Raw genomic sequence first — 57,671 nt, forward strand, 5'->3', positions numbered from 1 at the left:
CCCACAGGAAAACCGGCAAGCCCAAAGCGATACAAAAATATTAATGACACGTTATTTTGTGTTTGATAAATATTTCTGTATCACTTATAAAGTTCTCCATGCCTTTAAACAGATTCACGGCGGGAGACTCACCATGTACGCACAGCTTGTAGAAACCGGAGTGAAGCGCATCAAGGACCTGTCGGAGATGTCCGAGCAGGAGCGCCACTTCCAGGAAAAGATCGATGCCGAAATCAAGATCGAAGCCAAGAACTGGATGCCCGACGCCTACCGTCAGACCCTGATCCGGCAGATTTCCCAGCACGCCCACTCCGAGATCGTCGGCATGCTGCCCGAGGGCAACTGGGTGACCCGCGCACCGACCCTCAAGCGCAAGCTGCAACTGATGGCCAAGATCCAGGACGAAGCCGGCCACGGCCTGTACCTGTACAGCGCAATGGAAACCCTGGGCGCCGACCGCGATGAAGAAATCGCCAAGCTGCACAGCGGCAAGGCCAAGTATTCGAGCATCTTCAATTACCCGACCCTGAACTGGGCCGACATGGGCGCCGTGGGCTGGCTGGTGGATGGTGCTGCGATCGTCAATCAGGTGGTGCTGCAACGCACCTCCTACGGCCCCTACTCCCGGGCCATGGTGCGTATCTGCAAGGAAGAGAGCTTTCACCAGCGCCAGGGCTACGAGATTTTGCTGACCATGATGCGTCACGGCACCCAGGCGCAAAAAGACATGGTGCAGGACGCGATCAACCGCCTGTGGTGGCCGTCGCTGATGATGTTCGGCCCCAGCGACGAACACTCGCCCAACAGCGCGCAGTCCATGGCCTGGAAGATCAAGCGCCAGAGCAATGACGAGCTGCGCCAGCGCTTTATCGACCAAACCATCCCGCAACTGGAACTGCTGGGCTGCACCTGCCCCGACCCGGACTTGAAGTGGAACGCCGAACGCGGCCACTACGACTTCGGCGAGATCCAATGGAACGAGTTCTACGAAGTGCTCAAGGGTAACGGCCCGTGCAACCAGGAACGCGTGGCCACCCGCCGTAAAGCCATTGAAGACGGGGCCTGGGTGCGCGAAGCCGCCGTGGCCCACGCCCGTAAAAAACACAATAAGAACGCTGCCTGATCCGGAGTTGCCGCTATGTCTGAATGGACCCTTTTTGAAGTCTTCGTGCGCAGCAAGCACGGCCTGAACCACAAACACGTGGGCAGCGTGCATGCCGCCGACACCACCATGGCCATCGAGAACGCCCGCGAGCTGTACACCCGTCGCAGCGAAGGGGTAAGCCTGTGGGTAGTGCCCTCGGCCTTGATCACCGCCTCGTCGCCGGATGAAAAAGACCCGCTGTTCGACCCTTCCGACGACAAGGTCTACCGCCACGCCAGCTTCTACGAGTTGCCGGCCGAAGTCGGGCACATGTGAGGTCGACCATGAACACTAAAACCGATCTGATCGAATACCTGCTGCGCCTGGGCGACAGCGCCCTGATCCAGGGCCAGCGCCTGTGCCAGTGGTGCGGCCACGCGCCGGCGCTGGAAGAAGAACTGGCGCTGATGAACGTCGGCCTTGACCTGGTGGGCCAGGCCCGCAACTGGCTGGACTACGCCGCCGAACTGCTGGACGACGGCCGCGACGCCGACGACCTGGCCTTCCGCCGCGATGAGCGCGCCTACCGCAACCTGCTGCTGGTGGAACAACCCAACGGCGACTATGCGGTGACCCTCCTCAAGCAGTTCCTGTACGACGCCTGGCACTTGCCGGTGTTGACAGGCCTGAGCCAGTCCAGCGACGAACGCATCGCCGGGATCGCCGCCAAGGCCGTCAAGGAAGTCACCTATCACCTGCGCCGCTCCGGCGAATGGGTGGAACGTTTAGGCGACGGCACCGAGCAAAGCCATGCACGCATGCTCGCTGCAATCCCCGAGGTGTGGCGCTTCACCGTCGAACTCACCAGCGCCGACGACAGCGAACAGCGCCTGTGCTCCGCCGGCATCACCCCGGACACCGCGCAAGTCGCCGCCGCCTGGCAGAACAGCGTGGGCGCTATTTTCGCCAGCGCCACCCTGCCCGTGCCGCCCGCGCCGAGCTACTTCTACCTGAATGCCCGGCGCGGCCTGCACACCGAGCACCTGGGCATTCTGTTGGCCGAGATGCAGTTTTTGCCCCGAGCGTACCCCGATGCGACCTGGTGAGCTGATCGCCAGCGACCGCCCGGCGCAGCCCACCGAGCTGGCCGCCGCCTGGGCCACCCTGGCCCAGGTGATGGACCCGGAAGTGCCGGTGGTCAGCGTGGTCGACCTGGGCATCGTGCGCGACCTCGACTGGCAGGCGGGCCACCTGCATGTGGTGGTCACCCCCACCTACTCCGGTTGCCCGGCCACCGAAGTGATCGAGAGCGATATCCGCGATGCGCTGGAGCAGGCCGGTTTTCGCGCACCGCACCTGGAGCGCAAATTGACCCCGGCCTGGTCCACCGACTGGATCACCGAAGGTGGCCGCGAACGCCTGCGCGCCTACGGCATCGCACCGCCCCAAGGCAGCGCTAGCAAACGCAGCCTGCTGGGCGAAAGCCCGGTGGTGGTATGCCCGCAGTGTGCAAGCACGCACACCGACGTGCTCAGCGAGTTCGGCTCCACCGCCTGCAAGGCGCTGTACCGCTGCCGTGAGTGCCTGGAACCGTTCGACTATTTCAAGTGCATCTGAGGGGCCCCGGGCCGACTCGGAGGGAGAATAACAATGAGCAAATTTCATAGCCTGGTGATCAAGGACGTACGCAGCGAAACCCGTGACGCGGTGTCCATCGCCTTCGAGATCCCCCAGCACCTGCAAGACAGCTTCCACTTCACCCAGGGCCAGCACCTGGTGATGCGCACCCAGTTGGATGGCGAAGAAGTGCGCCGCTCCTATTCGATCTGCACCGGCGTGAATGACGGCGAACTGCGCATCGCCATCAAGCGTGTGGCCGGTGGGCGTTTTTCCGCGTTTGCCAATGAACAGCTCAAGGCCGGGCACAGCCTGGAGGTGATGCCGCCCGCCGGGCATTTCCATGTGGACCTGGACCCTGCGCGCCACGGCAACTACCTGGCCGTGGCGGCTGGCAGCGGCATCACGCCGATCCTGTCGATCATCAAGACCACCCTGCAAACCGAGCCCCACAGCCGCGTGACGCTGCTGTACGGCAACCGCTCCAGCTCCGGCGCACTGTTTCGCGAGCAGCTTGAAGACCTGAAAAACCGCTATTTGCAGCGCCTGAACCTGATCTTTCTGTTCAGCCGCGAACAGCAGGACGTGGACCTCTACAACGGCCGCATCAACGCCGACAAATGCGAGCAACTGTTCTCCCGCTGGCTGGACGTCAAAACCCTCGACGCCGCGTTTATCTGCGGCCCTCAGGAAATGACCGAAACCGTGCGCGACAGCCTCAAGGCCCGCGGCATGCAGGCTGAACGCATCCACTTCGAACTGTTCGCCGCCGCCGGTAGCCAGCAAAAACGTGAAGCCCGCGAAGCCGCCCGCGAGTTGGACGCCGCCGTCAGCCAGATCACTGTGATCAGCGACGGCCGAGCCCTGGCCTTCGACTTGCCGCGCAACAGCCAGAGCATCCTCGATGCGGGCAACGCCCAGGGCGCCGAGCTGCCGTATTCGTGCAAGGCCGGCGTGTGCTCGACCTGCAAGTGCAAGGTCATCGAAGGCGAAGTGGAAATGGACAGCAACCACGCCCTGGAAGACTACGAAGTGGCCGCCGGCTACGTGCTGTCGTGCCAGGCCTTCCCCATCAGCGACACGGTGGTACTGGACTTCGACCAACTCTGACGCGTACCGCCACACCCCAACACAACAATAAAAAGGACCACCGCCATGACCCCCGACGCTATCGAACGTATCCACCGGCATCCCGACTTTATCCAGTTGGTACGGCGCAAACAGCGCCTGTACTGGTCGCTGTCGCTGATCATGTTGGTGGTGTATTTCGGCTTTGTGCTGTTGGTGGCGTTCGCCCCCGCCACCCTCGGGAAGTCCCTGAGCGGCGGCGTGACCACCGTGGGCATGCTGGTGGGTGTGGTGATTGTGTTGCTGGCGTTCGCATTGACCGGTTTTTACGTGCACCGCGCCAACCATGTGATCGACCCACTCAACGACAAGCTCAAGCAGGAGTGCGCCGCATGAGCCGGTTGATTGCGTGGTGCCTGCTGCCCCTGGCGTTGGCCACCGACCTGGCCGTTGCGGCCGAAGGCGTGGCGCGGCCACTGAACTGGAACGCCATCGGCATGTTCCTGGTGTTTGTGCTGTTCACCTTTGGCGTGACGCGCTGGGCGGCGCTGCGCACCCGTTCGGCGAGTGACTTCTACACCGCTGGCGGTGGTATGACGGGCTTTCAGAACGGCCTGGCGATTGCCGGCGACATGATCTCGGCGGCGTCCTTCCTGGGCATCTCGGCGATGATGTTCCTCAATGGTTATGACGGCTTGCTGTATGCCTTGGGCGTATTGGCAGGCTGGCCGATCATTTTGTTCCTGATCGCCGAGCGCCTGCGCAACCTGGGCAAGTACACCTTTGCCGACGTGGTGTCGTACCGCCTGGAGCAAACCCCGGTGCGCCTCACCTCGGCCTTCGGCACCCTGACCGTGGCATTGATGTACCTGGTGGCGCAGATGGTCGGCGCGGGCAAGTTGATCGAGCTGCTGTTTGGCATCGACTACCTGTACGCGGTGATGCTGGTGGGCGTGCTGATGGTGTTCTACGTGACCTTTGGCGGCATGCTCGCGACCACCTGGGTGCAGATTATCAAGGCGGTGATGCTGCTGTTCGGTACCACCTTCATGGCCTTTATGGTGCTCAAGCATTTCGGTTTCAGCACCGAGGCGATGTTTGCCGGGGCCACTGCCGTGCATGCCAAGGGCAGCGCGATCATGGCGCCGGGTGGCTTGCTGTCCAACCCTATCGACGCGATTTCCCTGGGGGTGGGCATGATGTTCGGCACGGCCGGGCTGCCGCATATCCTGATGCGTTTCTTTACCGTCAGCGACGCCAAGGAAGCGCGCAAGAGCGTGTTCTACGCCACCGGTTTTATCGGCTACTTCTACCTGCTGCTGATCGTGGTCGGCTTTGGCGCCATTGTCATGGTGGGCACCGACCCGACCTTCCGCGACGCCAACGGCGCGATTATCGGCGGCGGCAACATGATCGCCGTGCACCTGGCGCAAGCGGTGGGCGGCAACCTGTTCCTCGGCTTTATTTCGGCAGTGGCGTTTGCCACGATCCTGGCGGTGGTGGCCGGGCTGGCGCTGTCTGGCGCGTCGGCGGTGTCCCACGACCTGTATGCCTGCGTGATGCGCAAAGGCCAGGCCACTGAACAGCAGGAGATCCGCGTATCGCGCATCGCCACGCTGTGCATCGGCGTGCTGGCGATCATCCTTGGCTTGTTGTTTGAGTCGCAGAACATTGCGTTCCTGTCCGGCCTGGTGCTGGCAATTGCCGCGTCGGTGAATTTCCCGGTGCTGTTCCTTTCGATGTACTGGAAGGGCCTGACCACCCGTGGCGCCGTGGCCGGCAGCCTGGCCGGGCTGGTCTCGGCGATTGTGCTGCTGGTGCTGAGCCCGGCGGTGTGGGTCAACGTGCTGCATCACGACAAGGCGTTGTTCCCGTATTCCAACCCGGCGTTGTTTTCCATGAGCCTGGCGTTTTTCAGCGCCTGGGTGTTTTCCGTCACCGACACCTCACCCCGTGCAGCGCTTGAACGTGGCCGCTACCTGGCGCAGTTCATCCGCTCCATGACCGGCATCGGCGCGGCGGGCGCCAGCAAACACTAATCCCTTTTTTTCTACCCTGGAGGAACCGTGATGTCTCACGCCCCTACCCTGCAAAGTTTTATCGCCGGTCGCTGGATCGGCCAACACGGTGCCCAAGTGCTGCGCAGCGCCATCGACGGCCACGAGCTGGCCCGTACTCATGAGGAGCGCCCGGACTTCGCCGAAGCCGTCGCCCATGGCCGCAGCCTGGGCGTCAGCGGCTTGATGGCGCTGGACTTCCAGCAACGGGCGCAACGCCTTAAGGCCTTGGCGCTGTACCTGAGCGAGCGCAAGGAGCAGCTCTACGCCCTCTCCCACCACAGCGGCGCCACCCGTGCCGACAGCTGGATCGATATCGAAGGCGGCAACAGCACCCTGTTCACCTACGCCAGCCTGGGCTCGCGGGAGTTGCCCTCGGGCAATATCGTCCATGAAGGCCCGGCGCTGCCATTGGGTAAAAAGGGCACCTTTGCCGGCACCCATATCCTGGTGCCACGGGGCGGCCTGGCGGTGCACATCAACGCGTTCAACTTCCCGATCTGGGGCATGTTGGAAAAGTTCGCGCCGAGCTTTTTGGCGGGCGTGCCGTGCATTGTCAAACCCGCCAGCGCCACCAGCTACCTGACCGAAGCCGTGGTGCGCCTGATGGACGAGTCCGGCATCTTGCCAGCGGGCAGCCTGCAACTGGTGATCGGCAGCACCGGCGACCTGCTCGACCGCCTGCAAGGCCAGGACGTGGTGACCTTCACCGGCTCCGCCGATACCGCTGCCAAGCTGCGGGTGAACCCGAACCTGATCCGCAACTCGGTGCCGTTCAACGCCGAGGCCGACTCGCTGAACTGCGCAATCCTCGCCCCAGACGTCACGCCAGACGATGACGAGTTCGAGCTGTTCATCAAGGAAGTCGCCCGCGAAATGACCGTCAAGGCCGGGCAGAAATGCACCGCCATCCGCCGCGCCATTGTGCCGGCCAAACACATTGATGCCGTGGCCAGCCGCCTGCGTGAGCGCCTGGCCAAGGTGGTGGTCGGCGACCCGTCGGTGGAAGGCGTGCGCATGGGCCCATTGGCCTCCCACGATCAACAAAAGGATGTGGCTGAACGCCTGGAAGCCTTGCTGCACAGCAGCGACCTGCTGTTCGGCGCTCGCGACGGTTTTGAGCCGCGCGGTGAGAACGTCAGTCAGGGCGCATTCTTTGCCCCGACCCTGCTGCAATCCCGTGACCCACACGCCGAAGGCGGCGCCCACGATATCGAGGCGTTCGGCCCGGTCAGCACGCTGATGGCCTACCACGACCTCGACGAAGCCCTCGCCCTAGCCGCACGCGGCAAAGGCAGCCTGGTGGCGAGCCTGGTCACCAAAGACCCGCAGATCGCCGCCAAGGCCATCCCGGTAGCTGCGGCCTGGCACGGTCGCCTGCTGGTACTCGACCGCGAATCCGCCGCCGAATCCACTGGCCACGGCTCGCCCCTGCCCCAACTCAAGCACGGCGGCCCAGGCCGCGCTGGCGGCGGTGAGGAGCTGGGTGGCCTGCGCGCAGTGAAACACTACCTGCAACGCGCTGCGGTGCAAGGCTCGCCGAGCATGCTGGCAGCAGTGACCGGCGAATACGTACGCGGCGCCAAGGTGATCGAAACCGAAGTGCACCCGTTCCGCCGCTTCTTCCAGGACCTGCAGATCGGCGAATCCCTGCTGACCCACCGCCGCACCGTCACCGAGGCCGACCTGGTGAATTTCGGCTGTCTGTCGGGCGATCACTTCTACATGCACTTCGACGACATCGCGGCCAAGGAATCGCAGTTCGGCAAGCGCATCGCCCATGGCTACTTCGTACTGTCCGCTGCGGCAGGCCTGTTCGTCTCCCCGGCCCCCGGCCCGGTACTGGCCAACTATGGCCTGGACACCCTGCGTTTTATCAACCCGGTAGGCATCGGCGACACCATCCAGGCGCGCCTGACCTGCAAGCGCAAGATCGACCAGGGCAAGGCGAGCCCGCAAGGCATACCGCAAGGGGTGGTGGCGTGGGATGTGGAGGTGACTAACCAGTTGGGGGAATTGGTGGCCAGTTATGACATTTTGACGTTGGTGGTGAAGCGGGAGGAATAAAGTTGTAGTGAGCGGGCTTGCCCCCCAGCGCGGGGCAAGCCCGCTCACTACAAAGCCGTGCAGTGCAAGCATAGAAATACCCGCCTCCCCTCCCTATACTCAGCGGCTCACATCCCCTCAGAATCAACCCCCGCATGGAAGCCGTGCGGCCTGCCATCGCTCGGTGAGACGCCATGATCGCCCATACCCCCACGCTGTTTGGCTGTGTTGCCTTGGTCGCGACGATCATGGCGTTTTGTCTGATCCTGGTCGGTCAGTTCAATCAGCGTGACGGGCTGCTGACCATCGGCTTTGGCTTGCTGGCCCATGCGTTGGCTTACGTCGGCTACACCTTTTACGGGCACGCGCCGCTGTGGTTTACCTACGGTGCCGCCAACTCCCTGCTGGCCGTGGCGCTGGCGTTTTATGGCGCCAGCCTGTTTCGGATCGTGGAGTTGCCGGTGTCCTGGTGGCGGGTGTTCGCACCGGCGGCGTTGATGCTGGTGTTGATGGTGAGCCTGATCGACACCCTGGAGCCGCGTATGCTCGCCGCCTCGCTGGTGTTGATGTTGCAATGCGCCTTGATCATCTACTGGACCCTTCGCCACATTCCCCCGCAGGGCCGTGCGCGGATGCTGTTGATCATCGGCTCCAGCATCAGCCTGATCGGGCTGGGCATGCGCGTGGTGGCGATACTGGGTGGTGGCGCCGCCGAAATGCGCTACGACGTCAGCAACCTCAAGCAGACCATTTCGGTGAGCATTGGCACGTTCACCGCCATGATGATCTCCCTGGGCCTGGTGCTGTTGGCCAAAGAACGCAGCGAGTCGTTGCTCAAGCACATGGCGCTGCGGGATGTGCTGACAGGCATCCTCAACCGGCGCGCCATCCTGGAGCGATTCACCCAAGAACTGGAGCGCGCTCGTCGAGACCGTTCCAGCCTCGCGGTGGCCATGGTCGATATCGACCATTTCAAGCAAATCAACGATGTGCACGGGCACCTGGCAGGCGATGAGGTCATCCGCCATTGCGCCAACCACCTCAGCCAACGGCTTCGCTCGACTGACAGCATCGGTCGCTATGGTGGCGAGGAGTTTCTGCTGTTGCTGCCGTGCACCCATTCCGAGGCCGCCAGGACGGTGCTCGATGAACTGCGCACTTCATTGGCTCAGGCACCGGCGGTGTATGCAGAGGCAGGTATTGCACTGCGGATCAGTATCGGGGTTTGTTGCGATGTGCCTGATGACGCCGATACCAGCGCAAGTTTGCTGGCCAGGGCGGATGCGGCGCTGTATGAGGCCAAGGCATTGGGGCGTAATACCTTGCAGTTCGCTGCGGTGACAGAGCGCTAGCGATGCGCTTCAAAAGCCGATCGCCTATTCAATTGCGCAAGATCAATTTGGGCGATTATCGAACATCTCCTCCTTTTCGCCCCTTGTCTGTACGCCGTGCAAAGTTATGATGTCCATCAGCAAAACAGCCCGAACAATAACAATCTAATAGTGTATATCCGAAACTAACAGCCGCCAGTTAGTTTCTCACCGGTATAACTTTTCATACCGTCGCCTTATGCACTCAGGTGTACCGCGAGGTTGCTGTGACATTAACGTCTGAAAGAATTAACCGTTATCGGTGCGGGCCTTATTCGCCTCTTGTTTACACTTTTATTTATCCCGCCTGCTTAGTTAATTGCTCTTTACGCGCCTGATGAAGATGCCATAAGTCCGGCCTGAATACCCAATATTCCAGAACACTCCCCAGGAGGGAATTGTGCTCGATAAAACCGATAAATCTGTGACAGCTGCCGTCAGCCAGATCAAGGATGGCGCCACCATCATGATTGGCGGCTTCGGCCCCGCCGGGCAACCTGCCGAACTGATCGACGCACTGATCGAACACGGCGCGCGGGACCTGGTGCTGGTCAGCAACAACGCCGGCAATGGTGACTATGGCCTGGCGGCGCTGCTCAAGTCCGGGCAGGTGCGCAAGATTATTTGCTCGTTCCCGCGCCAGGCAGACTCCTGGGTGTTCGACGGTTTGTATCGTGCCGGCAAAATCGAGTTGGAAGTGGTGCCTCAGGGCAACCTCGCCTGTCGTATCCAAGCGGCCGGTTCCGGCCTGGGCGCGGTGTTCACACCCACCGGTTACGGCACCCTGCTCGCCGAGGGCAAAGAGACCCGCGAGATCGACGGCAAGCACTATGTGCTGGAGTTCCCGATCAAGGCCGACTTCGCCTTGATCAAGGCGCACCAGGGTGATCGCTGGGGCAACCTGGTGTATCGCAAGTCGGCGCGCAACTTCGGCCCGATCATGGCCATGGCCGCCGCGACCACCATTGCCCAAGTGAGCGAGATCGTCGAACTGGGCGCCCTCGACCCGGAGCACATCGTGACCCCAGGCATTTTCGTGCAGCACGTGGTGCGGGTCGGCACCGCCCAACCGGCCAAGGAGGTTTAACCCATGCCTTACACCAAGCTTTCCCGCGACGCCATTGCCCAACGGGTGGCCCTGGACATTCCCGAAGGCGCCTACGTCAACTTGGGCATCGGTTTGCCGACGAAAATTGCCAGCTACTTGCCGGCCGACAAGGATATCTTCCTGCATTCGGAAAACGGCCTGCTCGCGTTCGGCCCACCACCGGCCGAAGGTGAAGAAGACCCCGAGCTGATCAATGCCGGCAAAGAGTTCGTGACCATGCTCAAGGGCGGCAGTTTTTTCCACCACGGCGATTCGTTTGCGATGATGCGCGGCGGGCACCTGGATATCTGTGTGCTGGGCGCCTTCCAAGTGGCGAGCAACGGTGACCTGGCCAACTGGCACACCGGCGAACCCGATGCGATCCCGGCCGTAGGCGGTGCCATGGACCTGGCCATCGGCGCGAAGAAAGTCTTCGTCGTGACCGAGCACCTGACCCGCCAAGGCGAACCGAAAATCGTCGAGCAACTGAGCTACCCGGTCACCGGCATGGGCTGTGTCGACCGCATCTACTCGGACCTGTGTGTGATCAACGTCACCGACACCGGCCTGCAGGTGATCGAGATTGTCCCGGGCCTGAGCTTTGCCGAGCTGCAAGGCCTGACGGGCGCACGCCTGGTAGACGCGACTAAAGGATAAGCCCTGGACGGGGAATAGAGTGTTCAACCTGTGGTCTGTAAAACACCTCAGACCAGGAACTGACCATGCCTTTTCCCCGTTCGCGCCTTTTGCTGATCCTGCCCTTCTTCGCTGGTTGCCAGTATCTACCCAAGACCTACTACTTCACCGCACCGGAAAATGAGCCGAACCCGGCCTATATCCGCATCGTCGACTTCACCCAGCATGCGGATATCTTCCAGTACGAAAACGGTGTGCGTTCAGGCGGCGTAGTACGTAGCGGGCCCCTGCCCTTTATCCATACGCAAGACATCGGCATGCCCAAGGCCGGGCAGGACCTGACGTTCGACTATTACGAAACCAAGGTGCGACCGGGTATCGAGACCCACGTGGGCATGTTCTGGGAGGGGTCCAGCACGCGGTCCTGCTCCATCACGGCGGTATTCACCCCCCAGCCCGGCCGCTACTACCAGTTCGAGATGACCTCGGGTTCAAGCGGGACCTGCAAGGCGTATCCGACTCTGATCGAGCGCGACCCAAATGGCAGCGGCTGGCACCTCACACCCAACCTTGAAGTCGCCTACCCTCACGACGGCCCAAGGGCCAAGACCTACTACAAGGATGATCGCTACAAGGACCCCAATTACAAGCCGTTTACGGCTCCGGGGCAGCCGGTGTATTAGCCCGTCCGTGGGGCTTCATCCGGCCATCAGTTACAGGGCTTTCTCCCACATATTCCGTTCATACGTTGAGTATCCTGAGGCGAGAATATCAGCGGCGCCACGATCTCCTGCTGGCCGGAGCTGTCCGTCAGCGGCGCTGAGTCCGCCATCGAAATGCGTGACGCGGCCTTCATGACCCAACTGTCTACATTCCCATCGCCCGACGCGCTGACCATCGTCACCTGCGGTATGCCGCTGTCGGACTTAAAGCGATAGGACAACTTCACGCTCTTGGCCGCGCCTGTGGCATTGACTGCATCGAACACCTCTCGAACCGCCATGCGGCGGTTCTGCTCCTTCAGGAACCCCGACATCCAAAGCTGGCGATACCGCACCGCTTGCGCCTCACTCAGTGGCTGGCCCTGTTGGCGCAAACGGTTCATCGCCTCCCAGGCATCATCACGAAACCGCTCGGTCGACGCCAGATACAGCGCCAAGGCACCCGGCAGGTCTTGCGGGCCGCCTTTGCCCTCCTCCATCAAGCGCCCCAATGGCAGCGCCGCATTCTTGCCCGAGAGACGATAAAACTCCCGCGCCTTGGCGTAGTCCACCGGCTCGCCTTCACCGCGCTCAGCCATTTGTCCCAGCAAAATATTGGTGACGGGATTGAGCTGGGCAGCCTCGACAAACAACGCGCGCGCCTTGGCGAAATCCTGATCGACACCGTATCCGCCTTCCTTGTACATCTTGCCCAACGCGGTCTTGCACATGGCATTGCCGTAATCGGCAAAGCGCTCGATGTAGAGCAGGTTGTCACGCTCGAAGGGTTTTTTACCGGCGATCAGCATGCAGCGCATGCTCACGAGCGAGGAGTCGTAATCGGCGGGTCGGGTCAGGCTCTGGCAGCCGGCGATTGCAGCGCAGAGAAACAGGAGGGATAGGGGTTTGAACATCGCGTCCTTGCATCCGTTGAAGAGAAAGAACGGGATTATGCCATTGATCAGACAAAGGAGCCGTCAGGGCGTACCCCTGACGACTTCCTTTTCACAACGATACAGCTTTTAAGGCTGCTGCCTTACTGGGGGTTTGGAGGATGGATGGTTGCCACGGCCTCGGCCTGACTTCTTACCGGTTTTACTGGGCAAGTTCGGCACTGCCGGCCGAGCGGGTTGTTCAGGTTTAGGGTTGCCTGGTTGTTTCGATGGCTGGGTCATGTTTTTCACTCCTTGAATCATTGAGTTCACTTGCACGCACCTTCAACACGGCAGGCACAGGCCGTCGGGGCGTGGCATTTGTGGTCATCGCCACACCGCATGGCTTGCGCCTCGGTACCGCCGCCGGGGTAGGCACCAAAGTGCTGCTCATACAGGCTGACGGTCTGGGCGAAGGCGCTCTTGAGGTCTTGATAGTCGGCCTGCCCGTTGATGCCGAAGTAAGGGTAGTGGTCAATGAAACGCCCGAAGACCTGGGCACAGTCTTCGCGGTACGCGCGGGTGTCGAGGATATGGGCATGCCATACGGTATCCACCAGTTGGCTGGGTACCAGCACGACAGTGGGATACAGGCACTTGAGGCTCAGGAAACGACGGTATTCCAACTCGGCAGCGTCCCACTGGGCAGCGGTCATGTCAGCCTCGGAGGACTCGGTGTATTTGTGCTTCAGACGCTTGAAATCCAGGCGGCTGACGTTGCGGTCCAGTGCGTTTGCCGCCGGGCTTCCAGAAGCCATAACAAGGTGCAGGGTGCTGAACGTTGGCGGGCAGTGGGTGATGATAGATTGGTGGGTATTCATGACGGACGTCCTCTGTTGTGAGTCGTCAGTTTCAGCGTGTGGATTCCACAACCAATAGGCTCAGCGAAGAAAATCCAACAGATCGTCAAATTCTTTGACTTGGGTGTATTCACGGATGATTAGGTCGCGGTATTTAAGCAACATCGCGTTGTCGGTCACCATCACGCTGGCATGCTGATAAGCCAGTTCCAACTCGTCGTTGAGGTAATGCGCCATCATGCTGTCGGCCAAAGACAGTGCAGCCGTCTGGCTGGCCAGGGTTTTGAGCAGGTTGCCCTGGTGGGGACCAAAGCCCATTTGCGGCAGCGCGTCGGCAAAGGGGTTGGGCAGCTTTTCGGTGCGAAGGTCGGCGTGAGCCAGCCGATCCAGCAGCTGGATCATTTCCTGGCGTAACAGCCCTAGCCCGGCCACGGACTGGCGATCCAGAAACAATTGCCGCGCCCAGTCGACGTAAGCCTGGCGCTCTGAAGGATCGCGGATAAGCAGGATTGCGATCTTGGGTGCCCCGAACAGGCCCTGCAATATGATTGCGTTCCAGACCAGCACCTGATCGGCAGGGTCTATGAACCAGCGCTGGCGAGAGCCTATGGCGCCCGAGCTGATCATTTTGCGCTCCATATTTATAAGCGGCGCAGAGCCTTTTACCGTATTCCCCGCCAACGCTTCAACCAGCGTATTGAGCGCGATGCGCAACGCACCGTGGCGGGACAGCGGAGGCGACAGCGGCGGACAGAGCAGCCGCTCCAATAGCTCGAGGTGTTCGATCCTGTCAGCTTTCACAGGATTGGCGCAGCAGGCTGTCTACCGATGGCAGTTCCTCGGCGTAAGCTGAGTAACTGGCGATATGCACCGCCTGCTTGTACCAATCGCGTTGCGCGCAAAAATCCCCAGTACGCCGAAATTCGTCCAGCACGCCACGGCAGTAACCGGCTCGCAAGGCGTCAGAGGTAGACGTGGTCAGTCCAGCAAGAAACTGTTGCTTATCACGCTTTTCGTAGATCCCCTCCAGTTTCTTGCAACTGATAATCAGGTTCTTGGCAGCCTCATTGGCCAGGGCAACGGGAGGCAAAACCATCCCGGTCAGCAGGAAAACTACGGGCATTAGGGCCTTCAAGCGGTGACATCCTTTTCAACAGTGGAAGGTAAGGGGCTGGCAGGTCGGGTGGGGGCCGCCAAATACAGCGCGAAGAGCACAACGCCAAATTCGATGAGCTGCATGATGGGGTCGACGCTCGTGGGTATCCACTCGTACCGGGCTCCCGAGAACCACGCCTGCCCTAAAATCAGGCCAAGTATTCCAAGCCATAGGGCGAGTATGCGTCCCTGAAAGACCAGCAACCGGCTCAACCCCCGCCAAAATCCCCAGCCGAAGTGCCGACAGTAAACGCGATGCCGCCAAAGCAGCAAAGCGAAGACCAGCATAAAGCCCCACTCCCCCCAGGAAATGTCGGCCAGGCCTTCGCCATACTCGAAAATGTCCGAGAATTGAGCAATCAACAGCCCAATGCCCAACACCCAGATCAGGGTTTTGATTAACCCCCTGGACAACGCGCAAAGGCCCTTCGTCAGGCCGACATCGAGCTTGCCGGCCAACGAAAGTTCGGGAAACTGCATTGAGACTCCTTGTCAGTGAACAGTGCCATATAGCTTAAGGGGGCAAGGCTAACACGCATTCGCCCCATTCATACTGACCACGTCCCTCCTTGGACATGAGCATCGAGCCGCTGCTTAGAAACTGTAGCGGGCAGTCAGTTTGAAGTTACGCGGGGCGCCGTAGACGTCGTAGGGTTCATAACCTCCGTTGGCGATGTTAGGCCTGTGACGACGAGCCAGAAACGCCTTCGGTATCCAATGAAGAGCTCTTGAACGTCGTCCCTGACTAAGGCCAGGTACCTGCAGATTTTGCTTCCCCAGCCCAACCAAACCGACTCCGCCGGCGCATCAATTGGAACCGTGAGCCCCCCAGGCCCTCAAAAAGTTTCAATCCGCACTCGACTCACGTCCTTACAGGAGGCATCTGCGATGTCTGAACCACGCATACCCACCCTGGAACTCAACGATGGCATCGCCCTGCCAGCGATCGGCTTTGGCACTTACACACTCAAGGGTTCCGAAGGCGTTGACGTCATACAAAGAGCCATCAGGTCCGGCTACCACTTGATCGACAGTGCGGTGAACTATGAGAACGAAGGCGCGCTGGGTGAAGCGGTGCGGCGCAGTGAGGTTGCGCGCGAGCAACTGCGCATCACCTCCAAGCTGCCCGGCCGGCACTACGAATTTGAAGCGGCGTTGACGACGATTGAAGAGTCGCTGTATCGCAGCCAACTGGATTACTTCGACCTGTACCTGTTGCACTGGCCCAACCCGAGCAACGGTTTGTACGTGCAAGCCTGGCGTGCACTGGTGGAAGCTCGCAAGCGTGGCTGGGTGAAGAGCATTGGCGTCTGCAACTTTCTGCCGGAGCACCTGGACACGCTGATCAAAGACAGCGGCGTGACCCCGGCCGTGAACCAGATCGAACTGCACCCGTTTTTCCCGCAGCACGAGCAGTTGGCCTGGAACAAGGCCCACGGGATTGTCACGCAGTCGTGGAGCCCCTTGGGGCGAGCCAATCACCTGCTCAAGGATCCCTCGCTGCAAGGCATCGCCGAACACCTGGGCAAGAGCATCGCGCAAGTGATCCTGCGCTGGCATTACCAACTGGGCACCATTGCCTTGCCCAAGGCCAGTTCGGTGGAGCGTCAGCGCGAAAACCTGAGCCTGTTTGATTTCGCCTTGTCTGCCGATGACCTGGCCGTGATTGCTCGCCTCGCCAGCCCGACCGGGCGCATCAATGATCAGGACCCGGCGGTGTACGAGGAGTTCTAACCGCTGCGGCGGTGGCTGTCGCTTTGTCTAGCGATAGCCACGGGCCTGGACGTCGAACAGCTCGGCATAGCGTCCACCGGCCGCCATCAATTGGTGGTGGCTGCCCTCCTCCAGAATCTGCCCGCCGTCCAACACAATAATGTGGTCGGCACTGCGCACACTGGAGAATCGGTGGGAAATCAACAAGGTCATGCGGCCCTTGGCATGCTCGCGAAAGTGCTCGAACACCGCCGCCTCAGCGCCGGCATCAAGAGCCGCTGTGGGTTCATCGAGGATCAGCAGGTCGGCATCCTGGCGCATATAGGCGCGCGACAAGGCGACTTTTTGCCATTGCCCGCCGGACAATTCCTGGCCGCCGAACCAGCGCCCCAACTGCGTTGAATAGGTGTTGCTCAAACGCTCGATGAATTCGGCCGCCACGCCTTGGGTGGCCGCGCTGCGCCAGCGGGCCTGGTCGTTCATGGCGTCGACATCGCCCACGCCAAGGTTCTCGCCGACGGTCATCTGATAGCGGATGTAATCCTGGAATATCACCCCGATACGCTGGCGCAGGGTCTGTTCGTCCCAGTCCTGCAGGTCGCTGCCATCCAGCAGGATGCGGCCTTCGTCCGGGGTATACAGACGGGTCAGCAGTTTGATCAGGCTGGTCTTGCCCGAGCCGTTTTCCCCCACCAGCGCCAGGCTTTGCCCCGGTGCCAAGTGCAGGCTGATATTACGCAGCGCAGCGGATGTGGCGCCTGGGTAGGTGAAACTCACCTGCTCGCAGCGCAGGCCGTCGCCCGGTTGCGCCCCCTGAGTGAGCCGGCCATGGGGCTTGACCACGGGGGTTTCGAGGTACTCATACAGGTCAGAGAGGAACAGGCTGTCGTCATAGAGCCCGGCGATTGCACTGAGGCTGGCGGTGATTGCGCTCTGGCCCTGTTTGAACAGCACGATGTACATGGTCATCTGGCCCAGGCTGGTCTGGCCGCGCACGGTGTCGAGTACCACCCAGGCATAGGCCAGGTAAAACGCTGCGGTGCCCAGCAGGCCCAAGCCAAAGCCCCAGGCGTCACGGCGCACGGTCAGTTGGCGGTCTTCTGCATACAGTCGATTAGCATTGTCGCGGTAGCGCTTGAGTAACAACGGGGCCAGGCCAAACAGCTTGACCTCTTTGGCGTGGGCCTCGTGGGACAGCAGGGACTCCAGGTAATTCTGCTGACGCGTCTCGGGGGCGCGCCGGTGGAACAGGCGGAATGCATTGCCCGAAAAATGCGTCTCGGCGAAGAACACCGGCAGCGCGCCGACCACCAGGATCAACAGCGCCCACGGCGAGAAATGCACCAGCAACACCGCAAAACTCACCAGCGAAATGAGGTTCTGCACCAACCCCAGGCCTTTGGTCACCAAGCTCAGCGGCCGCGTCGAGGCGCCCTGACGTACGCGCACCAATTTGTCGTAGAACTCGGCGTCTTCAAATTGCAGCAGCGAAAGGGTCTGGGCTTTTTCCAGCACCATCAAGTTGACCTTCACCCCCAACCTCACCCGCAACAGCGACTGCTGCATCGACAGCGCCCGTTGCGCAGCGGCCAGTAGCGCCAGCACGCCGGCCTCGGCCAATACGTAACGCATCACCGGCCACACCGGTGCCTGGCTGCCAGTGGCATGCACCTGCATGGCGTGCACCACGCCGTCCACAATGCGCTGGCCGATCCAGGCCGCGAGTGCTGGCAGCAGCCCTGCGACTATTGTCGCCAGCAGCAGGCCCAGGAACAGAGGGCGTGAGGTGCCCCACACCAGCCCCAGTGCCCTGCGCGCCTGGGTGGAAAATACGCTCAACCGATTGAACAGCAGCATGGATGGGATGGGCCCCTTATGAGGTGTAGGATCAGCGTCCGGAACCGCGTGGCGTGCGCGCTTGTCACTATGGTCTCTGTCACTCTTCGCGACTGACGCGGCTAGCTGAGCGAAATATGGAAAAAGCTTTGAGTGAACTCAATCGTGATCAGCTGGAAGCAGAGATCGTAAGGCTGCGCGCTCAACTGGCAGAAGGCGCTCGCGCCCCATTGCCGGACGTCGCCGACGCGCAAGTATCGCGTATTTCCATGGCGCAAACCCAAGAACGTTATCGACTGGCCGTCAAGGCCACCAGCGATACGATTTGGGACTGGGATATGCAAACCGACCAGATCCTGTGGAATGAGGCGCTGCAAAGCACCTTCGGCTATTGCCTGGCGACATTGGACACATCGGGTGAATGGTGGATCAGCCAGATCCACCCCGAGGAGCGTGAGCGCGTACGCACCTCTATCTTTGCCGTGATCAACGGTAGCGGCACGGCCTGGACCGAGGAGTATCGGTTCCGCCGCCTGGATGGAACCTATGGAGACGTGCTCGACCGCGGGCATGTGATCCGCAATGCCGAGGGCAAGGCCCTGCGGATGATTGGTGCGATGCTCGACCTGTCGCGCATGCGCATTGCCGAATCCGCATTGCGTCAGAGCGAGGAGCGTTTTCGCACGATTCTGGAGACGGTGGAATCCGCCTTCGCCATCGTCAAAGTCAAGTTCGACGCCGACGATCAACCGATCGACTATTGCTTCGTGGAAGCCAACCCCGCGTTCGAGCGCCAGGCCGGGGTGAACCTGCGCGGTAAATGGGTCACCGAGTTTGCCCCCAATCTGGAGCGCTTCTGGTTCGAGACCTACGGGCATGTGGCCAAGACCGGCGAGCCTGCCACCTTTGAAAACTACGCCGAGGCCTTCAAGCGCTGGTTCGACGTGCGTGCAGTGCGCGTGGGTGCGCCAGGCGACCGGCAGATCGCGATCATTTTCAGCGATGTCACCGAACGCAGGAATGCCCAGGAGCGCCTGCGCATCAGCGAAGCCATTGCGCGGCAAAACGTGCAGCGTGTGCAGCTTGCGCTGGCGGCTGGCGCAATCATCGGCACCTGGCACTGGGACGTGCCCAACGACCGTTTCACCATTGATGAGGCCTTCGCCCATGCGTTCGGTTTGGACCCTGCCCTGGGCCACGAGGGCCTGAGCATGGCCCAAGTGGTCGCGACGGTGCATCCCGAGGACCGCGACGGGCTGTCGACCGCCATCGCCGCTGCGCTGCTCAGGGGCGGCGCCTACGCGCACCAGTATCGGGTACGCCGGGCCGACGGCAAGTATTACTGGATCGAAGCCAACGGCCGCGTGGACCTTGCCGAAGACGGCTCGGCCGTAAGCCTGCCGGGGGTGGTCATCGATGTCGAAGGCCGGCGCTCGGTTGAAGCCGAGCGCGACCGCGCCACAACGGCACTGCGGGTGTTGAATGAAACCCTCGAGCAGCGCGTCGCCGAGCGCACCGCCGAATTGATCCAGGCCGAAGAGAAACTGCGTCAGTCGCAAAAGATGGAAGCCGTCGGCCAACTGACCGGAGGCCTGGCCCATGATTTCAATAACCTGCTGGCCGGGATCTCGGGCTCCCTGGAGTTGATCGCGATGCGGATCGCCCAAGGTCGATGGCCGGAGGTCGACAAATACATTGTCACTGCCCAGGGCGCGACTAAACGGGCGGCGGCATTGACCCACCGCTTGCTCGCGTTCTCCCGCAGACAGACCCTGGACCCCAGGGCCACGGATGTGAATCGGCTGGTGGAAGGCATGGGCGAACTCATCCAGCGTACGGTGGGCCCAAGCATTACCGTCGAGCCCCTGTGCGCGGCGAATAGCTGGCCGACCCTGGTGGATGCCAGCCAGCTGGAGAATGCCTTGCTGAACCTGTGCATCAATGCCCGTGACGCCATGCCCCACGGCGGACGCATCAGCATCGAGACCGCCAATGTCATTGTCGATGCACAAATGGCCGTCGCCCACGAGATCGCTGCCGGGCAATACCTATGCCTGAGCGTCACCGACACGGGCATGGGCATGACACCCGAGGTGCTGGCCAAAGCCTTCGACCCGTTCTTCACCACCAAACCCATCGGCCAGGGCACCGGCCTGGGTCTGTCGATGATCTATGGCTTCGCCAAACAGTCTGGCGGCCACGCCCGCATCAGCTCGCTCGTTGGCCAAGGTACATCGATCAATATTTACCTGCCGCGATTTGACGGTAGGCCGTTGGAAGACAGTCGAGAGATCAATCATGCTTCGGCCACTCCCGCCAAGTCCGGTGAAACCATCCTGATCGTGGATGATGAACCGAGCGTGCGCATGCTCCTGATGGATGTGCTGGGCGGGCTCGACTACAGCTTGATAGAGGCCGGCGATAGCGTTGCCGGCCTGAAGGTGCTGCGGTCCGATGTGCATATTGACCTGCTGATCACAGACGTCGGCTTGCCCGGCGGCATGAACGGCCGCCAGATGGCCGACGCCGGCCGAGAGGTGAGACCGAATCTGAAAACCCTGTTTATCACCGGCTATGCCGAGAATGCCGCCATCGGCGAGGTGAGCCTTGGGCCAGGCATGGAAGTACTGACCAAACCCTTTGCAATTGAAGCGCTGGTGGCGCAGGTAGACGCGCTGATCAAGCGTTGAGGCGCGTGGTTTTGAGCTATCGTCTCTCATCAGCACAAGGACATTTCGATGCTTGGACGCAAACAGCCAAAGACCCAGGCGCACAACGTCACTGAAGCGGTTGCCTTCGCCGCCGTGAGCCCCGGCGCTGCGTTTCGCCTGACGGTCATTTTTATGCTGACGGTGATCCTGGCGTTCCTGGCCGTTGAAGGCTGGCGGACCTGGCGCGACTATCACGCCGCCTTCGCTTCGGCCCGCGACTCTGTCACCAACCTGGCCCGGGCAACGGCGCAGCACGCCGAAGATGCGATTCGGCAGGTCGACGTACTGACGGCGGCGCTGGGTGAACGGGTGGAAGGCGACGGATTGCAGACCATCAATGTGTTGCGCATCCACAACTTGTTGGTCCAGCAGGCCAAGCTGATGCCGCAGCTACATGGCTTGTTTATCTATGGGCCAGACGGGCAGTGGATCGTGACCGACAAAGCGGTGATTCCAGAACCTGCGAACAATGCCGACCGCGATTATTTCCAGTACCACCGCAGCCACACCGATCGAAACGTGCGCATCGGCGAGGTGGTCAAGAGCAAGTCCACCGACGACCTCATCATCCCCATTTCGCGCCGCCTGAATAACCCCGATGGTTCATTTGCCGGGGTGCTGCTCGGCACCATCAAGGTCAGCTATTTCGTCGACTACTACGGCGACTTCAAGATCGATGACAAAGGCGCGTTGGTACTGGCGCTGCGCAGTGGAACCATCCTGGTGCGCCGCCCGTTTTTCCCCGCCATCGTCGGCAAAAGCCTGGCGGACAGTGCAATCTTCACGCGCTACCTGCCCGTGTCCAATGAAGGCATCGCCGAGGTCAAAGCGGTGGTGGATGACACCGAACGCGTGTATGGCTACAGAGCGCTGACCACTTACCCGCTGGTGGTTGAAGCCGGGCTTTCGCGCGAATCCATTATTGCCCCGTGGCGCTGGGACCTGTTTAAAACCGGGTTTGTGTTGTTCTTCCTGATCAGCGCCTTCACGGTGTTCGGGCTGATTGTGTTGAATCAATTGCGCCAGCGAATGGTGATGGAAAAAGCCTTGCGCGTGGCCCATCAATCCATGCGCGACATGGCGCTGTCCGACAGCCTGACGGGGCTTGGCAATCGCCGACGCCTCGACAGCGCCCTGGTGGATGAGATTCTGCTGGCCAAGCGGCAACGCTCCCATCTGTCGTTGATCATGCTGGATGTTGACTATTTCAAACGCTACAACGACACCTACGGGCACGCCGCCGGTGACGACTGCCTCAGCGCCGTGGGCCAAGCGATTGCACGCGCGGTAAAAAGGCCCGGTGACCTGGCCGTGAGGTATGGCGGCGAAGAGTTTGCGGTGCTGCTGCCCAATACCGACAGCCTCGGCGCTGCCGTGGTGGCCAAGGATATCCTGGAGGCCATCCGCGCCCTGAAAATCGAGCACAGCGCCCACCCACAGGGCTACGTGACGGCCAGCGCCGGTATCGCCGGCAGCCAACCCTGCGAGCAGCCCGTGACGCCGAGCCTGTTGATCACCTCGGCAGACAAAATGCTCTACATGGCCAAGCAGAACGGCAGGGATTGTTATTGCGTGGCGTCCACGCCCATTCTTCAGTGAAACAGTGCCGATATTGATTGAAGGACACACCGATGGCCCTTTCCAGCTCACGCCTGACTTACCGACAGCCTGAACCCGCAGACCTCACGCGGCTGTTCGAGATCTACGGGGACCCCAGGACCCAGCAGTTCAACCCCGCCGGCCCGCTCGTGAGTATCAATGACGCGCAGGACGTATTGGATACCTGGCTTGCGCACTGGCAGGTGCACGGGTTTGGCTGGTGGGCTATAGCGCAGAGTGAATTGCCGGAAACCGTCATAGGCTTTGGCGGCATCGCTCACTACAACTATGGCGGCGAGCCCAGGCTAAACCTGGGTTACCGATTCGCCGTGGAGGCTTGGGGCAAGGGATTTGCGACGGAATTAGGCGCGACCGCTATCAGCCACGCCTTTGAATCGCTAGGGGTTGAGCGCATCTGGGCACTGGTGCGACCCAGCCACAGTGCCTCGATCAACGTCCTGGAAAAGCTCTCGATGAAGCACTGCGGGTACCTGGATGACGTACCGGGACAAGCCCCGAGCCTGGTCTATGCGCTCGTCGGGTGAGCGCAATCACTTGTTGGAACCCGACTGAGAGAAGTGCGCAAGCAGCTTCAAACCTGCGCAGCGATACTGGCTTTGCTTTGGAACATGGCGGTGTCGGCCTTGAAAATCAGATCGTCCAGACCTTCGCCATCCTCCGGATACCACGCCACCCCTAGGCTGGCGCTGACCTTGATCTGGCTGTTTCTCCATGGAATGGGCAGGTCGATGGCCTTACAGATTTCATCGGTGATGCGCTGGATATCGCTTCTGTGATGCGCGCCGTCGAGCAGCACGATAAATTCATCACCGCCCATGCGCGCGGCTATTTCGAACTCGCCAATATTGGATTTGATCGCCGAGGCTGCGTGGATCAGCATGGCATCGCCCGCCTGGTGGCCATAACGATCATTGATCTGCTTGAAGTGGTTCAAGTCGATATAGCACAGGGCCAGATGCTCTCCACGATGCTTTGCGTCGAGCAGCCGCTGACTAGCGAAGGGAATAAAACTATTGCGATTGGGTAAGCCCGTCAGGCTGTCATAGAAAGCCAGCTTGTGTACTTCCTCTTCCGCGAGTTTGCGCAACTTGATCTCGTTGCGTAGATGACGCTGGGCATTCAACAGAACCAGAGCAAACATCAGGACAAGCACAGAGCCGATGCTGATCAGCACAATGGTCTTGCGCAGTTGCTCGACGAGGTGTGGCGGGTTGGGATCGTAAATGAAGTTTTCCAGACCGGCGATACTGTCGACCATGCCCAGTTCGAGGAAAGTTTCGGCCATACGTTGCCAGCGCCCTGGGTTCATATGACCAATCTCGATCAGGTCAGATACCACCAGCGGACGCATGGCCTGAGCTTCGAACTGCAAGTGCGCGCGACTTTTCTCCACCGAATACTGATTGAGCAGCAGGTCTATGATTTGCTCGGGGTTATCCATCGCGTAACGCCAGCCGCGCAAGGTAGCGCGGCGGAAGGCCTCGACCCGCTGTGGATTTTCGTCAATCTCGGTCTGGCTGGTGAACAGGATGTCGCTGTAGAAGTCGATCCCGTAGGTGGCGGGCGAGATGATGTTGTATTCCACGCCCCGCTGTTGCAGGTAGAACGGCTCGTTGGTCAGGTACGAGTTGAACGCCGCAACTTTACCGCTGGCCAGATCCCCAATTTGAAAACTGCTGGGTAGCAGTTGTAGTTTTTCGAGGGGTATACCCTCGCTACGGAACATCGCCAGAAAGTCGGCATCGGTCTGTGCATCCATCAGCATCACCGGCTTGCCGATCAGGTCATGCACAGTGCGAACACCTTGGTCTGTGCGCGCCACGAGCACGGAAGGTGAGTGCTGAAAAATCACCGCCAGCGCGACCAAGGGCTTGCCATGCAGGCGTGCGTAGAGCAATTCACTGTTGGCTTCGCCGTATTGGGCACGCCCAGAGAGCACTTCTTCGACCGGCGTGACCTTGGGGCCACCTTCGTGCAAGCGCACGTCCAGCCCTTCTTCGCGGTAATAGCCCTGGGCGATGGCGGCGTAGTAGCCCGCGAACTGGAACTGATGCTTCCAACGCAGTTGTACATCAATCACCTGCTCAGCACCGTTCTGTTGAGTGACCGGACTCGCCCACGCAGCCTGATTCCAGAGCAGCATGAAACACAGCAGTCGACGCAGCCGAACCAGGAGAAGTCTCTTCGATGGGCCTAGCGTGTTAGAGCAGCAACAGAGGCTGGGCATGGTGAGAGTCCGTGAATCGCGCTTAACGTTGAGCGTGCAAGGGGGGGCGGGACATTGTGACATCAGTGGTGCGGGGGCAGCAATTGGGTAGGGACAGGCCGAAAGCGGACGTTCTTGAGCCGCCACTATCTTCAAATAGTGAGCAAATGGTCCCGTGGCGATGACTGCCAGAGAGCCGTTGAGGCTAGCAGCGGATTCATGACAGGGTATCGACTCGATTTCCGAATTACCCAAATCCTCCTTCACACACCAACATTACATCGCCTTTTACACTTGCTGAAACGTTTCATCAGGATTATAAAAAGCATACAACTCCAAGAAAGGCTGCTGCCATGACCCCGCTCAAATTCGTTGTTGCCCTCAGCGCACTGTCTGCTGCCTCCCACGCCATGGCTTGGGATTACGTTCTGCTCGACAGTGACAAAGCCGCTCAGAACTGGCAGATCACCAGCCAGCAACTCGGCATAAAGACCGACACTCCCTTCAGCGTTACCCTGCGCACCTTGCATGGCGGTCGGCAGGAGGGTGTCAGCATTGTCGATATCGATAACGGTACGATGAAACTCTCGGTCGTGCCGACACGGGGGATGAATGTCTTGCAGGCCTCGGTCGGTGATGTGCGCATGGGCTGGGATTCGCCGGTCAAGGAAGTGGTCAACCCGTCCTTCATCGAACTCAATGGCCGCGGTGGTTTGGGCTGGCTGGAAGGTTTCAATGAGCTGGTCACCCGCTGCGGATACGAATGGGTCGGCCACCCCGGTGTCGACAACGGCGAACTGCTGACCCTGCACGGGCGAGCCGCCAACATTCCTGCGAGCAAGGTCACCCTACACATCGATGAAAAACCACCGTACGCCATCACCCTGCGCGGCGAGCTCAAAGAGCAGGCGTTCAAGAAGGTCGACTTCTCCGTCGCGACGGAGCTGGTCACCGAGCCCGGCAGCGTAGTGTTCGCCCTCAACGACACCCTGACCAACAACGGCGACTATCCGAAGGAATACCAGGCGCTGTATCACAGTAACTTCAGCACCCCGTTCCTGGAACAGGGCGCTCGTTTCGTCGCGCCGGTGAAGCAAGTGTCGCCGTTCAACGACAAGGCCAAGGGCGATCTGCCCGAGTGGCAAACCTACCGCGCACCGACCAAGGACTACGACGAAACGGTTTACAACGTGGTGCCTTACAGCGATGCCAAGGGCGATACGTTGACCGTGTTGCATAACAAGGCCGGCAGCCTGGGGGTTTCGGTAGGCTTCAATACGCAGACACTACCGGTGTTTTCCCTGTGGAAAAACACCGATACCCAAGGCCAGGGATATGTCACGGGGCTGGAGCCGGGCACCAGTTTTTCCTACAACCGCCGTTATCAGCGGCCACTGAACCTGGTGCCGACCATTGGGCCGAAGGAACACAAGCAGTTCCGCATCCATTACAGCTTGTTGGCGAATAAGGCGGCAGTGGATAAGGCCTTGAAGCAGGTGAGCGAGATTCAGGGTGGGCGAGAAACCGAGGTGCGGCAGACGCCGTTGGTTGATCTGACCAAGGGGTGACACCGGCCAGGGCATTGTCGGCCGATGGGCAACTCGCAGCGACAGAGACTGTTGCCTCTTGGTCGACAAGCGACACATTCAGCGGTGTGTGATTGGCACGATGTGGGTCGCGTGAGCGTCTTCTGTTCACTGAATATCGGTTGTGTCACCCGCAACGTAATAGAGAATGTACCCGGAATACACGAGTGCGCCGGCCGCGGCTTCTGCTTTGAAGCACTCGGTGAGTGCATCCTCATCAGCAAAACCGTACGCCGACAACCTGTCGCCGGCAAAACCGGCGAGTCGCCATGCATCGAAGCCGTTGATCTCACCCTGGGCGCCAAAGTCAAAGTCGACTGTACCTGTGGGCAGGTGAACCGCGCAGCCATAGCCGTGCTTGAAGTAACGAACGCCGCCTTCTAGCTCGCCGCGCTGAGGAATGTCAGTGACCACCCAATCGGTATCGGTCAGGGGGCGCGGGATTCCAGAGCGCTGCATCATGTCCACAGCGCTAGCAACGTTTGCTTGGTAATCGCTGATTAAAATGGCGAGTTGGTTATTCATACAGCCTCACGTTGAAAATAAGCCGTACCACGTCTAGAGACCGGCGAGAGTAGCATTCGCAGAGCGGTTGTGGATTTCTCCCGCAGTATCGAGTTTTACTTGGGGCTGCCCGGCTTGCTCAAGCTAACTTACGGCCGTGTCGGGCTTATCACCTATGTCGATTCAACAGGAGGGCCTCAATGGATCTGAAGTTCAGTCACGTCGATGTACTGGTTAATAATCTCGAGGAAGCCTGTGCTTACTACGCGCAGATACTTAATGCCCGAATTTCCAAAACGCTCGTCTGGGAACGAGGTGGCCTGCATGTGCGCTACGCGATTGCACTGATCGGCCAGGAGCGTTTCATGTTGGTACAGCCATTGGCGGGAAACCTTCGGGAGCTGCTGGACGCCTCGGGAGAAGGGATGATTTATCGCCACTGCTATTCGACGCCGGATATCGAGAAGGCCTATGACGAATTGGTGGCCGCCGGTGTTCAGCCAGAGGATGAGAACGCAAAGCCATTGGCTCGCGAGGGCCTGCAAACCCCGTCCGGGGCACGCATTATTTGGTTGCCTAAGCGTTTTGGGCATTTCTCGATCGAAATTCTGGAAGATAAAGCGCTGGAGGCCTTCATAGAGGCTGCGTTTTCTTGAGGGGTGATGAGGGTGGTTTTTCGGCCCACGTCAGTCATCTGAACCGCGATTGATCGAGCGTGATCGACATATTTTCACGCGGCCAACGATACGCTGTGGTGATGTCGTGAAGCCTGCCCTGCCTGCGTCCAAACGTCGCAGCTGGCCACTCTTGGAAAAAACACCATAAGCCGTAGAATCCCGCGCTCTCTTGCATTGGCTTGGATATAGCAGGCGCAGAGGCGCACGTCGCGCTTGTCTTTTCCCCGAGGTTTTTATGTCTCCGCGTTTGCTGGCCATGGCGCTGGCGCCCCTGCTTGGGCTGTTCATTGTTGCGTTGGGCAACGGCTTTCTGTCTTCCCTGACCACCCTGCGGCTCGACGCCGCCGGCGCGTCAGCCACGATGATCGGGATTGTTTCATCGGCCTACTTTATCGGCCTGACGCTGGGCGCCGTCTTCAATGACCGGCTGATTCTGCGCATCGGCCATATCCGCGCCTACGGCAGCTTTGCCTCACTGATCGCGGTGACCATCCTGCTGCAAGGGTTGTTCTACGACACCTGGGGCTGGTTCGCGCTGCGTTTGATCAACGGCTGGGCCACGGTCGGTGTATTTCTGGTGATCGAAAGCTGGCTGTTGTTGGCCGGCGACGCAAAGATTCGCGGGCGCTTGCTGGCGCTGTACATGATCGTTTTGTATGGCGCGGGCGTGCTGGGCCAGGCGGCGCTAGGGAAAATCACCGGCTTGAGCGACAGCGCACCGTTCATGGTGGCCGGCATGCTCGCTTCATTGTCGGTGCTGCCGATTGTGATTTTGCCACGGGTGTCGCCGATTCTGGACCAGGTCGAACCCCTCAAGCCACGGCAACTGCTGGGCGTGACGCCGACCGGGCTGGTGGGCTGTTTCGGCTCCGGTGTCACCATCGCGGCAATCTACACGCTGCTGCCGCTGTACCTGCAACGAGCCGGTCTGGATGTCGGCGAAGTCGGCAGCATGATGGCCTGGACGATCCTCGGCGCCATGCTCCTGCAATACCCGGTCGGGCGCTGGTCCGACCACAAGGATCGCCTGCAAGTGCTGACCATTCTGACAATCGCATGCACCGCGTTGTCGCTGCTGATCGTACTGCTGCCATTGTCTTCATTGATGCTTGCCGCGCTGCTGTTCCTGCTCGGCGGCGCGGTGTTCGCGCTTTACCCGGTGGCTGTCAGCCACGCCGCCGACCGCGCCCCTGCCGAAGCGCTGGTGCCGATGATCCAGGGGCTGCTGCTGATCAACTCGCTGGGCTCGGCAATCAGCCCGATGATGATCTCGCCGGTGATGAACTCGTTCGGCGCAAACGGCCTGTTCTGGGTATTTGCGCTGGTCAATCTGTGCATGGTCACCTTCTTCCTCTGGCGACGTGGCAAACGCCCCGTGCCGGCCAACCCTGCACCTTTTGCGGCCGCAGCCACCTTCTCGCCGACCGGTGCAGAACTGCGGGTCACCGAAGATTTGCGTCAGGCGGCGCAGGAGCATCCGCCCATGGTCGATGCGTTGAGTGGCGAACCCAGCGCGTAAGGACCACGCACGCGCACGTCAAAAATCGAACTGAATTGCGCAGGTTCTGCACGTTTGTTGCGTCAAACCCGGCGAGCGTACGCCGCTTTGGCGTGAAGCCTGATGACTCGCAGTGTGGTAAAGACGGCGAGGATTGGGGTGAATGCAAACACGCCAAATAACCAAGCCGCAGCATTAGCAATGCCCGCGGCGCCTGCGGGGTTGGTTAGGCCGGCGACGTTTGCCACCATGCCTGCCAGCGCCGCACCGAGCAATACTCGGGTTAGCAGGTGCGGCCACGCCAGCCCTACCCCTAGCCCAATTGCCATCAACGCAAGGCAAATCGGCGCAAGCATGCCGACAGCGGCCCTGACTGCCTTGGTAACTTCCAGTGTCAGTCCAATACGCGCCTGGACATTTCCACCCCAGCGATCATCCCGTTGATTGGTATGGATACTGCCCTTCACCGCGATTTTGCCTACTCGCCAGCATGTGCCACGGAGAGTGAGTGTGTTTCTTCAGATCTGCAATCGATGCTCAACACCTGTGACACCGCAATAGGTAGGCCATGCAAGCCGGCAGGTTGAGCGTCCACCGTCAAACTGTCGGCACTGTCCCCCCATCAATCACGAACTCACTGCCCGTAATCGCAGCGGCTCGCGGCGAAACCAGGAAGCCGATCAAGTCAGCCACTTCAGAAGGCGTCGACGGGCGCCCAAGTGCAATCCCCCCAAGTGCATTCATGATGATGTCTTTACCCCCTTGATAGTCAGTACCCGCCTCCAGCGCCAGTCGTTTGACCAAAGCGACCGACGCTTCGGTTTCAACCCAGCCCGGCGAAACCCGAACCACGCGAATGCCTTTTGGCGAGACCTCTTTGGATAAACTCTTGCTGTAGGTCGACAGCGCGGCCTTGGCGGCGGCATAAGCGGTTGTAGCCTCCGGCAGTGGCAACTGACTCTGGATGGAGGTGACGTGGATGACGACCCCTTCCCTGCGCTCCAGCATGCCCGGTAGCAGGGCGCGGTCGAGCCGCACCGCCGGCATTAGGTTCAGGTTGAGCTCCCGTTGCCACTGCTCTTCGTCCAATGCAGCAAAGCCGCCGCCGGGTGCCGATGAACCGCCCAGGACGTGGATCATGATGTCTATGCCGCCCAGCCGCTGTTGGATCGCGGCGATCAGCACGTCACACCCTTCGCGGGTCGAAAGGTCCGCCGCAACCAGGTGAACGCCCGGCATTTCTACGTCTACCCGCCTGGCAGAAGTAATGACCTTCGCGCCTTCGGCCAGCATCAACTCGACGACCGCCTTGCCGATGCCTTTGGTGCCACCGCTGACAAGCACTCGCTTGCCCGTCAAACCTTGATTCAACATGTTTTGATGCTCCTGAAGCGGGATGTGTTAAGCGATCTTGCTGCCTGCCGGATAGTTTGTTCAACTGGGACAAACCTTGATGACCTATCCCGAATATCAGGACACTCCATGGCACAGGATCGTTTAAGCCTCAATGAGCTGGACGCGGTAATAGCGGTAGCCCGCCGGGGTTCGTTTCGCCAAGCCGCCATCGACCTCAACATTTCCACCACCGCATTGAGCACGACCATCGCCCAACTGGAAGCTCACCTTGAGTCGCGGCTGTTCAACCGCACGACTCGCAGCGTGGCGATTACTGAAGCAGGGAGGATATTTCTCGAGCAGGTGGGGCCTGCCTTGCAGGATCTACGCGCCGCACTGGATGCCGTGCGCTCGCACACCGTCGGGCCCTCGGGCACCCTGCGTATCAACGCATTCGCCAGTGCGGCGCGCTCAGCGTTGCTGCCCCTGGTGATGGAGTTTGTGCAGCAGCATCCAAAAGTGCACATCGACCTCGTGACCGAAGGCCGTTTGGTGGATATCGTTGCTGACGGCTTTGACTTCGGTGTGCGCTCAGCCAGCCTCGTCCCGAACGATGTGATCATGATCCCCATCGGCCAGCCGCAACGCTACGCGGTCGTTGGCTCGCCGGCGTACTTCGAAAAACATGGCAACCCACGCACGCCCTCGGCGCTGCTCCAGCATCAATGCATTCGCGTGCGACTGCCAAATGGGGCGATTTTCCCCTGGCATTTCGAGCGCGACGGTGAAGTGACCCGTCTCGATGTGACCGGGCCGCTTACGCTGGATGAGTCCAGCGTGGTCAAGGTTGCGGTGAAGCAAGGCATGGGGCTCGGTTTTTTCATGGAACAGGACGTTCACGACGAGATCGGCACGGGCCAGTTCGTGCGCACGCTCCAAGACTGGACCCCACCCCGAGACCGGCTGTGCCTGTACTACCCGAATCGCCGCAACCCGTCTGCGGCAGCGAAAGCATTCATCGACCTGGCTCGCGCCCGTCAAGCCGACCAGGCGTGAGCGCAAGCGTATGGCTTGACCTTCATTGGGTAGCGGCCCCAATGACGCCTCATGCTTTGCGCGCTTGATTGGGCGTTCAGGCCGCCCGGGGATGTGCTTCGCGCGCCTTCTTACGCAGATAGACCATCTGAGCTATAACACCGACCACCAGTATCAGTGCAAGCAAACCCAAGGCTGCTTTGAGTAGTGGCGATTGCGGGTCGGTGACAATCGGGTGCCCATCGGGAACCCGGCGCAGCGTTTCCGAAACCGATGGCACCATCAGCAAAAACGCAGTCAGGCTCAAGAGGATCGTTTCAAAATAGACACCTGCCCGGCCAAACCAGCCAATGCGATCGACGCCATAGCCAGCCAGCAACAGCAAAATGGTCACTGCACCGATTACCGGGCTAACAGGTTGTTTGGCCACCAGAAATACAGTAAGACCACCAATCATCATGGAGATGAAATAGGCGATACCCGCACTTGAACGAGGCGTGATGCGCCCATGCTTGATGAACATATACGCGGCGAGTGGAATAGCAGGCAGGCTGCCGATTGTATGTAGCCAGCCAAGGGCTGAAATCCCGAACATGGTGTCACCTCGTTGATAACCAGAACTAAACAATGCTTACCGCACGCTGCCAGGCTCTTAGAACCTGGCTGAGATAAGCCTCATAATTTCGATATCTAGGCTATTGAACACTCGACTGGAACGACATGACGGATTCTCTCGAAAACTTGACCATTCCTCCGCAAATGCAGCTTGAAGGATTCGCCTCCGGCGATCTGTTATCCCAGATACTCGCGCAGATCCGAATGACCGGTAACCGTGTTTATTCCAAGACGCTGGAAGACGGCGAGCGCCTAGAGCTGGAGCACAACAGCTCACACGTGTGCGCACTGCAAAAAGGTACGCTGTGCCTTGAGGGTGGGCACGCCGACACGGAATCTATCACCGTCGAACAAGGCGACATCCTGCTGCTGGCTCACGACTCGGCATCAATGCCTTGGATCGCATCGCGCGGCCCCGTCACCGTGGTGATCTGTCAGTTCTGGTTTGACGCCAGTACCGTCCAGGCCATGTTGTTCGCCCTGCCCCGCTTGATCCATATCAAACACGCCGAAGCCGCGGCCTGGTCCGAAGGCATCCTGCAGTACATGCTTGTCGAAACCCATGACTCACAGCCCGGCGGCGCCTTGATGATTTCGCGCCTTATCGATCTGACGGTCATTCGAATCCTGCGAACCTGGGTTCAGCAAGGCATGGCCTCGGGCTGGCTTGGAGGGTTGTCTGACGAACGCATTGCTCGCGCGCTTAGGGCCATACACGAAACACCCGCACAGCAATGGCGCGTCGATTCCCTCGCCACTGTTGCGGGGATGTCCAGATCAAGCTTCAGCGAACACTTCACCAAGCTGGTGGGGCGATCACCGCTGCGATACCAGAATGAGTGGCGGCTGAGACTGGCCAAGACGATGCTCGCAAAACCCAACACGCGCATTGGTGAGGTTGGGTTTGCCATTGGCTATGAATCAGAAGCCGCTTTCAGTCGGGCTTACAAAGCCTATTTTGGTCGTTCACCTCGGGAGGATATCGGCCTGGGCAAGCAGCAATTCCACGCCCGCTGAGGCAGCGGGCGAGTTAAATTGCAGATCCACCGCCGCCTGGAGGGGCAACCCTTCAAGGTCTGCACATTCGGGGGACTATCGGAGAAATTATCGCGCTACGGCGATGCATTTGATCTCCACAAGAAGGCCAGGGCGAGCCAGTTCAACGACGCCTACGCATGTCCATGCACAGGTGTTTCTAGGAAAAACCTCATCCTTGACGCGCCTGAACATCGGCATGTGCTGGTGTATATCGACGTGATAGGTTGTCATTTCGACGACATCTTCAAATTCGCAGCCACCGGCTTCCAACACGAGCCGGAGATTTTCCCATGCGGCCAAAAACTGTTGTTCAGGGTCTTCGATAACGGCCAATTCCGGCGTGCGCCCTACCTGACCCGCGCAGTAGAGCGTTTTTCCTACCTTTACAGCAGGCGCATAACCAGCACGCTCGCACAGCAGTTTCATGCTATCTGGAACAATGATCTGACGCTCAGTCATGGTCGTGGAGCTCACTCAGGTTAACCTCGTTAATCAATAAATCCGGAAGGTGTGTCATACGGACACTTATGGATCAAGTACCGAAGAGCCGTGTCTGACCGGCCACCCCTAATGCGAAGAGACGAAGATTGAAGGTGTACTGGACGCGGGTAATGCATAGGTCGCTTTCATCCACGCAACCTCCGCATGGGGTGTTCGACCAAAAAAGCGCTTGAACTCGCGGCTGAATTGGGAGGGGCTTTCGTAGCCCACATCGTATGCCGCTGCAGCTGCCGAGATGTCGTTACGCAGCATCAGCAAACGCGCCTGGTGCAGCCGGGTCGACTTCAGATACTGCATGGGAGAAGAGTCAGTAACCGTCCTGAAATGCAGGTGGAAATTGGGAATGCTCATACTGGCCTCCTGGGCCAGTGCTTCCACGTTCAGTGGCTCCTGATAAGAATTGTGAATTTTACGGATGGCGCGGTTAACTTTGCCGAAATGTCCTTGTTTGCTCAGTGCGGCACGCATGGAGCCGCCCTGCTCGCCAGCGATGATGCGATAGTAGATCTCGCGTACCAGTGACGGGCCCAGGATTTGCGCATCGACCGGATGGCTTATGGCCGCGAGAAAGCGCAAGGTAGACTCACGCAACCTGTCGTCCATCGGTGAGGAGTACATGCCTTTTGGTGGAGCCGCCGTCGGGCCGAATCTCTCGTCAATTTCCAGGATCAGCTCGCCTGCCAACTTGAAATCCAGCCTCATGTACACAGCGAACATGGGTTCTTCTTCGCTGGCGTCGGTTTCCATCGTGAACGGTACCGGCACCGACACCACCAGATAGTGCTGGGCGTCGTAAATGTACACATCATCGCCCAGAAAACCGCGCTTGCATCCCTGACACAAGATCACAATGCCAGGCTCATAGAGCACGGGCGTACGTGTCAGCGGGCGGTTTGAACGCAAAAAGCGTATGTCGTCCAGGGGGCTCAGGTTATAGCCTTCGAGTGGTGCCAGTTGCTCCATCAACTGGACCATGCGCTGAGTGATTTGTGCATCATGGCTCATGTTCAATCCTCCTGGACGCTGGGGTCAGCCGTCGGTCGAGCGGGTCAAGGCTTCCCACTGTTCGATCTCTTTGAGCGACTGCTCAAGCTTGCCACGGACCAGCCCCAGCGCATCACTGCCAAGCAAAAGATGGGCTGGCGGATGGGCACTGTCGATGAGTTGCAGCATCGCGCGCGCGGCTTTTTGCGGGTCGCCCAACTGCTTGCCATTCTTCTCTTCGCGTGCCTGGCGCACAGGGTCGAAGCTGGCATCATAGTCGGCAATGCTGCGCGGCGTACGCTGCATCGAACGGCCAGCCCAGTCGGTGCGAAACGATCCTGGCGCGACGGCAGTGACAAAAATGTTGAACGGCGCGAGCTCTTTGCTCAGCGTATCGGAGATGCCTTCCAGGGCGAACTTGCTGCCGCAGTAGTAGGCGATACCCGGCATCGTGATGGTGCCACCCATTGAAGTAATGTTGATGATGTGGCCGCTGCGGCGCTGGCGAAAATACGGTACGAACGCTTTGGCCACCGCGACGGCACCGAAAACGTTGACGTCGAACTGACGGCGCATCTCGTCAAGCGGCGACTCTTCGAAAATGCCTTCATGGCCATAGCCCGCATTGTTGACCAGCACATCCACCGGACCATAGCGGCTTTCCACATCAGCGATAACGCTGTCGATGCGCGCAAAGTCGGTAACGTCGAGGACCACACCATGGGCACGCTCATCCGACAGCGCCTCGAACGTCTGCACCGCTTCCTGATTGCGTGCGGTGCCAATAACACGATGCCCCGAGGCAAGCGCCTCAAGGGCCAGGGCTTTGCCGAAGCCGCTGCTGATACCGGTGATGAACAAGGTTTTGGAATGATTCATGAGGCGGTTCCTTTGGGTCGAATGACGCCCATGGTAGTGAGCCGACGTCCCGCGACCTATGCCAGATCATCTGCAACTCTTGCCTATTCCTATCTGGCCCGAGAGGAATCTACCGCCGCCCGAGCACCGCCCGGCCTGCGGGGCTCCATCGACGTAGTGATCCATCTCTGTAACACCACCCATGCCGACTTCAACGGTGGCTTTACCCTGGAAGACTACCCGGCCTACTAGAGCCAGCCCTTCCGGCAACGACCTACGACCCAAGCAGAAACGTACTACTGAAGACCACTCAACAAAGACCTCCTACTTAAGCATCCGCCTACAAGGGCGGGGCCATAACAATAAAAAAGAGGTCTTCCCCATGAACGAAGCTACCAGCCTAGCCCGCGTCGCCGTTGTGCAGTTCGACCCGCAAGTCGGCACACAAAACCGCCAATCCAACCTCGACACCAGCCTCAACCTGGCCCTGCAAGCCGTGAACAATGGGGCCAACCTGATTGTGCTGCCGGAGCTGGCCAATACCGGTTACCTGTTCAGCAATCGCCAGGACGCCTTCGAGCATGCCGAGCCCGTCCCGGACGGGCCGAGCACACGGGCCTGGATGGATTTTGCGCGGGACCGAAACGTGTACCTGGTCGCCGGGCTGGCGGAGCGCGAGGGCATGCAACTGTTCGACACAGCCGTGCTGTTGGGCCCGGATGGGCTGATCGGCAAGTACCGCAAGGCGCACCTGTGGAACAAGGAAAAGCTCTGGTTCACGCCCGGTAATCTGGGCTTTCCGGTGTTTGAAACCCCCATCGGCCGCATCGGTTTGCTGATCTGCTGGGACATCTGGTTCCCCGAAGTCCCGCGCATCTTGACCCAACAAGGCGCCGATATCATTTGCAGCCTGAACAACTGGGTGTGGACCCCACCGCCACTGTTCGACGAAGCCGGTAAATGCATGGCCTCGTACCTGACCATGACCGCCGCCCACGTCAACAACGTGTTCATCGCTGCTGCCAACCGGATCGGGGAGGAGTATGGCGGGCGCTACCTGGGCTGCTCGCTGATTGCTGGCACCAACGGCTGGCCTATCGGCAAGGTCGCATCGCCCAATGAACAGGCGATTCTGTACGCCGATATCGACCTGTCCAGCGCCCGCAGCGCACCGATATGGAATGACCTGAACGACTTGCAACGCGATCGCCGCGTCGATCTGTATGACGGCATGCTCGGCTATTGCCAGCACCCGTGCCTGCCGCGCTGATGGGGGCACGATCATGGACTCTATTTCGGCAAGTCCGTCGCAGGGCTCGGCTTTTCGTTATCTGGTGATTCTGCTTGCTGTAACAGGCGCCGCGGTAGGGCTGATCGCCGCACTGTCGGTGGTGTATTCAGCCTCGGCAACGGCTTACTGGCCCGGCTACAACGATATGGTGAGCAGCCTGCCCTCGCCCATCGCCTGGCTGCGGTGGGTGGTCGGCGATATCAGTGAAGTGGCGTTTTACAAACACGAGTTTGCCTCCATTGGCTTGCTGCTGGGCGGCGCGTTTGGTTACTGGACCAGTCGTTATGCCCGGAACTGGCAGGGATTCAGCATCGCTTATGGGACGGGGCTGTGGCCCTGGCTGGTGACCAGTTCATTACTGGGGCTATTGCTGAGTAATCTGCTGTGGGGCTGGACGCTGACGGCCGACTCCTGGCAGCCGACCTTTGCGGCGTTTGTGTCGTTGCCGGCGGCGATGGTGTTGCTGTTTGGTGGTGGGTGGAGGGTTACGCTCAATGGTGCGTTGCTCGGTGCGGTCCTGGTGACGCCGAGTTGCCTGTTGTTCGTGAATTACCTGTGTATCCCGCTGGGATTGCCGGCGGTGATCGGCAATGTGCTGGGGATGGCGTTGGGTAGCGTGGTTGCGTTTTTGTTGTGCAGGGCGTTGCCGATTCTGGTCAGCCGCAGGCCTGAGAGCACGATCATCAGCCCTCCTCCTAAGGCCGTTAACATTCCGGATTACAGCATACGCTGGACATTCCGGCGGGTGTTGGCGGACTTTTCCGAAGCGCCGTTTTTTGGCAATGAGTGGGCGAGCCTGGGGTTGATCTTAGGGGTTTTCCTCGCTTACGCATTGAATCCCCTGAGCCCTGCTTATGGATCAGGCTGGTTGCCGCAGTTGGTCGCAGGCCAGGCACTGACTTCGTTACTGGGCATTCTGCTGTGGCGGCGAGAGTGGCAAAAAAGCGGCTGGTATCCGACCTACGTGCCGTTGGTGGCGGTGGTGCCTGCGGCGATTTTGGTCCATGGAGGCAGCCCGTTCGTCATAGTGGGCAGCGCTTTGCTGGGAGCATTGATTGCGCCACCACTGGCTTGTGCCATTGCTGGGCGATTGCCGAAGTGGATGCATCCATATATTGGCAATGTGCTGGCGATGGCTACTAGTACGGCGCTGATCGTGCCAGTGATAGGTTTTCTCGCAACCAATTAACTCCAAGACAATGGCGGGCTTTTTCATAAGCTCGCCTGTCGTTAGTTTTCAGATGAGGGAAACATTCAAGATAGTTCAACTTTCCGATCACCTGCTAAGCCAACCGCTTGGCTCCACCATCAGAAATGTCGGATACTGCCATTGCGCCAGCACCCATCTTTCAAGGTTGAAATGACTCATGGCAAGGAAGAAAGCAAAAAACTCCGGTGGCACCGGCATACTTATAGTTTTTGCTCTGGCATTCAGCGCCCTCGCTGCTATACCCAAAAATGCTTGGATAGCTGTCGGCGTCATAGCGGGTATCGGCACGATTATGTGGCTGCTGGCCGAACGCGGCAAACGTCGACTCAGTCAGCTTCAAGCATCGGCGGCGAAGAATACCCACACGCAAAAACCACAAGGTATGGGCGTAACCTTCTCCATGCGTGAAGTCTCGACGAACAATAGGGACATTGAGGAAAGTCCCGAGTTTTATACTGTGCAACTCGGTTCTCCCCCTGCCAACACCTTTAAAATCCCAAGTATCAGCGCACAGAAGGCCGATGCCCGCTGGGTGCCTGCTGGCGAAGTCGTCGAAGTCGCTGGCTTCTCCCTTACTGGCGGCATGTTTTATATCGGGAACACACTCGGTAGCAGACATGATGCGCAAGAGCCTTCACTGATCAACCCAAAGCTTCGGATTGCCAAAGACTACGTCGACCTCAACGAGCGACTGATGTCTTATTGGCCGAGTTTTCACTCCATTACACCGCAAGCGCGACGCGGATACCTGCAATGGCTCGCAGGTGGGCGCAGTGATCCATCGGCGGATACTGGCTATGTATTTTTGTTTTTTTACGGTTTGGAACGTCGAGCACTCATTGATCCCATTTACGATTCCAAGGTGAATAATGAGGTTCCTCTAATCGTCGACGAGGTTCGGCGTCTACTGAGTATTTATAGAGGAAATGGGTCATTCAGAGGCTACGCAGAAGGCTTTCTTGACTATCTGGGCAACCGCGCTGTTGACGCGAATCTCTACCTTGGCCCGCCGCCCAGCGTAGCCGAGTACAGCTATGAAATGCCTCTGCCGCTACGCATTGGTTTAGGTCAGCATGCCTCCAATAAGCATTCGCTGAACGCCGACTGGGCACTGGCATGGGCGTTGGCCGACCCCAACATCAGTAAACGCACGCCAGTCATACGCTGCAAAGATGTGTTTTCACGCCTGTTCAAGCTCAAGTACGAAAACGCTTATCCTGCGGGCCTGACACTGGCTCAGAACAAAACCAAGCTCAAGGCCAGCTATCGCCCTGCCTCTGCCATAATCAAGGCCCCCACGCTTACCCTGGGGAATCTGCCTGACGTCATGGCAACCTCGGGCACACGTAAAGTTTTGCAACTGCTAGTTGAGCAATGCACCAGCGAAGTAGAACCCTACAGCCGTTACCTGGGAAGAAATCCTGAAAGCGCAGAGGCTCTTGAGGCGCTCCTGCAACTTCCTGTCGCGCTCTGGCCGAAGGCAGCCCACGACGAATTGGATGAGTTGCAGTCCAGAATTGGTGACGACCTGATCGTCATGAGTTTTGGAGAGCTCGCAGGGCGCTTTAAAAGCGCGGGCGCATTGTCTCGAGACAAAGTAATCGCTCTGGCCCGCGCATTTGAGTCGCTGCATATCGGAATGGAACCCGACGTACTGGGTGGTAGCAAGACGCCAAAAGCGGAGGACCGGATTGCGTTGTTTGTAACCCAGCCTGAAGATGGATCACTCCGTGCGTCTGCTGCATACAACGCAGCATCGGTAACCCTTGATTTGGCCAGTGCGGTGGCTTCCGCCGACGGTGATACCTCCAACGAAGAGATCACTCTGCTTGCTCAGCATATCGATTCATGGAGTCACTTGAGCGGTGCCCATCGCAAACGCCTCAAAGCGCACCTGCAAATCCAACTACAACAACCACCCACACTCGCCAGCCTTAAGAAAAAGCTCGATCCCTTACCCGTGGATGCAAAACGCACCATCGCAGGCTTCCTGGCTCATCTGGCGCAAGCCGATGGCACCGTCAGCCCTGCGGAATTGAAGTTGCTGGAGCGTGTGTACAAGGCATTGCAAGTGGATAGCCAACTACTTTATGGCGACCTTCATGGGGCAGCAGCCGGCGTGGGTATTGCCGTGACGCTTGCCAACACTCCCCCATCCGTCGAACGCGGCACGCAGTCTGCCTCATCTTCGAAACAAGGTTTCGTCCTTGATCATGATCGGATAGCGCAACTGCAACGTGAAACGGCCGAGGTCTCCGCCCTCCTCGCCAAGGTATTCACTGAGGACCAGGTTGAGGAAGTGGAGCCTCCGGCTGAAAGCGCTGAACCAGATTCCGAGTCGAGCGCGGACGTGCCTGGGCTTGACTTGGAACACTCGGCCTTCCTCCGTTTATTGATCTCTCGCCCGGAATGGAGCCGCGCGGAACTGGAAGCCGCTGCCAGCGACATGGAGTTGATGCTCGATGGCGCTCTGGAACAAATCAACGACATGGCTTTTGAACGATTCGACATGCCCGTCACAGAAGGCGACGACCCGGTCGAGATAAACACAGACATTCTGGAAGAATTAGCCCTATGAGCACTATCAGAGCCAAGGATCGCGATGCGGTCATTCAATCGTTACGCGCGGGCGTGGTGCCACGTGTTGGCCAGCACTTAATTCAGGTTGGCCGTGTGGGTGAGCTTGATGCTCTGATCAAGGACGTCGAACGCCTGGTAGAAAGCGGGTCAGCGTTCCGGGTGGTGATCGGTGAGTACGGCGCCGGTAAAACGTTCTTTCTGAATCTGGTTCGGGCCATCGCTATGGAGCGAAAACTCGTGACCATGCATGCCGACTTGAATCCAGACCGCCGGTTGCACGCCACCGGGGGGCAAGCTCGGTCGCTTTACTCCGAACTGGCAAAGAATATGTCAACTCGCACAAAACCCGACGGCGGTGCCATGCAAGGCATCGTGGAGAAATTCATCTCCCAAGCCAAAACCGAAGCGAAGGCTGCCGGTACCGACAGCGAGACCATTATTCGTAAGCATTTGGCCGAGTTGACCGAGATGGTCAATGGGTACGACTTTGCTGAGGTGATCGCTGCCTACTGCCGCGGTTTCGAAGAGGGCAACGAGCAGCTGAAAGCCGACGCCATTCGTTGGCTACGCGGAGAATTCACCACCAAAACCGACGCTCGCGCCGCTTTGGGCGTGCGGACCATCATCGATGACGCCTCCGTCTACGACCAGCTCAAGCTGCTTTCCAGATTCGTCAGACTCGCTGGGTTCGGCGGACTGATGATCTGCCTCGACGAACTGGTCAACCTCTACAAGCTGGCGAATACGCAGGCGCGTAATGCCAACTACGAACAAATCCTCCGAATCCTCAATGACTCACTGCAAGGGGCATCTGAAGGATTGGGTTTCGTGTTGGGCGGCACGCCCGAGTTTTTGATGGACACCCGTCGGGGTTTATTCAGCTACCCTGCCCTGCAGTCGCGACTAGCAGAGAACTCGTTTGCCAAAACCGGACTGGTGGATCTTTCAGGGCCGGTCATTCGCCTGACCAGTCTTACCCCTGAGGACTTCTACGTACTGCTTCAAAAGCTCCGCCACGTATATGCCGGCGGCGATGCTGAAAAGTATTTGCTGCCTGACGAGGCGCTTCCTCTGTTTATGGCTCACTGCAACCAACGCCTAGGCGAAGCCTATTTCCGCACACCACGTACCACGATCACAGCGTTCATTAATCTACTGGCTATTTTGGAACAAAACCCAGGGGCCGATTGGCGAACACTGCTGGGGGCAGTCGAGGTCACCAAGGATTCAGGCGGTGAGGATGATATGAAGGTCGACGCGGATGATGAACTTGCCACCTTCACACTCTGATTCATCAGGTTTCGAACAGCTGGAGCCCCGAATCCAGCGCTGGATTTGGGCTGAAGGTTGGACCTCACTACGCGACGCCCAGGAATGGGCGGTGCCTGTTCTGGTCCGCGCCGATCAGGACGTCATCATTGCCGCAGCAACAGCCGCTGGCAAAACCGAAGCCGCCTTCCTGCCCATTCTGACGAATCTACTCAATAACGATGATCCGCCTGGTGCGGTGCTGTACATCAGCCCGCTCAAGGCCTTGATCAACGATCAATGGGACAGATTAAGCCGACTCTGTGAGCAGCTTGAGATCCCTGTAGTCGCTTGGCACGGAGATGTCTCTTCCAGCAAAAAACACCGCTTTCTCAAATCATCTGAGGGAGTGCTGCTGATCACTCCCGAATCCCTTGAAGCACTGTTCGTCAATCGTGGCTCAAGTCTCGGCGGGGTATTCCAACACCTGCGCTATATCGTCGTGGACGAACTACACGCGTTCATCGGCAGTGAGCGAGGCAAACAACTTCAGTCATTGATGCACAGGGTAGAACTCGCCGCAGGGAGGCGCCTCCCCAGGGTCGGGCTATCAGCTACCCTCGGTGATATGAAGATGGCGTCAGCGTTTTTGCGCCCAGCCAATGCCGATAACGTTACCGTTATTGAATCGAAAAACGCTAACCAGACACTTCAGGTGCAAGTTCGCGGCTACATTCAGCCGCCGATGAGTGAGCTCAAAAAGAAACCTGCTGAACCCAATGAGCATGAGGGGAATGAAGACGAAACGGAAAACGAGGCAAGCCCTGACTTTGCGATTGCTGAGCATCTCTACAAGGTGCTTCGCGGCAGCAATAACCTGATTTTCCCGAATAGTCGCTCCCAGGTTGAATGGTACGCAGACCAGCTGCGCCGACGATGCGAGAAAGACGGCGTGCCCAACGAGTTCTGGCCTCATCACGGCAGTCTCTCAAAAGACCTGCGAGAGCAAGCTGAACATGCATTAAAGGCGGGCGACCGGCCAGCATCGGCCATTTGCACTACAACGCTTGAACTGGGAATAGACATCGGCAGTATCAAAACGGTGGTGCAAATTGGTGCCCCGCCTTCCGTAGCAAGTCTGCGTCAGCGTCTAGGGCGCTCCGGTAGGCGCCCGGGAGAGAAAGCAACGTTACGCGTTTACTGTAAAGAGTCACCACTCACAGAAAAATCCAGCCTCTCCGATCAGTTACGCCAAGGTCTGGTACAAACCATTGCCATGGTTCGACTACTGGCCAGAGGTTGGTTTGAACCTCCCAGAGCACAGGGCATTCATGCCTCTACTCTGGTTCAACAATGCCTTTCCATCATTGCTCAATGCGGCGGCGCTTCGGCTGCCGATCTTTGGAAAAGCTTGATTGATGAAGGCGCGTTTCCAGGTATTGAAAAGTCGGATTTTGTGAAACTGCTCAAATCGCTGGGGGGACACGAATTGATTGTTCAGGACAGCTCAGGGTTGCTGCTGCCTGGAACCGTTGGCGAGCGCATGATCAATCACTACGAGTTCTACAGCGCATTCACCAGCGATGAAGAATTCCGTCTGGTATGCGACGGGAAAGCCTTGGGCTCGGTCCCCGTGAGCCGTCCGCTCACCAAAGACCAACGCATTATCTTCGGCGGCCGTCGATGGCAGGTTCGTGATGTTGACCTGCAGGCCAAGGTCATCATCGTGTCAGCCGCACGAGGAGGGGCGCCTCCTCAGTTCGATGGCTTGGGCGCAATGGTGCATGACGCCGTACGCGAGGAGATGCGAGCAGTCTTGGTGGACTCCAGCCCCTGCCCTTTTATCGATCAAAGTGCCAAAGCTTTACTCGACGAGGCTCGAAAAACTTTTGCCTTATTGGGGCTTGGAGAGCGGTACCTTATCGAGTCGAGTGGGAAATGTTATTTGATCAGTTGGTTGGGGGATTACGCTAATGATGCACTGCGCCTGCTGCTCAATCATGTAGGTTTATCTTGTGATAACTCGGGTCTAGCTATAGAAATCGACGCGAGCATTGATCAGGCAAGAAATGCACTTGCGGATGTGGGCTGTCTGGATCCAAGCGATCTCGACTCGATACTTTCAGATGTGGAGAACATGTTGCGCGAAAAATGGGATTGGACGTTGCCAGAGACGCTGCTTATGAAATCTTTCGCATCCATATCGCTCGATATTTCAAACGCAGTACTTTTTGCCAAAAAGCAGCAAGGTAAATAGAAAAGTCATACATAGGCTGGCGATACCCGCCGTGGATGGGGGGGCGTTCTATCTCTAGTCCTCAGCCACTGCCACAAGTCAATCACCCGGAAAGTCGCTGGAAGCGGAGGATGAAACTTACCTGTACCTATAACTGACATATTGCCCAGCACTGGCTTTGCGCGAGCGGGCTCATTGTGCCTTAAGCAGCCCCTCAAAATCCGAAGCCTGAATCTCCGAAGCCCCACTCAACATATCCCGCGCCAACGCTCGCCGCTTACTTAACAACTCATCCAGCGTCGCTTCAAACGTCGACATCGCCGCATCCCGAACCGTCGGGTAGTACACGTACACATCCTTCTCCTGCCCAATCCGATAGGCCCGATCCGTCGCTTGATCTTCCTTGGCGGGGTTCCAGCAACGAGTGAAGTGAATGACGTGGTTGGCCGCTTGTACATTCACCCCAAAACCGACGGCGATGGTCGACAGGATGATGACTGCGAAACCAGGTTGCTCCTGGAACTGGTCGATCAACCTCTGTCGACTATTTGCGCTCTGACTGCTGGTACTGGTATCGCCATTGATCACAGTCGCCCGAAACCCGAAATGCTCCTGGATCGAGTGCTGCAACTCCCGCTGGATATCACGCAACTCGGTAAAGACAATAACCTTGTCACCGTTGCCAGCTCTTTTGATCGACTCAAGCGTCTGCATCAACCACTGCAGTTTCGGCGAGTTGTCGCGCAGTCGTTTGTCTGGCTGAACACTGTAAGGATGAGCGCAAATGAGCTTGAGCTTGTGCAGCAATCCGAGCATGCCAGATGTCTTTTGATCGAGCTGTTCTTCGATCTGCTGTTTCTGGCTGTACGCAGCTATTTCGGACAGGTAAAGATTGCGCTGCAAGGTATGCATGCCAAGGGAACGGCATGCTGTGTCTTCTATTTTGGCCGGTAGGTCCTTGGCAACGTCTTGCTTGGTTCGGCGCAAAGTCTGCGGATCGATAAGCCCTCGAAGGCGCTCCAGGGCAACCGTGTCACGCTCCAATGCGGCTTCGATTGGGCGCTGATACTCGCGACCGAACTGGTTCAATCCCCCCAGAAAACCTGGCTGAATGAAATCGAACAGACACCAGAGATCTATCAGGGTGTTCTCGACAGGCGTACCGGTGCACGCCACTCGAAATCTCGCCGGAATGGCTTTGATCGCCTGAGTGACGAGGGCAGCAGGGTTCTTCAGTTTCTGCGCTTCGTCGCACACGACTATCGACCATTGCTGGCGCGCCAGGGAAAACTCCTGATCGCGCAGTGTCTCGTAAGTCGTCAGGACGATTCGGGCGCCGCCCATCCAACCTGGGCGCAGCAAATTTTTGATGCCTTTGGCTTTCAAGTCCGCAGGGATTTCTTCTTTCTTGAACTTCACTGCACTCAAGGCTGAGCCATACAGCTTAAGTACTGGCAGCGCGTCAGCGAAAAAGAACCGGTGAAGCTCCCGCTCCCAGTTATCGAGCAACGAGACTGGGGCGACGATCAGTGTCGGCTTGTCCTGTGGGTACTTTTCCAGGTACCAGACCAGGAAAGTCAGCAACTGGATCGTTTTCCCTAACCCCATGTCATCAGCGAGCAAGCAGCCTGACACGTCTGATGGGGACAAACGGAACAAGTGCTGCAGCCACGCCACGCCTTGAAGCTGATGCTCACGCAGGACGACTTCAGGCTTGAGCAAGCCGGGCAACTCTGGGACTGCGTCCAAAGCGGCGCGCAGGGCTGCCTGACGAATTTGAACGTAGGTCGGTTCGTCAATGTTGTGGCCGATTTGCAGTACAGCGCGGCCCACCTTTTCCTGTTGCTGGACCAGACTGGTCTCGACAGGGGCGATCTTCCTCGACCAGGCAGCAAACAGTTGCTCGGCGACGGCAATCGAGAGCGGTGTTTCGGACTCTGGCAGACAGACCGTTTCATCACCGGCAGCGCGAGCTTCGTCCAGTCGCTGCTCAAACGCTTCAAATTGAGCACGGTCGGAAGGGTTCCAACGTCCAAGAACTTCTGCGTCAACGCCCAGTGCCGCCACATCCTTCGGCAACCAGTTCTCGGTCGCCTCTTTGACGAGGAAAGGCGAAGTAATTTTTTCCGCCTCCCCGATGCCCGTCACACGGTCGCCATAAAGAGACAGGTCCAGGACGGAGTCGAACTCGATACCCGCTGCTTCATTTTGCCAACGCTTAAGCAGGTCGTTGATACCTGCCAGCTGGCGTAAATCAAAATCACTGAGCTCCAGCTCATAGCCCTGCCAGAAGCCTGCAGGCATGCCAGCGGCCAATTTCAGCTGTAACTCATGCACGAACGGTGCGAGCTCATAAGCTGCATTGAATTCAACTTCGATGGGCGGCTGCGGGGTTGGCGAGATCGGTTCGAGGGTCAGTTTTACCTGCTCAATGTGCTGTCCCGCTTCATCCAGTTTAGGCTCCAGATGAAAGCGATGAAAGAAAATCCCGGCCTCGACCAGCTCGTCCTCATAGCTCTGCGCATCCAGCACTTGTGCGGCACTATCGCCGAGAGCGCTGTAAGGGTTGCGGACGAAGGAAAGTGCATCGTCCCCAGCGACCCGACGGCCAGGCAACGAGCGCACATAGTCCAGTACAGATTTGACTTCAGGCTCAATCAGGACGTGGGTCAACGATCCATCATCGCTGGTCACCCGGTATCGATCCTGAACCTGATTGGCACCGTCGAAACTTACAAGCCAGTTTGCCGGTTGGCCTTCGAAACTTGGTTCCAGCTCGATAACCGGCGTATTTCCGACCGTTGATTTTCGCGGGTTCAGCCGCAGGCTTTCGGGTTTGATAACGACGGTCTTATCCAAAAAACCATCCATACCTGCACCAGCCTTGCGCGCCAATTTCCTGATGCTGGCCCAGCCAATCTGGTTAGTCACTTCACCCGGCTCATTTTGTTGAGCCAGATAGAGTTGGCGCACCGCACCGGTCAGTTTCCAGGACGACTCAGGCAGAATTTCCATTGTTCCGTGGTACTGAACGGCGGCGCCCGTACGCTGCACCTGCACATTTGCGTTGGACTGCGGGTCACGCCATCCACTGACAGCGACCTTGAAGTCGTCGGAGGCAAGACTGCCCTGGCTGCTCAGTTGAGGGATGAGAGTTGTCTGTGGCGGTAACCCCAAAAGCGGCAGACTTGATAAATGCTCCGGCTCATCAAGCAGCCGATAGAGTTCATCCCACGTCAGAAGCCAGCGATCGCTCAGTTGGGAGACGAACTCCTCCTCTTCCAACTGATCCAGATAGCTTGCCAGCGGCCAGGACTCTGCGTTTTCCGCCAAGCTCAAGGAATAACAAATGCCCTGCTCTTCAATTGAAAAGGCAGGTTCAGTATTTTCTACCGGAGAACTCGGCTGCAGGCCAATCCCCTTTAGGAAACGCTTGAGCATTACTGCCTCCAGAACCGGAGTGGCTGGTGATTGACGGGTTTGAAGCCCAGGCGTTGGAGCGCAGCAACGGCGGCCAGGTCGTTGTTGTCAAGCTGGACCTGAAATGCACCGCCGCGCGCGCGCTGGTCATAGACTTTGTGTTTGACCGACTTCAGCGCGACACGGACTTGGTCTTCAAAAGCCATGGGGTTGGATGCCCCTGGAGTGCCGGCCTGACTCTGCACGCGAATGCCCAGTTTTCCGAGAGAGTCGTCAAACTTAAGAAGCCACCCTTCTATTCGAGTTGGTTTACTAGGTGCCGGCGTATGCAGCATTCGAGCCTTCGCACGATGAGGCTGCTTCAACTCAGAGGTCAGCTCAAGTTGAAACTTATCCGGATCGAAGGGCGATTTGTCGGATTCGTACACAAAACAAGCATTGCCGGTCCCGGAAAACTCAACAAAGAAATAGTTTCCGATCTGCATGACAACAGCGTTGTTGCGGCTGGAACCCCCGACCAAACGACTCAAGCGCCCTTTGTTCTTCTCACGGAAATGAACGAAGTCCCGTCCGCCGTCATTCCACGCATCCGCCCCCATAACAATTCGGGTGTAGCTCATTTGGTTGGCAAATCGCAGCCAATAGTGCAGACGCGATTGATCAACCTCGGAGTCTCCCTTCAACAGGTTGAAGAAGTGCTCCAGATCCTCCTTCGCGAACCACGCCACGACCATCGCGCAGACGTCTTTTTCAACATACTGCAGCCAGCTGTTTTGCCTGGAGCGGATCTGAGGGCTGCCCCAATTGTCGAGTGCTACCTGTTTGAGCAGCGACGACGGGGTTTCTCGATAGGCTGCCAAGTGATAACGCGACAGACATGCACTCAGAATGTCGTTCGTGTACCGCGGATGCTGTCGACCGATATCGACAAGGTCGGCTAAGCGCTGAGAAAACTCTGCGTCATCCAACAGGAAAATACGAGAGATCAATACGTTAAAGATTCTGCGCCACAGCCAACTGCTGTCCGGGATCTGCGCGATCGTCTGCAATGCTGAAAGGTCGCTGATTTCACCCTTGAACATCTTGTCACCCAGCCTAGCACCTGCCTGCTCGGAAAAAAGTTCCTGATGTTGCTGGACGATATGTACCCATTCCTTCTCGCGTTTTTGCTGACCTCTGACGCAATCGAAGCCAAGCTGAACGTCTGCCCGCAACAGACACCAATTGGCGTTCTTATCAGGCGTGGCAGCCTCGTACCCAAAGTAGCTAAAGCACAGCGCCAACCAATCTCGACGGCTTAGCCTCCGTTTTTCGATACGGTGATGGATTTCTTTGTGCACTCGGTCAAAGAGCTGATCATCGTCCAGTATCGGCACGACTCCCTCACTCTTGTCCGAAAGACCGGCAAAAACCAAACGCCATTCTGAGGCGTTGAGTGGGAGTATATTGCGGAATTTGCTTATCGCTACGCGACGCTTTTCCTGAGGTGGCGGCAAAGCCTTTTCAGCGCGTTCGAATCTTTCGTAAAGATCAATTCCCGCAGCACCCAGACGGGGGAATCGCGCCAACGGTTCAGGCGCCGGCCCCACTCGATGCGTGGAAAGACTCAGGTTAATAGCGGCGGAAAGCCTCGCGATTGGGCTGGTCATCGATTCATCGCCAACTGACACTTTTCCATATCAGTATTATTGAACACCGGCACGTCTGGCTGGAGGTTGTCTTCCTTTTCCTTCAAGCCGAAGAACTGCATGCGCAACTCCACTCGCCGGCTTTCTTCCTTAGTGTCCTTAGCATTGTTGAACGACACACCACCCGCCAGGAACATCGATCTGATTTGCTGTTGGTGCTCCGGCGACAAGCCGACTTGGAGCGGGCTGCGGCTATCGAGCAGGCTGCACATCACCCACTCTGAACGCTGCAGTGAAAGGTGCAGGTTATAAAGATAGGAGCCGTCGGTGTCTGTCGATCCCTCGATCACAACCTGCTTGAACCACTTCCGGCCTTCTTCACTGTTAGCCGCGTCCAGAATCATCGGCACAACCTCTTGAAGTGCCGACTGGCCATCGTTGCTCAGCGCGTACTGGTTATGCCCAAAGCGGCCAGCATCGCCGAAACTAATCCGGTTGTCCTTGCAGTCCACGACGATGGTCTTAATAGCAGTCTTCGCTTTAAGGCTCAGGTTCTCGCAGATCTGACTGATGTCCTTATTACGCTGCTTCTCCCCCTGCTCCGCCTGGTTAATACGCTGCGTCACAGAACTCAAAGCCGCCACCATGACCACGAGAAACAGAATCATCATGGCAGTCATCAAATCAGCGAAGGAGATCCAGAAAGGCTTCTCTCCTTCGTCTTTGGAGCGAGCTGCCGAAGGCATTTGCTTACCAAACATCGACTAGCCTCCATTACTGCCTGATGCGTTCCATGATGTCGCCGAAGTCTTCGAGACTTTCCTTGACCCCTTCTACACCGCCAGCGAGGCTCTTGACTGCTTTATCCAGCTCGGCATCCAGGCTACCCAGGGTTTGCCTCAGCACTCGATCCATGCCATCACCGAACTCTTTGAAGCCGTTACCCAGCACACCGCTGATGTTTTCCAGGTATTCATACACTTCACGGTTAAGCGCCTGCATCCGCTCGCTTTGAGCCTTCAGGTCCTGGAGATACTGGCTGCGACCGCTGGCCTCCCCTTGCGCACTTGCGACAACACCTTCGATGACCGCGAGAGTCTTCGCCAACGCTTCACGATTGTTTCGATAGTCCGCGACCACGGTGTTCAGCTCACGTGATGCCTGTGCAAGTTCAGTACCTGCGCCCTGAACTGTGCCCATCAGCCCCGCAGTCGACTCACTGGCTCGTGCAACGCTTTGTCCGGCCGTTTCAAACCGCTCAGCCGCCGCCCGCATCTTGTCTGCGCCTAGCTGCATGCTCTGCAAATGCTGCTCTGTTTGGGCACTCAATGCCTTAACGGTATCCTGTGCAGACTGCTGTTGCTCTGACACTGTTTGCAGCAACGCCTTGACCTGTTCGTCAAGACCGCCCACCAAGTCACGGGTACCTTGATGCAGGTCAGCCTGTGCAGCGCGGGTGGTTTGATCCATCTGCTGCTGGCCGTGCTCCAATTGTTTGAAGACTGCCGAGAGTTGCTCACCCAGCACCTCAACGGAGCCTGCAATTTTCGCCATGGTTTCCTGTTGACCCTGGCCGATGTTCTGCTTGATCGACTCCACAAAAGCCTGGAGATTCTCAGCCATCGCCTGTTGGCGAGCCTCGCTTTGAGCAAACAACTTCTCCAACTGCTCGGCCATTCGAGCTCCTGCCCCCTCCCCTTCATTGCCGATACGGGCAACCGAAGCCTGGAGATTGGCGAGCATCTCGTTCATCCCCGCTTGCATGGCGTTCTGTCCGGCCTGCATATCGGAGAGTAACTGAGCGATCATAGTCGAGCTGTTTTGGGTCGAGGACTCGCTAGCCGAACGCATATCTTGGATGAGCGTCGAAAAGCCTTGCTGCATCGACTGCATGGCGGCAACGGACTGACCCATCAGTTCGTGTAGACCGTTGAACTGTTGGCCGAACGTACCTTCCAGTTTGTTCATGAAGGCAACTAAAACATCCTGAAGAAGGTTTTGTACTTGCCCTGACTGATCGCCACTGGCCGCCTGAACCGCACCCGCGATAGCTTCAAGGGGGGATTTGAGACTGTTCTCAATCGCACTGCTTACCTGATCGGCCAACAATTGCCCAGAATCACGGTAAGTCGTTGACAACGTATCCGCTAATTTGAGGCTTTCGCGGACTTGGGTATCAACGAGGTTCTGCAGCATTTCCCGCAGATCGGTTACCAGGCTGTCCTTGAGCTGACGGGTTTGCACGGAGCTTTCAGCACTTGAGCGTACAAGCTCAGCTAGGTATTCCTCTCCCACACCGCTATCAAAAAGCCCATCAATGGTTTCGTTGAACGTTTCAAGGAGCTTATAGCATTGGCCTAGGCGCCACTTCTCAGTAATCGTGACGACTATAGAAGCCATAATTGAGATAAAGGAGCCGATGAACGCAAACAATACGTCCTTGAGCAGCTTATCTACGCTGGCATTGACCTGCTCCGGGGTGCTTGGATCAAAATGTTGCAGGCCCAGCATCAAACCGAAGAAGGTTCCGACAATACCAATGCCGGTCAAAATGCCAGGTAAGTGTTTATAAAATTCGGTCCCCAGCGGTGTATCGACCACGCTTTGCGGTGAGAAAAAGTGCGCAGCCCCGGCGGTTGAGCGCGATCGGACAAGGACCTGCTCACCGTCCTGCAGCTCAAACTGATCATGCAGCGTTTCAGCGTACTCGTGCCAGGAGTGCTCCAAATTGCTTCCATTGAACAGTTGCTCCAGTTCAGAGCGCCGTTGAGGTGCGGCGAAAGCTTTCACGTCCCGCACGCGTTTAGTCAGAATTTTCAGCTGATTGCTAAGCTTGAAGGATCTACAAAAATAACGGACGAAATACCAAGCGCATAAAATGAAAACAAAACCGACTACAATTTTTGGTGCAATCAATTGCTCGGAGCTCGCTGCATCCCAAAGATGCAGCAGCGTCGAAAAATCCATACTTTCCGCCTTCAATTAAGCAATTTTGATGTTCGGGGCCCGCGTCACGCCAACAGCAATGCGTCGATCGTCAAACCCGATGCAGAGAGAAACCACATCGGACTCAACAATATTTTCGGGGCACAACGATCTCGGAATGGAAAGATGGCTGCTTCACTTCGGCCGATCAGAGACCATCCGTGGACAAAAAATAAAATCATGTCCTTATGCCAGCACCTTAGCCTGAGCCTTGGCAACCGTAAAGCTAGAGATAATCCTCAAGACTCGCTGCATTTGTTCGAGGCAACTTGAAGTATTTGTGCTGGGTTCATCGGCTTGATGACTGCCCGCTTTATACCCCGTCGGGCAGCGCCGCCTTCAACTCAAGTGTCTTGGCCGAAAATTATTGCTGCTGCTCTTCCAAGAGTCATAAGCCCGCACGCGAAGGTAAGACGCCCCTCAATGTCTCTGAGTATTCAATGCGCTGGGGGTCAACAGATGGGCGAATTAAGCATCCGAGCCTCTATTGCCGACGGCCCCAGACGGCGTGGATCGGCGACATTTCTGCCCGCGCAACGCCTCACGCGCGTGCCAAGCCCCTCAAGAAAAGGTCAGCGCCCGTCGAGCGAGCGATCCTCGTGAGACACCACCAACTGAACTTCAACAGGCCGATTTTCTGCGTTTGCTGGGCTCAGGCCGGGTTTTGGTCTGGAATCACCGTAACCCGCCACAATCACTCGCAGTGATTGCTTCCTGTCCAGGGCAAACACCAACAATTTGCGCTCCTCCCGCGCCCGAGCAGCGGAGAGCGTGTAGTTATCGTCATAGACCGTGCAGTACCGCGCATAATCAGTGACCGGTCGGCTTACCGGCACATTGTCGGTATACCCCTCGACCAATACCTGGCCTTGGCCGTAATCGTGAATGAGGAAGCGACGCGAACGCTCAGTTGCGTGAGCGCCTGCCTGGCCTCATCGGTAATACAGGCGCTTCCATCCATACTAACCGGCACGCACAGACCACACAGCAGACCCATCCAGCCCTGCCCCCTCCCCTAACATCGGCACGCCCTCCAAACGACTCATCAAACGCGTACTCGCTGCCCCCAGTTCACCCCGCTCCAGCAAATCCAACCGATTAGCCCAATCCTGCATCATATGCCGCCGCAACTCGACATACTCGGCATGGTTGTAAGTCGCACTGGTCTTGTCCGGATCCGCATGCGACAGCTGCGCATCAATCCAGGGCTTGGGATACCCGATTTCATGCAACGCCGTCGACAGCGTCGCCCGAATACCATGCCCCGTCAGCCGGTCGGCATACCCCAGCCGGTGCAGTGCGAGATTGAGGGTGTTTTCGCTGATCCACAGGCGCAGGTTATTACGACCAGCCAGCAAGTACTTCTGCGCCGGCCGAACCCGCTTCAACAGTTGCTGCACTATCTCAATTGCCTGGGTCGAGAGCGGTACGATGTAGGGTGGAATGTCCTGAGCACGCTTATTTTTCTTGCGCATTTTCAGTTGCAGTTGCTTCACCACCTCGGACGGAATGGTCCACAAACCTCGCACGAGATCAAACTGACTGGGGGTCGCCCAGCGCAGCTCTCCCGTGCGCACGCCGGTCAACAGCAGCAGGCGTATCCCCAACCGGGTTTGCAGCCCGCCGTAGCCATTGAGGGTATTTAACAACGCGGGAATTTCGGGCATGCGCAGGAAGGGTTGATGGTTCACCGGCGGTTTGGGCAGCGCGACAACATCCAGATCCGTGGCCGGGTTTTGGTTCAGGCCCGGAAGCTTGACCATGGCGAAACGAAACAACTGGTTCAACCAGGTTCGACATTTTTCGGCGGTGGTGAGCGCACCGCGCTGCTCGATATTCGACAGCACCCTGAGCAAGTCAGGGCGTTGAATTTCGCCGATCGAGCACAGCCCCAGAATGGGCATCACGTCCTTGTCAAAGATGCGGCGAATTTGCGAGAGGGTGCTTTGACGACCTTCCTTGAGGGTGAGCGCACGATGCGCCAGCCACTGATCGTAGGTGCTTTTGAAGGTGTTTTCTTCGGCCAGTCGGTCAGCCTCACGCTTGTTTCGGCGCTGCACCAAGGGATTGATCCCTTGCGCCAGCAACTTGCGCGCTTCATCCCGCAAAGCACGCGCTTCACGCAAGGTAATTTCGGGATAGGTACCGAGAGACATGCGCTTGTGTTTGCCGTGCCAGGCAAAGCGAAAGTGCCACGAACGCCCACCTGAAGACCCAACCGCCAAAGAGAGGCCGTCGATATCACCGAGTGTGTAGTCTTTGCCCGTGGGCTTTGCGTGCCGAATGGCCGCGTCTGAAAGAGCCATTTTCTAGCCTCCTGAAGGTTGAATTCAGGGCTAGATGTTCAGCAAATGATTCGCCGGGCTCCGCTGACAATCCGATGTCGAAACCCACCCATTTGATGGACAAGATTATGGACAAAATCAGTCCAGAATCGGGTGGATTTCGATGGAAGTCGAAATAACGAAAAAAGACGCCGAAGCGTCTATTTCGTGGATCCCAGCGCCCAGTGGACTTCTGTGGATCAATATTTGGAGCGGGAAACGAGACTCGAACTCGCGACCCCGACCTTGGCAAGGTCGTGCTCTACCAACTGAGCTATTCCCGCTTGGTGATGCGCATTCTATAGAAATCTCGGAACCCGTCAACCTCTTGATTCAAAAAAGTTTTATTTCTTTTCCACGGTGGTGCGCAAATGAGGCCAGGCAGCGCGCAAATACTGAAGCATGGACCACAGCGTCAGACCGGCCGCAATCAGCAGCAAGGCGTAGCCCGTCAGTACCCAGAAGGAGAAGTCCGACGGATTGGCCAGCAGGATCACTAAGGCGAGCATCTGCGCAGCGGTTTTCCATTTACCCATGTTGGACACGGCCACGTGGGCACGGGCGCCGATTTCGGCCATCCATTCGCGCAGGGCCGAGACGACGATCTCGCGACCGATGATCACTGCCGCCGGCAGCGTGAGCCACAAGTTACCGTGTTCCTGCACCAGCAGGACCAGGGCGACGGCCACCATCAGTTTGTCGGCCACCGGGTCCAGGAAGGCGCCAAACGGGGTGCTCTGCTCCAGTCGGCGGGCCAGGTAGCCGTCGAGCCAGTCGGTGGCGGCGGCAAAGGCAAACACCGAACTTGAGGCCGCATAGCTCCATTCGTACGGCAAATAGAACAACAGAATGAAAATTGGAATAAGCAGGACGCGTAGAACGGTGATCAGATTAGGGATATTCATCGGCACAACTGGCTACGAGGTGGAAAGGCATTCTATTCGCTGTGCAGATTGGCATAAATCAACTCAGCGAGCTTTTTACTGATACCGGGAGCTTTGGCAATTTCGTCAATGCTGGCACGGGATAGCTCCTGCAAGCCACCAAAATGTTTAAGCAAGTCGCGGCGACGCGTCGGCCCTACCCCTGCCACCCCTTCCAGGGTTGAGGTTCGCCGGGTTTTGCCACGGCGTGCGCGGTGGCCGGTAATGGCGAAACGGTGGGCCTCGTCGCGGATCTGCTGGATCAGATGCAGTGCGGGTGAGTCGCCTTTCAAAGTGAACTCATGGGCGGCGTCATTCAAGTACAACGTCTCGAAGCCCGCTTTTCGCGTGGCGCCCTTGGCCACACCCAGCAAGGTCAGGTCGGGCACCGCCAGTTCGTTGAGCACGTCACGCGCCATCGACAGCTGGCCCTTGCCACCGTCCACCAGCAGGATGTCCGGCAACTTGCCCTCGCCGTCCTTCAACTTGCTGAAGCGCCGCGTAAGCGCCTGATGCATGGCGGCGTAGTCATCGCCGGCGGTGACGCCTTCGATGTTATAGCGCCGGTAATCGGACTTGATCGGCCCCTCCGGCCCGAACACCACGCAGGAGGCTACGGTGGCTTCGCCGCTGGAGTGGCTGATGTCGTAGCACTCCAGACGTTGCGGTGGCTCGTCCAGGTTGAGGACTTCGGCCAGGGCATCGAAGCGTGCGGCAACGTGCTGTCGATTGGCCAGCCGTGCGCTCAGGGCCTGTTCGGCGTTGGTCACGGCCAGTTGCTGCCAACGGGCGCGGGTACCGCGCACGCGGTGGCTGATGTCCAGCTCGCGGCCGCGCAGTTCGTGAATAGCCTCGATCAGCGTGGGGAAGTCTTCATGCACCACGTTGACGATCAGCTCCGAAGGCAGGTCGCGCTCGGGGCTGCTGACGTAGTACTGGCCTAGGAATGCGGCCATGACTTCGGCCACTTCTTCGTCGATACCGGTCTGCGGAAAGAAGTTCTTGCTGCCCAGCACGCGGCCGCCACGCACGCTGATCAGGTGCACACAGGCGCCGCCCGGGTTGACGAATGCGGCGATCACATCGACGTCGCCGGTGCCGCCTTCCATGCTTTGCTGGTCCTGGACACGCCGCAGCAGAGAGATCTGGTCACGCAGTTCTGCAGCGCGCTCGAAGTCCAGGGTGCTGGCGGCCTGCTCCATGGCGCCGGAGAGTTCGTCGGTAAGTGCATTGCTGCGCCCTTCAAGGAACATCACCGAATGGCGTACATCCTCGGCGTACTCCGCCGGCTCAACCAACCCCACACAGGGCGCCTTGCAACGCTTGATCTGGTATTGCAGACACGGGCGGGTGCGGTTCTTGTAGAAGCTGTCTTCGCACTGGCGCACAAAAAAGGTCTTTTGTAGCAGGCTCAGGCTTTCGCGGATGGCACCGGCACTGGGATAGGGGCCGAAGTACTTGCCCTTCTGCTTCTTCGCGCCACGGTGAATGCTCAGGCGCGGGAAATTGCCGTCGGATAAAAACACGTAAGGGTAGGATTTATCGTCGCGCAGCAGGATGTTGTAGGGCGGCCGCCATTCCTTGATCAGCGTCTGCTCAAGCAGCAGCGCCTCGGTTTCATTGGCGGTGATGGTGGTTTCGACCTGGGCGATGCGTGCCACCAACGCAGCCGTCTTGGGCGCGAGGCCGCTCTTGCGAAAGTAGCTCGACAGGCGGTTTTTCAGGTTCTTGGCTTTACCCACATAAAGCAGGCGTGCCTCGCTGTCGAACATGCGGTACACGCCGGGGCGGCCACTGCAGGTTGAGAGAAAGGCACTTGGATCAAACGATGTGGTCATGTCAGGCGCTGGCGTCCACCATGCCGTGGCGCACCGCGAGCAGGGTCAATTCAACATCACTGCTGATGGCGAGCTTCTCGAAAATGCGATAGCGGTAGGTGTTGACGGTCTTGGGAGAAAGGCACAGTTTGTCGGAGATGGTCTGCACCTTCTGGCAACCGACGATCATCAGGGCGATCTGGATTTCCCGCTCCGACAGCGCGTCGAACGGTGAATCGCTGACGGGCTGGAAGGACTTGATGGCCAACTGCTGGGCAATCTGCGGGCTGATGTAACGCTGGCCAGCAAATACCAGGCGAATGGCCTGCACCATCTCCGCCAGGCCCGCCCCCTTGGTCAGGTAACCGGCCGCCCCTGCCTGGAGCAGACGCGTAGGAAACGGGTCTTCCTCGCACACGGTCACCACCACGACCTTGATGTCAGGATGGCTGCGCAACAATTTGGTCGTGGCGCCAAGACCACCGATACCCGGCATCTTGACGTCCATCAATACCACATCGGGTTTCAGCTCCCGGGCCTTGATCAGGGACTCTTCCCCAGACTCGGCCTGACCAACTACTTGCAGGCCATCGATGTCAGCCAGCATTCGTGTAATGCCTGTACGAACGAGATCATGGTCATCGACTACTAGCACCCTAATCAAGCAGACACCTCGCGATATGGTCTTATAGGTTGCTGGACACCTTAGCAAAAATCATGGTGCTGACCTAGCTGCAAG

The 57,671-nt window shown here is 58.4% G+C and carries 47 protein-coding genes, 1 tRNA gene and 1 pseudogene; 27 read left to right on the forward strand and 22 right to left on the reverse strand.

Features of this window, described 5'->3' with window-relative positions; genetic code table 11:
• Positions 1-133 precede the first annotated feature (133 nt).
• The 12 genes from paaA to DYL59_RS19420 all read left to right on the forward strand — a co-directional run bounded on the left by paaA (position 134) and on the right by DYL59_RS19420 (position 11,648).
• A complete protein-coding gene (gene paaA, locus DYL59_RS19365; protein ID WP_122486330.1) occupies positions 134-1,123 on the forward strand; it encodes a 1,2-phenylacetyl-CoA epoxidase subunit PaaA in 990 nt (329 codons plus the stop codon).
• 15 nt (positions 1,124-1,138) lie between these two features.
• On the forward strand, positions 1,139-1,420 hold the full coding sequence (gene paaB / locus DYL59_RS19370; protein WP_007943393.1) for a 1,2-phenylacetyl-CoA epoxidase subunit PaaB: 282 nt from the start codon (positions 1,139-1,141) through the stop codon (positions 1,418-1,420).
• Positions 1,421-1,428: 8 nt separating this feature from the next.
• Positions 1,429-2,190 (forward strand): 1,2-phenylacetyl-CoA epoxidase subunit PaaC, encoded by a 762-nt coding sequence (gene paaC / locus DYL59_RS19375; RefSeq protein WP_135290599.1) that lies wholly within the window; start codon positions 1,429-1,431, stop codon positions 2,188-2,190.
• Positions 2,177-2,701 (forward strand): 1,2-phenylacetyl-CoA epoxidase subunit PaaD, encoded by a 525-nt coding sequence (paaD, locus tag DYL59_RS19380; RefSeq protein ID WP_135290600.1) that lies wholly within the window; start codon positions 2,177-2,179, stop codon positions 2,699-2,701. Before paaC ends, paaD begins: the two co-directional genes overlap by 14 nt.
• A gap of 33 nt (positions 2,702-2,734) precedes the next feature.
• A complete protein-coding gene (gene paaE / locus DYL59_RS19385) occupies positions 2,735-3,811 on the forward strand; it encodes a 1,2-phenylacetyl-CoA epoxidase subunit PaaE (RefSeq protein WP_135290601.1) in 1,077 nt (358 codons plus the stop codon).
• A 45-nt stretch (positions 3,812-3,856) separates the two neighbouring features.
• Complete coding sequence (locus DYL59_RS19390) at positions 3,857-4,165, forward strand: DUF485 domain-containing protein (protein WP_135290602.1); 309 nt, start codon at positions 3,857-3,859, stop codon at positions 4,163-4,165.
• Entirely contained in the window at positions 4,162-5,808 is a 1,647-nt protein-coding gene (locus DYL59_RS19395) for a cation acetate symporter (protein WP_193557561.1), read from the forward strand. Before DYL59_RS19390 ends, DYL59_RS19395 begins: the two co-directional genes overlap by 4 nt.
• A 30-nt stretch (positions 5,809-5,838) precedes the next feature.
• Positions 5,839-7,893 carry a phenylacetic acid degradation bifunctional protein PaaZ gene (paaZ, locus tag DYL59_RS19400; protein ID WP_135290603.1) on the forward strand — a complete coding sequence of 685 codons (2,055 nt, stop codon included), beginning with the start codon at positions 5,839-5,841 and terminating at the stop codon, positions 7,891-7,893.
• A 173-nt stretch (positions 7,894-8,066) separates the two neighbouring features.
• The gene (locus DYL59_RS19405) at positions 8,067-9,224 is read left to right on the forward strand and encodes a GGDEF domain-containing protein (RefSeq protein WP_135290604.1); all 1,158 of its coding nucleotides are present in this window, start codon (positions 8,067-8,069) and stop codon (positions 9,222-9,224) included.
• A 418-nt stretch (positions 9,225-9,642) separates the two neighbouring features.
• A complete protein-coding gene (locus DYL59_RS19410) occupies positions 9,643-10,329 on the forward strand; it encodes a 3-oxoacid CoA-transferase subunit A (protein WP_135290605.1) in 687 nt (228 codons plus the stop codon).
• Positions 10,330-10,332: 3 nt separating this feature from the next.
• Entirely contained in the window at positions 10,333-10,986 is a 654-nt protein-coding gene (locus DYL59_RS19415) for a 3-oxoacid CoA-transferase subunit B (RefSeq protein ID WP_135290606.1), read from the forward strand.
• 65 nt (positions 10,987-11,051) lie between these two features.
• Positions 11,052-11,648, forward strand: a complete 597-nt coding sequence (locus tag DYL59_RS19420) for a hypothetical protein (protein WP_135290607.1) — start codon at positions 11,052-11,054, stop codon at positions 11,646-11,648.
• 26 nt (positions 11,649-11,674) lie between these two features.
• Here DYL59_RS19420 and DYL59_RS19425 read toward each other — a convergent pair whose 3' ends face one another.
• From DYL59_RS19425 to DYL59_RS19445, 5 genes are all read right to left on the reverse strand, one after another.
• Complete coding sequence (locus DYL59_RS19425) at positions 11,675-12,580, reverse strand: tetratricopeptide repeat protein (protein WP_135290608.1); 906 nt, start codon at positions 12,578-12,580, stop codon at positions 11,675-11,677.
• Between the two features lie 287 nt (positions 12,581-12,867).
• On the reverse strand, positions 12,868-13,419 hold the full coding sequence (locus DYL59_RS19430; RefSeq protein ID WP_238340732.1) for a glycine-rich domain-containing protein: 552 nt from the start codon (positions 13,417-13,419) through the stop codon (positions 12,868-12,870).
• Positions 13,420-13,479: 60 nt separating this feature from the next.
• Positions 13,480-14,199 (reverse strand): hypothetical protein, encoded by a 720-nt coding sequence (locus DYL59_RS19435; protein WP_135290609.1) that lies wholly within the window; start codon positions 14,197-14,199, stop codon positions 13,480-13,482.
• On the reverse strand, positions 14,189-14,521 hold the full coding sequence (locus tag DYL59_RS19440; RefSeq protein WP_135290610.1) for a hypothetical protein: 333 nt from the start codon (positions 14,519-14,521) through the stop codon (positions 14,189-14,191). Before DYL59_RS19440 ends, DYL59_RS19435 begins: the two co-directional genes overlap by 11 nt.
• An 8-nt stretch (positions 14,522-14,529) precedes the next feature.
• Entirely contained in the window at positions 14,530-15,033 is a 504-nt protein-coding gene (locus DYL59_RS19445) for a hypothetical protein (protein ID WP_135290611.1), read from the reverse strand.
• A gap of 408 nt (positions 15,034-15,441) precedes the next feature.
• On the opposite strand from DYL59_RS19445, the gene DYL59_RS19450 reads away from it, so the two are divergent.
• Positions 15,442-16,287, forward strand: coding sequence for an aldo/keto reductase (locus DYL59_RS19450; RefSeq protein WP_135290612.1), 846 nt, complete (start codon positions 15,442-15,444; stop codon positions 16,285-16,287).
• 27 nt (positions 16,288-16,314) lie between these two features.
• On the opposite strand, the gene DYL59_RS19455 is transcribed toward DYL59_RS19450, so the two are convergent.
• The gene (locus DYL59_RS19455) at positions 16,315-18,123 is read right to left on the reverse strand and encodes an ABC transporter ATP-binding protein (RefSeq protein ID WP_135290613.1); all 1,809 of its coding nucleotides are present in this window, start codon (positions 18,121-18,123) and stop codon (positions 16,315-16,317) included.
• 116 nt (positions 18,124-18,239) lie between these two features.
• On the opposite strand from DYL59_RS19455, the gene DYL59_RS19460 reads away from it, so the two are divergent.
• Genes DYL59_RS19460 through DYL59_RS19470 form a run of 3 tightly spaced genes read left to right on the forward strand, consistent with a single transcriptional unit; the run spans position 18,240 to position 22,957 of the window.
• Positions 18,240-20,792, forward strand: coding sequence for a PAS domain-containing protein (locus tag DYL59_RS19460; RefSeq protein ID WP_135290614.1), 2,553 nt, complete (start codon positions 18,240-18,242; stop codon positions 20,790-20,792).
• Positions 20,793-20,840: 48 nt separating this feature from the next.
• Complete coding sequence (locus tag DYL59_RS19465) at positions 20,841-22,412, forward strand: sensor domain-containing diguanylate cyclase (RefSeq protein WP_135290615.1); 1,572 nt, start codon at positions 20,841-20,843, stop codon at positions 22,410-22,412.
• Between the two features lie 32 nt (positions 22,413-22,444).
• Positions 22,445-22,957, forward strand: a complete 513-nt coding sequence (locus tag DYL59_RS19470; RefSeq protein ID WP_135290616.1) for a GNAT family N-acetyltransferase — start codon at positions 22,445-22,447, stop codon at positions 22,955-22,957.
• 47 nt (positions 22,958-23,004) lie between these two features.
• Here the strand turns inward: DYL59_RS19470 and DYL59_RS19475 are convergent, their stop codons facing one another.
• Positions 23,005-24,576: a GGDEF domain-containing protein gene (locus tag DYL59_RS19475; RefSeq protein WP_238340734.1), complete on the reverse strand. Its 1,572-nt coding sequence runs from the start codon at positions 24,574-24,576 to the stop codon at positions 23,005-23,007.
• Positions 24,577-24,992: 416 nt separating this feature from the next.
• Here DYL59_RS19475 and DYL59_RS19480 point away from each other — a divergent pair, with 416 nt between their 5' ends.
• On the forward strand, positions 24,993-26,207 hold the full coding sequence (locus tag DYL59_RS19480) for an aldose 1-epimerase family protein (RefSeq protein ID WP_135290617.1): 1,215 nt from the start codon (positions 24,993-24,995) through the stop codon (positions 26,205-26,207).
• A gap of 126 nt (positions 26,208-26,333) precedes the next feature.
• Here the strand turns inward: DYL59_RS19480 and DYL59_RS19485 are convergent, their stop codons facing one another.
• A complete protein-coding gene (locus DYL59_RS19485; protein WP_135290618.1) occupies positions 26,334-26,750 on the reverse strand; it encodes a DUF6896 domain-containing protein in 417 nt (138 codons plus the stop codon).
• Positions 26,751-26,929: 179 nt separating this feature from the next.
• Between DYL59_RS19485 and DYL59_RS19490 the strand changes: the two genes are divergently transcribed.
• Together DYL59_RS19490 and DYL59_RS19495 are read left to right on the forward strand one after the other, a co-directional pair.
• Positions 26,930-27,385 (forward strand): VOC family protein, encoded by a 456-nt coding sequence (locus DYL59_RS19490; RefSeq protein ID WP_135290619.1) that lies wholly within the window; start codon positions 26,930-26,932, stop codon positions 27,383-27,385.
• Positions 27,386-27,641: 256 nt separating this feature from the next.
• The gene (locus DYL59_RS19495; protein ID WP_135290620.1) at positions 27,642-28,925 is read left to right on the forward strand and encodes an MFS transporter; all 1,284 of its coding nucleotides are present in this window, start codon (positions 27,642-27,644) and stop codon (positions 28,923-28,925) included.
• A 576-nt stretch (positions 28,926-29,501) separates the two neighbouring features.
• On the opposite strand, the gene DYL59_RS19505 is transcribed toward DYL59_RS19495, so the two are convergent.
• The gene (locus tag DYL59_RS19505; protein WP_135290621.1) at positions 29,502-30,278 is read right to left on the reverse strand and encodes an SDR family oxidoreductase; all 777 of its coding nucleotides are present in this window, start codon (positions 30,276-30,278) and stop codon (positions 29,502-29,504) included.
• 108 nt (positions 30,279-30,386) lie between these two features.
• Between DYL59_RS19505 and DYL59_RS19510 the strand changes: the two genes are divergently transcribed.
• Positions 30,387-31,295 (forward strand): LysR substrate-binding domain-containing protein, encoded by a 909-nt coding sequence (locus tag DYL59_RS19510; RefSeq protein ID WP_135290622.1) that lies wholly within the window; start codon positions 30,387-30,389, stop codon positions 31,293-31,295.
• Between the two features lie 76 nt (positions 31,296-31,371).
• On the opposite strand, the gene DYL59_RS19515 is transcribed toward DYL59_RS19510, so the two are convergent.
• Entirely contained in the window at positions 31,372-31,869 is a 498-nt protein-coding gene (locus DYL59_RS19515) for a hypothetical protein (RefSeq protein ID WP_135290623.1), read from the reverse strand.
• Positions 31,870-31,994: 125 nt separating this feature from the next.
• On the opposite strand from DYL59_RS19515, the gene DYL59_RS19520 reads away from it, so the two are divergent.
• The gene (locus tag DYL59_RS19520) at positions 31,995-32,906 is read left to right on the forward strand and encodes an AraC family transcriptional regulator (protein ID WP_135290624.1); all 912 of its coding nucleotides are present in this window, start codon (positions 31,995-31,997) and stop codon (positions 32,904-32,906) included.
• Positions 32,907-32,993: 87 nt separating this feature from the next.
• Here DYL59_RS19520 and DYL59_RS19525 read toward each other — a convergent pair whose 3' ends face one another.
• From DYL59_RS19525 to DYL59_RS19535, 3 genes are all read right to left on the reverse strand, one after another.
• Positions 32,994-33,386, reverse strand: a complete 393-nt coding sequence (locus DYL59_RS19525; protein WP_135290625.1) for a RidA family protein — start codon at positions 33,384-33,386, stop codon at positions 32,994-32,996.
• A gap of 108 nt (positions 33,387-33,494) precedes the next feature.
• Positions 33,495-34,433, reverse strand: a complete 939-nt coding sequence (locus DYL59_RS19530; protein WP_135290626.1) for an AraC family transcriptional regulator — start codon at positions 34,431-34,433, stop codon at positions 33,495-33,497.
• A 24-nt stretch (positions 34,434-34,457) separates the two neighbouring features.
• Entirely contained in the window at positions 34,458-35,291 is an 834-nt protein-coding gene (locus DYL59_RS19535; protein WP_135290627.1) for an oxidoreductase, read from the reverse strand.
• 36 nt (positions 35,292-35,327) lie between these two features.
• Between DYL59_RS19535 and DYL59_RS19540 the strand changes: the two genes are divergently transcribed.
• From DYL59_RS19540 to DYL59_RS19565, 6 genes are all read left to right on the forward strand, one after another.
• Entirely contained in the window at positions 35,328-35,522 is a 195-nt protein-coding gene (locus DYL59_RS19540) for a hypothetical protein (RefSeq protein ID WP_135290628.1), read from the forward strand.
• Between the two features lie 130 nt (positions 35,523-35,652).
• Positions 35,653-36,540 (forward strand): nitrilase family protein, encoded by an 888-nt coding sequence (locus DYL59_RS19545; RefSeq protein ID WP_135290629.1) that lies wholly within the window; start codon positions 35,653-35,655, stop codon positions 36,538-36,540.
• 13 nt (positions 36,541-36,553) lie between these two features.
• Complete coding sequence (locus DYL59_RS19550; protein ID WP_135290630.1) at positions 36,554-37,750, forward strand: hypothetical protein; 1,197 nt, start codon at positions 36,554-36,556, stop codon at positions 37,748-37,750.
• Between the two features lie 178 nt (positions 37,751-37,928).
• Positions 37,929-40,349: a tellurite resistance TerB family protein gene (locus tag DYL59_RS19555; protein ID WP_135290631.1), complete on the forward strand. Its 2,421-nt coding sequence runs from the start codon at positions 37,929-37,931 to the stop codon at positions 40,347-40,349.
• Positions 40,346-41,641, forward strand: a complete 1,296-nt coding sequence (locus tag DYL59_RS19560) for an ATP-binding protein (RefSeq protein WP_135290632.1) — start codon at positions 40,346-40,348, stop codon at positions 41,639-41,641. Before DYL59_RS19555 ends, DYL59_RS19560 begins: the two co-directional genes overlap by 4 nt.
• Entirely contained in the window at positions 41,616-43,856 is a 2,241-nt protein-coding gene (locus DYL59_RS19565) for a DEAD/DEAH box helicase (protein WP_135290673.1), read from the forward strand. Before DYL59_RS19560 ends, DYL59_RS19565 begins: the two co-directional genes overlap by 26 nt.
• 171 nt (positions 43,857-44,027) lie before the next feature.
• Here the strand turns inward: DYL59_RS19565 and zorD are convergent, their stop codons facing one another.
• The 9 genes and pseudogenes from zorD to gacA all read right to left on the reverse strand — a co-directional run bounded on the left by zorD (position 44,028) and on the right by gacA (position 57,596).
• Complete coding sequence (zorD, locus tag DYL59_RS19570; RefSeq protein ID WP_135290633.1) at positions 44,028-47,276, reverse strand: type I Zorya anti-phage system protein ZorD; 3,249 nt, start codon at positions 47,274-47,276, stop codon at positions 44,028-44,030.
• Positions 47,276-48,904, reverse strand: coding sequence for a type I Zorya anti-phage system protein ZorC (gene zorC, locus DYL59_RS19575; RefSeq protein ID WP_135290634.1), 1,629 nt, complete (start codon positions 48,902-48,904; stop codon positions 47,276-47,278). The genes zorD and zorC overlap by 1 nt, the downstream gene beginning before the upstream one ends.
• Positions 48,901-49,644, reverse strand: a complete 744-nt coding sequence (gene zorB1 / locus DYL59_RS19580) for a type I Zorya anti-phage system protein ZorB1 (protein ID WP_135290635.1) — start codon at positions 49,642-49,644, stop codon at positions 48,901-48,903. The genes zorC and zorB1 overlap by 4 nt, the downstream gene beginning before the upstream one ends.
• Before the next feature lie 13 nt (positions 49,645-49,657).
• Positions 49,658-51,850: a type I Zorya anti-phage system protein ZorA1 gene (zorA1, locus tag DYL59_RS19585; RefSeq protein WP_135290636.1), complete on the reverse strand. Its 2,193-nt coding sequence runs from the start codon at positions 51,848-51,850 to the stop codon at positions 49,658-49,660.
• Between the two features lie 1,040 nt (positions 51,851-52,890).
• A pseudogene (locus DYL59_RS19595) lies at positions 52,891-54,174 on the reverse strand (tyrosine-type recombinase/integrase); the annotation flags it as partial.
• A gap of 226 nt (positions 54,175-54,400) precedes the next feature.
• A tRNA-Gly gene (locus tag DYL59_RS19600) sits at positions 54,401-54,476 on the reverse strand.
• 60 nt (positions 54,477-54,536) lie between these two features.
• Positions 54,537-55,097, reverse strand: a complete 561-nt coding sequence (gene pgsA, locus DYL59_RS19605) for a CDP-diacylglycerol--glycerol-3-phosphate 3-phosphatidyltransferase (RefSeq protein ID WP_003232771.1) — start codon at positions 55,095-55,097, stop codon at positions 54,537-54,539.
• Positions 55,098-55,129: 32 nt separating this feature from the next.
• Positions 55,130-56,953, reverse strand: a complete 1,824-nt coding sequence (uvrC, locus tag DYL59_RS19610; protein WP_135290638.1) for an excinuclease ABC subunit UvrC — start codon at positions 56,951-56,953, stop codon at positions 55,130-55,132.
• Between the two features lies 1 nt (position 56,954).
• Positions 56,955-57,596: a response regulator transcription factor GacA gene (gene gacA / locus DYL59_RS19615; protein ID WP_032886613.1), complete on the reverse strand. Its 642-nt coding sequence runs from the start codon at positions 57,594-57,596 to the stop codon at positions 56,955-56,957.
• Positions 57,597-57,671 lie beyond the last annotated feature (75 nt).

Source organism: Pseudomonas kairouanensis, assembly GCF_004682055.1.
GTDB lineage: Bacteria > Pseudomonadota > Gammaproteobacteria > Pseudomonadales > Pseudomonadaceae > Aquipseudomonas > Aquipseudomonas kairouanensis.

Excerpts from the sequence above, each read along its gene's own strand:
- paaA (WP_122486330.1), top strand. The coding sequence starts at position 134 with ATGTACGCACAGCTTGTAGAAACCGGAGTGAAGCGCATCAAGGACCTG.
- paaB (WP_007943393.1), top strand. The coding sequence starts at position 1,139 with ATGTCTGAATGGACCCTTTTTGAAGTCTTCGTGCGCAGCAAGCACGGC.
- paaC (WP_135290599.1), top strand. The coding sequence starts at position 1,429 with ATGAACACTAAAACCGATCTGATCGAATACCTGCTGCGCCTGGGCGAC.
- paaD (WP_135290600.1), top strand. The coding sequence starts at position 2,177 with ATGCGACCTGGTGAGCTGATCGCCAGCGACCGCCCGGCGCAGCCCACC.
- paaE (WP_135290601.1), top strand. The coding sequence starts at position 2,735 with ATGAGCAAATTTCATAGCCTGGTGATCAAGGACGTACGCAGCGAAACC.
- DYL59_RS19390 (WP_135290602.1), top strand. The coding sequence starts at position 3,857 with ATGACCCCCGACGCTATCGAACGTATCCACCGGCATCCCGACTTTATC.
- DYL59_RS19395 (WP_193557561.1), top strand. The coding sequence starts at position 4,162 with ATGAGCCGGTTGATTGCGTGGTGCCTGCTGCCCCTGGCGTTGGCCACC.
- paaZ (WP_135290603.1), top strand. The coding sequence starts at position 5,839 with ATGTCTCACGCCCCTACCCTGCAAAGTTTTATCGCCGGTCGCTGGATC.
- DYL59_RS19405 (WP_135290604.1), top strand. The coding sequence starts at position 8,067 with ATGATCGCCCATACCCCCACGCTGTTTGGCTGTGTTGCCTTGGTCGCG.
- DYL59_RS19415 (WP_135290606.1), top strand. The coding sequence starts at position 10,333 with ATGCCTTACACCAAGCTTTCCCGCGACGCCATTGCCCAACGGGTGGCC.
- DYL59_RS19420 (WP_135290607.1), top strand. The coding sequence starts at position 11,052 with ATGCCTTTTCCCCGTTCGCGCCTTTTGCTGATCCTGCCCTTCTTCGCT.
- DYL59_RS19425 (WP_135290608.1), bottom strand. The coding sequence starts at position 12,580 with ATGTTCAAACCCCTATCCCTCCTGTTTCTCTGCGCTGCAATCGCCGGC.
- DYL59_RS19430 (WP_238340732.1), bottom strand. The coding sequence starts at position 13,419 with ATGAATACCCACCAATCTATCATCACCCACTGCCCGCCAACGTTCAGC.
- DYL59_RS19440 (WP_135290610.1), bottom strand. The coding sequence starts at position 14,521 with ATGCCCGTAGTTTTCCTGCTGACCGGGATGGTTTTGCCTCCCGTTGCC.
- DYL59_RS19445 (WP_135290611.1), bottom strand. The coding sequence starts at position 15,033 with ATGCAGTTTCCCGAACTTTCGTTGGCCGGCAAGCTCGATGTCGGCCTG.
- DYL59_RS19450 (WP_135290612.1), top strand. The coding sequence starts at position 15,442 with ATGTCTGAACCACGCATACCCACCCTGGAACTCAACGATGGCATCGCC.
- DYL59_RS19455 (WP_135290613.1), bottom strand. The coding sequence starts at position 18,123 with ATGCTGCTGTTCAATCGGTTGAGCGTATTTTCCACCCAGGCGCGCAGG.
- DYL59_RS19460 (WP_135290614.1), top strand. The coding sequence starts at position 18,240 with ATGGAAAAAGCTTTGAGTGAACTCAATCGTGATCAGCTGGAAGCAGAG.
- DYL59_RS19465 (WP_135290615.1), top strand. The coding sequence starts at position 20,841 with ATGCTTGGACGCAAACAGCCAAAGACCCAGGCGCACAACGTCACTGAA.
- DYL59_RS19470 (WP_135290616.1), top strand. The coding sequence starts at position 22,445 with ATGGCCCTTTCCAGCTCACGCCTGACTTACCGACAGCCTGAACCCGCA.
- DYL59_RS19475 (WP_238340734.1), bottom strand. The coding sequence starts at position 24,576 with ATGCTGCTCTGGAATCAGGCTGCGTGGGCGAGTCCGGTCACTCAACAG.
- DYL59_RS19480 (WP_135290617.1), top strand. The coding sequence starts at position 24,993 with ATGACCCCGCTCAAATTCGTTGTTGCCCTCAGCGCACTGTCTGCTGCC.
- DYL59_RS19485 (WP_135290618.1), bottom strand. The coding sequence starts at position 26,750 with ATGAATAACCAACTCGCCATTTTAATCAGCGATTACCAAGCAAACGTT.
- DYL59_RS19490 (WP_135290619.1), top strand. The coding sequence starts at position 26,930 with ATGGATCTGAAGTTCAGTCACGTCGATGTACTGGTTAATAATCTCGAG.
- DYL59_RS19495 (WP_135290620.1), top strand. The coding sequence starts at position 27,642 with ATGTCTCCGCGTTTGCTGGCCATGGCGCTGGCGCCCCTGCTTGGGCTG.
- DYL59_RS19505 (WP_135290621.1), bottom strand. The coding sequence starts at position 30,278 with ATGTTGAATCAAGGTTTGACGGGCAAGCGAGTGCTTGTCAGCGGTGGC.
- DYL59_RS19510 (WP_135290622.1), top strand. The coding sequence starts at position 30,387 with ATGGCACAGGATCGTTTAAGCCTCAATGAGCTGGACGCGGTAATAGCG.
- DYL59_RS19515 (WP_135290623.1), bottom strand. The coding sequence starts at position 31,869 with ATGTTCGGGATTTCAGCCCTTGGCTGGCTACATACAATCGGCAGCCTG.
- DYL59_RS19520 (WP_135290624.1), top strand. The coding sequence starts at position 31,995 with ATGACGGATTCTCTCGAAAACTTGACCATTCCTCCGCAAATGCAGCTT.
- DYL59_RS19525 (WP_135290625.1), bottom strand. The coding sequence starts at position 33,386 with ATGACTGAGCGTCAGATCATTGTTCCAGATAGCATGAAACTGCTGTGC.
- DYL59_RS19530 (WP_135290626.1), bottom strand. The coding sequence starts at position 34,433 with ATGAGCCATGATGCACAAATCACTCAGCGCATGGTCCAGTTGATGGAG.
- DYL59_RS19535 (WP_135290627.1), bottom strand. The coding sequence starts at position 35,291 with ATGAATCATTCCAAAACCTTGTTCATCACCGGTATCAGCAGCGGCTTC.
- DYL59_RS19545 (WP_135290629.1), top strand. The coding sequence starts at position 35,653 with ATGAACGAAGCTACCAGCCTAGCCCGCGTCGCCGTTGTGCAGTTCGAC.
- DYL59_RS19550 (WP_135290630.1), top strand. The coding sequence starts at position 36,554 with ATGGACTCTATTTCGGCAAGTCCGTCGCAGGGCTCGGCTTTTCGTTAT.
- DYL59_RS19555 (WP_135290631.1), top strand. The coding sequence starts at position 37,929 with ATGGCAAGGAAGAAAGCAAAAAACTCCGGTGGCACCGGCATACTTATA.
- DYL59_RS19560 (WP_135290632.1), top strand. The coding sequence starts at position 40,346 with ATGAGCACTATCAGAGCCAAGGATCGCGATGCGGTCATTCAATCGTTA.
- DYL59_RS19565 (WP_135290673.1), top strand. The coding sequence starts at position 41,616 with ATGAACTTGCCACCTTCACACTCTGATTCATCAGGTTTCGAACAGCTG.
- zorD (WP_135290633.1), bottom strand. The coding sequence starts at position 47,276 with ATGCTCAAGCGTTTCCTAAAGGGGATTGGCCTGCAGCCGAGTTCTCCG.
- zorC (WP_135290634.1), bottom strand. The coding sequence starts at position 48,904 with ATGACCAGCCCAATCGCGAGGCTTTCCGCCGCTATTAACCTGAGTCTT.
- zorB1 (WP_135290635.1), bottom strand. The coding sequence starts at position 49,644 with ATGTTTGGTAAGCAAATGCCTTCGGCAGCTCGCTCCAAAGACGAAGGA.
- zorA1 (WP_135290636.1), bottom strand. The coding sequence starts at position 51,850 with ATGGATTTTTCGACGCTGCTGCATCTTTGGGATGCAGCGAGCTCCGAG.
- pgsA (WP_003232771.1), bottom strand. The coding sequence starts at position 55,097 with ATGAATATCCCTAATCTGATCACCGTTCTACGCGTCCTGCTTATTCCA.
- uvrC (WP_135290638.1), bottom strand. The coding sequence starts at position 56,953 with ATGACCACATCGTTTGATCCAAGTGCCTTTCTCTCAACCTGCAGTGGC.